The organism is Candidatus Njordibacter sp. Uisw_056 (assembly GCF_047730085.1).
Classification (GTDB): domain Bacteria; phylum Pseudomonadota; class Gammaproteobacteria; order Pseudomonadales; family Balneatricaceae; genus Njordibacter.
This window is the reverse complement of the sequence record NZ_CP159830.1, coordinates 542,672-599,414: the sequence shown is the minus strand read 5'-3', so window position 1 is coordinate 599,414 and position 56,743 is coordinate 542,672. Positions and strand designations below refer to the sequence as shown.

Here is a 56,743-nt window from a genome sequence, read left to right as displayed (position 1 = left end):
ATTGTTTACTGCCAGGTTAATAGTGGATAGCTTCAACTGAATAAGACCATCAAGTTCAATTTTGGTTTTTTTTGACATGAAACAAGAAAGGTTTTCATTGGTGTCGAAAACACACACTACTTGCAGACTTTTGGGAAAGTTCGAATAATTAACCACGTGAGTTAACCATTGAAAACCATTAATATCTTTTAAAGCAACTGCACAGACCTCGGTCAATACATGCCTAAGTTGGTTATCCATTTTTTTATCAGTTTTACGCATACTTTAACTCTAACCTAACGCTAACCCTAAGAGTGGGCAGATGTGGATTACTTCCAGCCCTGCCGCCACTGGCTGGTGTCTTTTAATTCTTGCCATTGAATAACGGCCTCACGTTTGGACATCACCGCTTCAATAGAACAGGAAGTCACTAATTCCTCGTCAAATTCTACTGTGGTTACGGTGAAGTGCTTTTCCTTATTTTTAGGGTTCACCGCTGTCCACTTGCTATTGAGCAGTTTTTTTGGGTTAATTTGATTCATTAATCATTCCTTTTGTTTAAACAACCCATTGTCTGAATACTTGGTAACATAAGCTTTCAATTTAGGCATATCATGCTGCATCGAACGTTTATTGTCACCTATTTTAAGCTGCTAAAATGTTAAGTTCCAAGCCACATAAGAGCGCTCACTATACCGCCTTAAACACTGGCATTATTAAACTCGTGATATAGTAAAAATTTGGGTTATGTAATGGTAATTTCTGACTATCCATCCCACTTAAGCTTACCCCAGACTAACCCTGGCGTAACCACTGTGCTGGAATACCTGATCATTAAATTTCCTTATATTGATGCCCTAATATGGCAACAACGCATTGCCCGTGGCAAGGTTCATTACCACGATGGTTCATTGGTAACACCGCACTCTTTATTTCAAGCTCAGCAGCGAATCTATTATTATAGAGAAGTTGAAAGTGAGCCAATAATCCCCTTTAAGGAAAAGATTATATTTCAGGATGAGCATGTTTTAGTGGCCTATAAGCCCCATTTTTTAGCAGTCACTCCAGGAGGCATCTATGTGAATGAGTGCCTGCAAAATCGGTTACGAAAAAGCACAGGCATTAACACCCTGCAAGCACTGCACCGTTTGGATAGAGTGACTGCTGGTTTGGTTTTATTCTCTATTAACCCAAGTACACGCCATCATTACCATAATTTATTTCAAACCCGTAAAATACATAAAACCTACCAGGCAATCGCCAACATAAGACACAATGAAACGCTTATAGGGCAAAAGTGGGACATTAAAAATCGCATAGCGCAGGGTGAGCCTCGGTTTCGCATGCAGGTGGCCACGGGCACCGCCAATAGCCATTCGCTCATTCGATGCGTGCAACAATCTCCTATGCAGGCACTATTTGAATTAAACCCCATTACTGGAAAAACTCATCAATTACGCCTTCATATGCAAACACTGGGTTGGCCTATACTGAATGACAAATACTACCCACAATTGCAGCCACTATCGAAAGATAACTACTCAGCCCCATTACAGTTGCTGGCAAAGCAGCTTCAATTTATTGATCCAATGACCCAATTATTAAGGCGCTTCGATTGTGGCCTTAGCCTATTACTAACTAATTAACGCGTTAAGGTTAATGTTTAATAGGCCCACTAAATACTTTATAGAGCGCTAGATTGAGGCATTATTCGAGCATATACTGGCTAGCATAATTTTCTGTGTGAAACAGAGCTTAGTTTAATCAACCCAGAACCCTAGCCAATGTCTACTTTAAGGTATCTTTCAAGCTACTCTCAGCAAGTTAAAGACCAAGCTCTGAAACTGATCGAGCAGAATAAACTGTCAGATTATTTACTGAATAAATACCCCACAACCCATCAGTTTGTGAATGACAAATCCCTACGAGAGTATGCAGTATCAATCAAAAACCAATATATTAAAAAGTCTTCACCATTAAGTCAGGTGATGTATGACCCGAAGATTCACGTAATTAATAATGCCCTTGGGTTACACACTTTTGTATCTCGGGTTCAGGGGAATAAACTGAAGAGTAAAAACGAAATCAGGATTAGTGATGTTTTTAGGAAATCCCCAGAAGCATTTCTGAAGATGATTGTTGTGCATGAGCTGGCCCACTTAAAAGAAAAGGACCATAACAAAGCGTTTTATAAACTTTGCTGTCATATGGCTAGTGACTATCATCAGCTTGAATTTGATATGCGCCTGTATTTAACGCAATTAGCCTTGCATGGCGAAATATACTGAGGCAACTTTCTAGCCCAAAGTGGCCTTATCCTTGGTTAGTTCATGGGCCGTTCTCGCATTTAATGTTCGATGGAAAAAGTGGTTTTCGTTTTCAATTTATTTTTCAAATAACAAGCAAATCATTTCTATAATAAAGGCATCATTAAGCCTAGCCTGCCTATTAAGACGCTTCATCTTCACAAAAAACAGTCACTGTAACATCGCTATTAATACGTTCAGAAACCAGGGAATTGATTCAACAGTGTTAATCTAACAGCATTTGATACGCAATTGGGGGGCTAGTGTGTACCCAAAAAATCCACATTTAGTGGATGTAACCTCAGTGTTAAGGCCTTTTATCAAATGCCTTAACACTGGCGTCGATGTGATGAAAATTTTGTTTGTCGATGGTAAAAATAGCGACCGCAGGAGTAAAAATTGAGGGGTCATCAAACGTACCCACTTTTAATATAATTGAATGAGGTCTATTTGGGTTTTTCGTGCCAATACCAGTGCCACAATTATTACAAAATAACCGAGTTACCGCTTTTTCTAAATCATCGCGTTTAAATTCTTTAGGTTCGCCTTTTACAAAGTCAAATCCCTTTAATGGCATCACCATTATTACATTAGGGTTACCACCCGTAATGTACTGGCATTCCCTGCAATGGCATTGAACTGAAGCCTCCGGTTCGCCGTCTGATACATACCTAATATCACCACAATAACACCCGCCCTCTATTTTCATAATATTTCTCTAGTCATGTTAAACAATAATAAAATCAGGGTGGTTTGATCCCCTGGGTATACGCAATACTGGCTCAGCCAAGGTTATTTAACCAATAAACATGCCACACTTACGTCACCGTATTGCGCCATAACTGGCGCAGTGGTTTTACACTGTGCCACTGCGTTTTGGCAGCGAGGATGGAAGCTGCAGCCAGTGGGCGGGCTTAAAGGGGATGGCAGCTCTCCAGTAAGCCTTATACGCTTGCGTTTACGATCGGTATTGGCTTGGGGCGTAGCAGACAGCAACGCTTGAGTGTAAGGGTGCTGAGGGTTGTTAAATACCGCTTCACTAATACCTTGTTCTACCGGCTTACCTAGGTACATCACCAGCACTTGATCGGCGATATGACGCACTACACTTAAATCATGAGAGATAAACACATAGGCTAGCCCTAACTCTTGTTGCAACTCTATAAGCAGGTTAAGCACTTGTGCTTGGATAGATACATCCAGTGCTGATACTGGTTCATCTAGCACCACAATTTTTGGCTTTAGAATAAGCGCCCGCGCAATTGCGATCCGTTGGCGTTGGCCACCAGAAAACATATGTGGATACCGATGGATGTGTTCGTCTAGCAAACCCACTCGCCGCATTAATTCCAATACCCGATCGCGCCTTTGATTAGCATTCAGGTCAGTATTAATGATAAGGGGCTCTTGGAGAATATCACCTACTTTTTGGCGTGGGTTTAACGAGCCAAACGGATCTTGAAAAACCATTTGTATGGTTTGGCGTAGTTTTTTTGCAACCTCTTTTTGATTAGCACTGCCGACATCTATGCCGTCTAAGGTTAACTGCCCAGCTGTTGGTTGCTCTATCATGGTAAGCAAGCGGGCAAGCGTAGATTTACCGCAGCCAGACTCGCCCACTACTGCTAATGTTTGACCTGCGTGTAGGTCAAAGCTTGCCCCAGATAATGCTTGGAGGCTCTGATTAGGCTCAAACATGCCCGTTTTTATGGTGTAATATTTGTGCAAACCTCGTGCTTCAATTAAGGCCTGTGTGCTCATAATGTCACCTCTGAGTGGCTGTTAGAGGCAACCTTTAGAGGCAATGGATAATGACACAAAACCCCTTCACTTTTTTGTGGTGGTTGCTGTCGGCATAGGTCTTGAGCATACTCGCAGCGCGGGTTGAACAAACATCCCACAGGGCGATCCAGCTGCCCAGGCACTACACCTGGAATAGCATTGAGGGTTTTTTCTTTAGCATATTCAGGTAGTGCGCTCAGTAGCGCTTCGGTATAAGGGTGGCGTGGGTTGTTGAATAATTCAATGACCGAACGCTGCTCTACTTGTTGCCCAGCATACTGCACTACCACACGGTCTGCAGTTTCTGCTACCACAGCCATATCATGCGTAATAAGGACCAAGGCCATACCATTGGCTTTTTGTAACTCTACCAGCAGTTCTAAAATCTGGGCCTGTATGGTGACATCTAAGGCTGTGGTGGGTTCGTCAGCAATAAGTAACTTAGGTTCACACGCAATCATCATGGCAATCATCACCCGTTGGCTCATGCCACCAGAGAGCTGGTGTGGGTAGGCTTTAAGCCGCGTTTCTGGAGCGGGAATGCCTACTTTTTTCAGTAACTCTATTACCCGAGGTTTATAACTGCGGCGCTTGCCACCAAAGTGCTGGGCCAGCACTTCGCTAATCTGGTACTCCACATTAAAACATGGGTTTAGGCTGGTCATAGGTTCTTGAAAGATCATACTGATATCTTTGCCAATAATAGCCCTTCGCTGCTTAGGGTTCATAGTCAGCAGGTCTTTGCCATCAAAACTCATTCGGTCCGCAGTAATGGTGGCAGTCCATGGCAATAACCCCATAAGGGCCAACATGGCGACCGATTTTCCAGAGCCAGATTCACCCACTATGGCGACAATGTCGCCTGCATCCAAACTTAAGCTCACTTGGTCCACAGCCCTCAATGACCCATGGGCGGTGGCAAACTCAACCGTTAAATTGGTAATCTCTAATAGGGCCATGGTTAAGACCTCTTCAACTTAGGATCTAGGGCATCACGCAAACCATCGCCCATTAAATTAATGGCTAAAACAGCCAATAATATGGCAATACCAGGAAAGGTAACCGTCCACGGAGCACTTAACATGAGGTCTCTGTTTTCTGCAATTAATGTGCCCCATTCAGGTTGTGGTGCTTGGGCACCCATGCCTAAAAAACCCAAGGCTGCAGTGTCTAAAATAGCAGTGGAAAAGCTCAACGTGCCCTGCACAATAAGGGGCGCCATGCAGTTGGGCAAAATACTAATAAACATCAACCGTATTGGCCCAGCCCCAGCCACTTTGCTAGCGGTGACATAATCTTTATTAATTTCAGACAAGGTGGATGCACGGGTTAAGCGCACAAACGAGGGCGTGTAGGTAATGGCAATAGCAACCATGGCGTTAAGTAAGCCTGGCCCTAAAACAGCCACCAAAACTAATGCCATTAATAAACCCGGCACCGCCATAATAGTATCCATGATACGCATAATGATCGTTTCTACCCAACCGCCTCTGTAGCCTGCTACCAAACCCAAAAAAATACCAATAGAGGCTGACATCAGCACTACAATGCAGCCTGCAATAAGGGACAAACGCGCACCATGAATAATTCGGGAGAGCATGTCTCGGCCGGCATAGTCTGTGCCTAAAAAGAAACGCATCTGCCCACCTTCCATCCACGCTGGAGGAATTTCAGCAAATTCTCGGTATTGTTCTGTGGGCAAGTGAGGGCTTATTAAATCGGCAAACAGTGCCATGATTACCATGCCAATAAGGAAAACCAAACCGGCAACAGCCGTTTTACTTACACTAAAATAAAACCAAAACTCACGCCATTGCTGACTGCGCACAGAGTATGAAGTAGTTGTTGTTAAAGAGGTCATGTTTCTAATTCTCAGTGCACAATACGAGGGTTGATAAGGCCATAAAGCAGATCTACAATAAGGTTAACAACCATCACACATGCCGCAATAAGTAATAACCCACCCTGTACTGCATAATAATCACGACTAAATACAGAGAAAATAATCCATTTCCCAATGCCTGGCCAACTGAATATAGTTTCTGTAAGAATGGCACCAGCAAGCAACACAGCCACTTGCAGGCCTATTACTGTGACCACAGTGATCATGGCATTACGCAACGCATGCACTGAAATAACCCGCAATGGGGAAAGGCCTTTGGCCTTGGCAGTGCGCACATAATCTTCACTTAACACTTCTAACATAGCTGAACGGGTTTGGCGCGCAATGACTGCTAGGGGAATAGTGCCCAAAACGATAGTGGGCAGCACTAGGTGATGCAGCGCTGATTTAAACGCCCCTTTTTCATCACTAAGTAGACTATCAATGAGCATAAAGCCGGTAACCGGCTCCACCTCAAACAAAAACGATAGTCGCCCAGAAACAGGCGTAAGGTTTAAGGTGTTAGAAAATAAAATAATGAGCAGCAAACCCCACCAAAATATGGGCATGGAGTAGCCCGCTAAAGAGAGACTCATAATGCCTTGATCTACCAAGGTACCCCGCTTAACAGCTGCAACAATACCTGCAGGAATACCTATAATTATGGCGAATAACATGGCACAAATGGCCAGTTCTGCAGTGGCAGGAAAAAGCTCAAAAAACTCCTCTGCAACAGACCTGTTGGTAATGAGTGAGGTGCCTAAATCGCCTTGCAACACATCACCCACATAGGAAAAGTATTGCTGCCAAAGCGGCTTATCTAGCCCCAATTGGGCCATCAGCTCAGCATGTCGTTCTGGCGACACACCTCTTTCTCCTGCTAATACTTCTATAGGGTCACCCGGTAGGGCTCTAATAAAACCAAAAGCCACTAAGGTCACGCCGAAAAATACCGGCACTAGCACCAGCAGGCGTTTAAAGAAAAACTTAAACATAGAGATAACTCAAAGATAGGGGGTGATGTAAGGGTAATAAAAGACGCTAGGCTGAATGGTTACGATAGCTTTGGGCCATCGTAACCATTGGGTCTAGCAACTCAGAGTGAGTTTAAATAATAGACTATTTAAGATCAACACCATCGTAGAAGATATGGCTACCTAAAGGGTGAACCTTAAAGCCAGTCACTTCCTTACGTACAGGCTTGAACACGACAGAGTGAGCAATGGTTACCCAAGGCGCTTCTTCTTTGAAGATAACCTGTGCGCTCTCATACAAAGCAGTCCGTTCAGCTTGGTCAGTCACTTGCTTAGCTTGACGCAAGGTATTGTCGAACTCTTCGTTACACCAGCGAGCTCGGTTACCACCATCTTTAGCTGCATCACAACCTAGCAACACATACATGAAGTTGTCTGGGTCACCATTGTCACCCGTCCAACCGAGTAAAACAGTGTCATGTTCGCCATTCTTAGAACGTTTCAAGTACTCGCCCCATTCAAAGGTAACAATCTCTGCTTCAACACCTACTTTAGCCCAATCCGCCTGGATTAGTTCCGCCATACGGCGAGCGTTAGGGTTGTATGGGCGCTGTACAGGCATAGCCCAGATATTGGTCTTTAAGCCAGACACACCTGCTTCTGCAAGCATTGCTTTAGCTTTTTCTGGATTGTAGTCATAGTCCTTCACGTCATCGTTGTAAGACCAGATAGTAGGTGGAATTGGGTTCTTAGCAATAGAGCCCGCACCTTTAAATACCACGTCTAAAATAGACTGCTTGTCGATAGCCATGTTCAAGGCTTGACGTACAAGCTTTTGATCAAACGGAGGCTTCTCAGTATTAAAGGCTAAATAACCAACGTTCAAACCCTCTTGACGAAGTAGGTTAATGTCTGGGTCTTTATCCATTGCGGCCACATCGGCAGGGTTTGGATAAGGCATTACATGACATTCGCCAGCCTTAAGCTTTTGATAACGAACGTTGGCATCCGTAGTGATGGCAAAAACCAACTTATCAATATTCGAACGGCCATTCCAATAGTCGTCATGGGCCGTGTAACGGATCATGGCGTCTTTTTGGTAAGACTTAAATACAAACGGACCGGTACCTACAGGCTTGTGGTCAATGTCTGCTTTGTTACCTGATGCTGCCAATTCATCACCATATTCGGCAGACAATACAGAAGCAAAGTCCATAGCCATATTGGAAACAAAGGGCGCTTCAGCGTAGTTCAGAGTGAATTTAACAGTGTAATCATCCACTTTTTCAATAGACTTAAGCAGGTCTCCCATACTCATCCAACCAAAGTACTTATAGTCTCCGCCTGAAACATCATGGTAGGGGTGATCTTCTTTCCACATACGATTAAAGGTGAACAAAATGTCGTCGGCATTAAAATCACGCGTAGGCGTGAAATCTTTAGTGGTGTGGTATTTAACCCCCTTACGAAGGTTAAAGGTGTATTCCAAGCCATCTGCCGAAGCCGTCCAAGATTCAGCTAAACCCGGAACCACTTTAGTGGAACCCGGTTCAAACTGAACTAAACGGTTAAATATGGTTTGTGAGGAAGCATCAAAGGTGGTGCCTGCAGAATAAAGCGAAGGGTTAAAGCCCTCTGGGCTGCCCTCTGAGCAGAAGACTAAGGTTTTAGCCTGCGCCGCTCCTGATACTGCAAGTCCTAGCCCTAGGCTAAGTGCAAGTAGTGTTTTTTTCATTATTATTTCCTATGGGTTACATACAAAAGAGTCCTAAAGACGACACCACTGTACCCTTTAGTACTTGGTGCAGCAATAAAAATGGCTCATTATAAAAATTGTAAAAAAGGCTTCTATGCTACCCCTTCGGGTTTATTCGCGTAATTGAAACAGTTAAAAGCCCTTATATAAAAACTTTTTATTTTTTATATAAGTATTAATTTACCATATATAACAATGATATAGGTTAGTTAATTAGCCTGAGGTGGGTACTTGCTAACTGTGCTCAACATCATCATAATGTCGTTACATTGCCTTTGTTTGGACTACTCTTCATGGCCTCCCTGTTTGCCACTTTATACCCAAATCACCTAGAACGTTTAACTGATATTGCAGAAAAAGCCATGCATGCAGAGCAGTGCGACAGTATATTGATCCACAGTGGCACCCCAAAGCTTCATTTTCTAGACGATTACCACAGCCCCTTTAAAGCCAACCCCCATTTTGTTTGGTGGTTACCCGTTACCCAAAGCCCACATTGCTATGTGCTCATACAAGAGGGTCAAAAACCGGTACTTTTTTACCACCTGGCTGATGACTTTTGGCATGTACCACCGCAACCACCACAAGGGTTTTGGTGTGATTCTTTTGACATTCATTGTTGCGCTAATTTAGCCGAAGTCAAACAAAAACTAAGTCAATACCGATCCACAAGCACTCATAGAGTGTGGATTGGAGAAGACACTAAACTGGCAAAAGAGCTGGGCATTAACACAGCAAACCCCGAAGGTTTAATGCACCGCTTACATTACGCTAGAGCAGTTAAAAGCCAATATGAAATTGCTTGCTTAACCCAAGCCAACGTTATTGCTTTGGCGGGCCACACAGCTGCAGAGCAGGCGTTTATGGCGGGCAAAAGTGAGTTTGAAACACAGCTAGCCTACCTTGCTGCAGTGCAATTAGACCCAGTAGAAATGCCCTACCGCAACATTATTGGTTTTGGTGCTCACAGTGCCGTGTTGCATTATCAGCACTATGACCACAGCCCCCAAAACATGCAACAGCCGCAGAGCTTTTTAATCGACGCAGGCGCCCCATGCAATGGCTATGCTTCTGATATCACCCGCTGCCATAGTCGTGGTAGCCCGTTTTATCAAAGTTTAATAGACGCCATGACTAAAGCCCAACTCAGTGTGTGCGCCATGGTAAAGCCTGGGGTAAATTTTGCCGACCTGCACCACCAAATGCACAGCCTAGTGTTGGATTTACTCATAGAGTTTAAACTGGTAAACGGTTCAAGAGATGAGTTAGCAGCAAGTCGTATCAGCAGTGCCTTTTTTCCCCATGGCTTAGGTCATTTGCTAGGCATACAGGTGCATGACATTGGTGGCTGGCAGCAGGACCAAGTGGGCACTATGCTGCACCCTCCCAAAGATCATCCCTTTTTGCGTTGTACCAAAGTCTTGGAAAAAGACATGGTGGTTACCATAGAGCCGGGGCTATATGTGATAGATAGCTTACTACAAAAATGGCGTGATAATGGCTTTGGGCATTTACTCAACAATTTGGCCATAGATCAATTGAGGCCTTTGGGTGGCGTGCGTGTTGAAGATAATGTTGTGGTTGCAGAGCAACCTATTAGCCTGTTCAACTTAGCGTCTTGAACAAGCTTAGGCAACAAAGCTAAGTGCAGCCAATTTTGTGGCGCTAGTCTGTGGGTCCTGAACTAGCGCCTGAAGTCGTTTAATACGCCCTGAAACATAACGCATCAATAAGCGGAAAATACTCACTTTTTGGGCTGCTTTATTACCTTGTTAGCTATCTTGTTTACTGAATTGAACTTTTCACACACCTTTATTCTTTGAGCGGATAACGACTGTGCCAGCCATTTTGTCATGCCACCCTTGCTTTTTTGCATCCCAAGCAATCCAAAGAAACCCCAAACCCAAAGGAATTAAAGAAACATAGTAACCAAGATACCTTATGATAGATTGCCTTACAGTTGGATTATTTCCAGTTTTAGCATCTACAATTTTAACTGACAATGCTATTTTCCCGGGTGTTGCACACTTATAAATCCAAAATAGAATAGTAGCTAAAAGTGGAAATACATAACTAATTATTACATCAGAAAAGCCTTGAATAAATTCTTCAGAGTTGAAGTAATCGCCTCCATAAATCAAATATAAGGTTGGGAGAGTAATGACTATGATAATTATTGAATCAATAATACTTGCACCCAATCTTGACCAAAACCCAACGTATTCAAAAGGCGTTCCATTAATTTCAATTTCATTACTGCTCATTTTATTCTCCATTGTGAGTTAACAATACATAACGCCTCAAGCACAGGCGCGATAGTATCCAGTGCCTTGACGTGTTAAATCTATTGCTCATTTATCTGTGCAATAACGTGGTTACCATTGTCATTTTGGTAAATTGTTTTAATATCATCAGTAAGAATTTGAAAGTTTACGCCTCTCCCATAGGGTTTTTCTAGCGGCCCAGGCTCCCAAGTCCCATCTTGCTTCCAGCATGCGATCATGATTTGGGCCTTGCCAAGTTCTAAATAGGCGTGGAGATCATTACCACGCCTCTGGGTTACAGAAAACCCAACTATTTTGGTATAAAAATCTAGGCTTTTGTCGAAATTTGAATACTAGAATTCAGGTACAAGTGTGTGAACTTGGAACATGGTTTTTGCCTTTTAATTTATATGCTTCTAATTTTTCCGAATGATTATTTAATAGAATACGCTTACCAGCCCCTATTGCATCTACAATTATTGAGGTTGATTCAAATAAAACTGTTTTATCAATAATATTTCTATAAATACACGTTAAATGACGCCAATCTAAACGATAATCGGGATCGTTTAGATTGACGTATTGGAATTATCTTGATATCGTAATGTTATAACATAACACTATAGAGACCATAATTTTGAAACCTAATATTCACCCCAAATATGAAAAAGTCGTTTTCCACGATACCGCAGCCGATGCCTATTTTTTAGTGGGCTCAACCATTAAAACTGAACGCACCATCGACTACGAAGGAAAAATATACCCCTATGTCACTATTGATATATCAAGCGCTTCGCATCCATTTTATACCGGTGAGCAACGTGCGATGAACAAAGATGGCCGTATTGCTAAATTCAAAAATCGTTTTGGCAGCATAGGCAGTAAAAAATGAAAGTATTAAGTTCTCTAAAAAGTGCGAAAAATCGGCACCCAGATTGTCAAATCGTAAAGCGCCGTGGTCGCACTTATGTGATTTGTAAATCAAATCCGAGATTCAAAGCTGTGCAAGGAAAAAGTAAGAAACGTTAACCCTTTGTAGTGTTAAATTATAAACAGCTTAGAGAAATTAACTCTCCCGTTTCTTACGGCATATAACACTTTGCCAGGGCCAATTGACTGCCGAACGGTTTGTGGTCGCTGCCACCTTCTACGTGGCAGTGAAGCTTTGCCACTGCTGCGTTTTGTTAGGTTTGCGTTGTACTTTATTATTGCACAAATAGCCCTTTTTTTCTCAGCGTTGACATTGGCAAAATGCCAAATAAACATGTAACAAGGCAAACTGCATTGGCCATCAGAGTGCCGAAAATGCGGTACGCAGTATCTCGCCTATTACTTCATTGCTGATTCCTTCTTTTTGCAATCGCATCGCGTTCCCAGCTTGAGCATCAAGATAAAGGGCTGCAGTTTCAGTAGACATGTCAGCCCTGAATTCTCCGTTGGCTTTCGCACGATCAATCCACTGCCGGTATTTTTCTAGTGAGTCCAAGCGCAATTGATCAATTTTTTTGCGAGTTAATGGGCCAAACTCATCACGCCTTGCTCGCATTGCAAACAACAGGCATCCATCTGGCAAGCCCAGCGCTCGACGATCTTGAATGGTATACGTGATCAAAGCCTCAAGCACTTCACTAAATGGTTGCTCGCTCGCTAGAATTTCAGAGCGCCTCGTGCTGACTATCTCTCCATAAACGCTCAAAACAGCTTCTTTGAGACCATCGTCGCTACCGAACTCACGGTACAGACCTGGTTTAGATGCGCCCGCCTTAGCACAGATTTTACTAATCGCTACATCAGGGCTAGTAGCCCAATAGCACATCAGCGCCGTTTTCAGCACATGATCTCGTTCCAAAGTTTTTGGTCGTCCACGAGTCGGTGGTTTGCCATCAACTATCACTATCGTACTCCACAGTATTTAAACATTGACATCAACACATTACGTACCTATAGTTACGAAATAAATTATAGCCTTAAAGCAGCCCTAAGGCCAAGCGCGCTCTAGATATTCTTAGAAGGGCCCACGCTGGTTTAATTAAGCGCTTACGGCCAAAGTCTAACGATAAGCCAACATTAAAACATATATAACGGAACCCAGCATGAAGAAGCTAAATCTCTTTGATCAACTTAACGCCTCTTCACTGGTGCTAGTGTCTCCTGAGTGGCCAAAGATTAAAGCAGCCCGCAAAGCAGCTGACTCTTTCGAGACACCAAACGTCATATTACCCTTGGAAACAAGGATGCTTGCTGGCAGACAGATTAGATTAGCCGAAGCCGGCCCTATGGATGCCCCACTGGTGGTGTTACTCAGCCCATTTCCAGAGAGCATATTAAGCTTTGCTGGGTCATGGAAAACCCTAACAACAAATTTCCACGTCATCGCAATTGATCTTCCAGGTTTTGGCGCATCAGAAGGCGACCGGCATGACATGTCACCAAAGGCACAAGGAGATCTACTCAATGCAATTTTTAATGACCTCAACTTGAGCGACATTCATCTTGTTGGGCCGGATGTTGGCATGGGAGCAGCACTGGCCTATGCCATTCACCATGAGCACCGTTTGTTGAGCATGGTGGTTGGCAACGGCCCAGGCACACCAGGACCTTTTAAGCTAGCAAGAATGATAAGCATGCTGGGCCGATTTGGTGTTATGCGTTGGATGACATCACTACTGGGTGCTGGTCCGCTTATCGCTTTCACAGCAAAGCTTGGAGCAATACGACATACCTCAAACGCGGTACAAATCGATGACTACAAGCGAGCTTACTCTGGCCGGGCTGCTGAAGTTTTGCACTGGTTCGAAGACCTTCGGTTAAAGGCTGCTGGTCTTGCAGAAAGAGTCAATGAAATAGATATTCCAACACTCGTTTTTTGGGGTGAGCTTGAGGTTATGTTTGATGTTAGTAACGCTAAACATTTGGATAACGCACTGCCTAACAGCAAATTGCAGATACTTCCTGAAGCAGGCCACCTCGCTTGGTCTGATCAACCCGAAATGTTTGCTTCAATGATTACCGACTGGGTGCGCACAGAACACAAGACAACAACTTAACGCCAGTACTGAGAACAGTTCCACCGGTAAACCTAACCCTGCGCTTTACGGAAATTTAGGAGCGCCAGCGAGAAAATTTGCCGTGGCAGCGTCTTGTTAGGCATTACTACTTTTCAACTTAGGTGGGGCAAATATTAATGGCCACTGTTAGTGGTATAACTGACGTCTACCTTTCAGAAAATAACTAATAAATCACTTCTTTCTTGCCCGAATGTTCTTAATCTATCCTTTATATTATTTGAGAATATATTTTCTTCAACACACAGCCATCGAAGTTGTTTAGCGTGTGTTGCCCATCTAATTAATGCCTCTGCGCCTTTGTCACCAATACCAGATTGCACAAGCCCTATCTCTGTAATCGTGTGGGGTAGATTTTTGACTAAAATCAAAACACCCTCATCTCCCACACTTGAATTATAACTCATACTAAATGATTGCAACGAAGGACCTCCATTTTCATGCACGGTCTTTATTGCTTCTGCTATTAATTTTATTTGATTATAGGTTAAATCGGCATTACGCAAATGCAGATCATAGCTTGAATCAGTATTTTTCAATGACAAGAGAGTTTCAGCTACTTTGTTACTAACTGGATGGTTAGTTGACCTTAAAGCATTAATTAATGGGTTAATCATAGCCTCTTCTTTTTCTGAAAATGAATTATTTGCAAATACGTGCATTGCAATTGAAAAACTAAAAACACAAACCGAAGCTGTTTTAAGTAATGTTTTTATAGACGATCTTTTCATAATTCATCAACTCGCATACCGCCGTGCTCTGCGGAAAAATGCGAGCAAGAGCGAGTAGTTTTCCAATGCAGCAACTTGCTATGTTGAAGCTCTGCTTGATGCAGAAAGAAATACACCGGCACCGATAAAGACACCTCCAGTAATTCTATTAAAGTATTTAGCTCTACCTTTTTTTAATAACCAATTCGATGATCGAGCACCTAGGTATGAATATATTGTTAACCAAGAAAACTCCATAATTGTAAAAGTAATCGCAAATATCAAATACTGAGTTAGCAGTGGTTCAGAAGTGTTAATAAACTGAGGGAATAAGGCAGTAAAAAACACAATAGCTTTTGGGTTACTCGCCCCAACAATAAAGCCACTAAGATAAAGAGAACTTTTTGTAGCTATTGATGATGCTTTGTCTTGATCGAATATTTGATAAGTCTCTTGTTTTGAAGTTAACGCTTTATAGCCTAAATATATGAGATAGATTGCACCAAACCATTTGATCATATTAAAAGCCACTTCTGATGTGGCAATAACTACGCCTAGACCAGAAAATGACAGTGTCATTATACTAACAATTGCTGTAAGACTGCCTAAAGCAGTATACATAGAAGCACGAAAGCCCTCTGTTACGGCTTTAGTCATACATAACAAAACGCTTGGTCCAGGCGAAGCAGTGAGTATTAATACTGCTAGTGAATAATATAACCAGAGTTCTATACTCATATTTTTACCGAATTAAGTTAATTTTTTGTACCTTGTATCTTTGCGTCGCAGACACGTAATATAACGCCCAAATAAGTGGCGCGTCTTTTGCGTACGGCAACCGAATGGAGCGAACTTAATTGGCTTGTTAAGTGCTGATATACAGCATGTATTCTTCATGTGCATCACTGTCTATTCCAACCTCACGATTACCACCATAAAGACGATCGTTTCGATCTTTGCGAGGGCCTCAGACCCAATAATAGCCGCCCGACTCAACTTCAAAGTAATTTTCTTTAAAGCCACTAACCGTAGGACTTTGAAACTTTTTGCCTCTATAGTAAAGAGTTTTTCGTGATTTCGAAAAATAAATTCGGCCAATACGAGTTTCACCTTCTAGATCTTCTGATTTGTCTTCGATATACATTACCTTTGATTAAGACGATTTAAATCGACTGGAAGCTCTTCGCCCTCGAAATCTCGCTCCTCCTGCTTTGCTTGATGTCTTTTCATATTTTTTTCACTTAACGCTTTAATTAGCCGCCGCATTAGCGGTCGGCTGGATTAGCTTGTTAGATGTGTCACAACTTTTATTAAGAAGCCATTCATTATATTTGCCTTTAATTTCTGAAAGCTTATTTTTTGCACGAACACACTCATCTTTAAGCTCAAATCCTGAGTAAAATAATGGTGATAGCTTACTTAGTGTGTCATTACGTAAGCGCCTAACCAACTACACCCTTGCATATTAAAAAAGCCTACATAGAAGCACGCTATTGCGAACAGTATTAAATCACTGAAGACGAACTAAAATGGCTAGCCGAACGAGTCATCATATTAAAAACGCTAACGGAACGTTTATGTGTGGATCATATTCAGCAATTATAAACATTTGGTTGACGACTAGTTCAAGCCTAATAAATAATTGGGATTAACAAAAAATCACTAAAAATCAGAACCTTAACTAAACCAGACCCCCAACTCTGCATTACATCAGCATGCGCTAAACGGTATTCAATCAATGCTCTAAGAGTAAGTTAACGTAGGTACTCAAAAATACCTTTACAAAGGGGATTACAATTAGTTAGAATCAAACCTCATTATGTTATGTTATAACATAACACTAAATTAAATTTAAACTACAGTCCTGGAGAAGAGCATACGCCTATGAATTTGATTAGCCGTACCCCATCAGCCAAACAACCATCGGTGATCGCACTTAACAAGTCCGCGAAAACGCCTTTTTCAACACCGGCTCATCTAAAAGTAGATGCTGTGGCTTGGGGAATACTTAAACCCCTGTCTTTCGAATTATTACCGGGTAAAGTACTGGGTGTGGTGGGCGCCAATGGTGCGGGGAAATCTACACTACTCAAGTTATTGTATCGTTTGCATAAACCTAAATACGGTAAGATTTACGTTGATAATCAAGAGCTACATAAGTTACCCGGCCAGCACGCTGCTCGCTTGGTTGCTGCTGTAGTACAAGAACAGCCTGCCGAATTTTCTTTAAATGTATTAGATATTATTAAACTTGGCTTACTCCCTTATGGCGGTAGTTTGTCGCAACCTAATCAGCAAGACCAACGTCTTATTGATTGGGTGTTAGAAATCTTTTCGCTCGCTCATCTTACTTCTCGGCAGTGTTCCGAACTTTCTGGCGGCGAACGTCAGCGTGTCATGATTGCTCGCGCCCTAGTCCAGCGTCCAAAGTTACTCATACTCGATGAGCCAACCAACCATCTTGATATTCGCCACCAATTAGAAGTATTACGACTACTAAAACAAATGAATATTACGGTAGTCGTGGCACTGCACGATTTAAATCTTGCGCATGGTTTTACCGACGATGTATTAATACTCAATCAAGGGCTTGCGGTTGCCCATGGCCCAACACAAGACATGTTGAATACCGTCAATATCAATCAAGCATTTGCTATCCGAGCTGCACGCCAAGATAAAGATGACTTTTTTACCTTTTCTCTACCTAATAACTGTCAAGTTTTTGCCTAAGGAATCCCTATGTTACGTTCAATTATCACTCCCATACTTTTCGCTGCTATGAGTGTTCAAACATTAGCCTCACCTGTCACTGTTGAAAGCTGTAATAGGCAAGTCACCTTCGATAAGGTACCTACCCGAGCGGCCTCTAACGATGTTAACTTAACTGAAATGATGCTCGTTTTAGGCTTGGAAGATCATATGGTTGGCTATACCGGGATCTCCGGCTGGAACAAATTAGATGCCAAAATGCGAGAAAGCGTAGCTGAATTACCAGAATTATCTCCCCGTTATCCCACTAAAGAAGTATTGATTGGTGCTGACCTAGATTTTTGGTTTGCTGGTTGGAATTACGGTATGCGCGTTGGCGGCGAAGTCACACCAGAAACCTTAGCTGCGTTTGATATTGCCGTCTATGAATTAACCGAAAGTTGTGTGCATATCATGCCACGTAAAAATATTAGCATGGCGGATATGTATAACGATATTCGTAACCTAGGCATTATTTTTAAAGTAGAAGACCGGGCAGAAAAACTCATTGCCGATTGGAAAACACAATTAATCGATATTACAACCTCTATTTCGGGCAGCTCAACACCCCAAGTATTTATTTATGATAGTGGTGAAGATAGCCCGTTTACTGCGGGTAAATATGCCATGCCAACCGCCATGATAGAAGCCGCTGGCGGTAAAAATATTATGGATGACATAGATAGTTCTTGGACAAAAGTCGCCTGGGAACCCGTAATTGATCGTAACCCTGAGGTCATTGTGATTGTGAATTATGGCAAAGTCACGGCTGAACAAAAAATAGCATTTTTAAAACAACAACCTGCGTTATCGAGCATGGATGCCGTGATAAATAATCGTTTCGTGGTATTGGAATATGTTGAAGCCACTCCCGGCCCTCGTAATATCGACGCGATAAAAAAATTAGCTAAAGCTTTTCATAACAAATAGCGTTGATGAGGAATAGTCTTAATAAAAAAGAGGCTTTATTGAACATCAACGTAATAGAACATCAATGCTATGAAGAATAAACTCGCATCAAATATAATGATCAGTGGTTGGCTTATTGGCGGTGTTGTTCTTATTTTTTCGATCTCTATTGCTGTCAGTGTAGGCTCTATTTCCATCCCCCTTACACATGTATGGGGGATTATTAGCCATCATCTTCATCTTGCAGATATAGAACCCACATGGAGTCGTGGGCAGGCTGCCATTGTATGGCAAGTTCGATTACCAAGAGCACTACTAGCGGCAATGGTCGGGGCAGGTTTAGCCTTGGTAGGAGCCGCGTTACAAGCGGTTACTCGCAATCCCTTATCAGACCCTCACCTGTTGGGGATATCTTCTGGGGCCGCTTTTGGAGCAGTGCTGGCCTTGCTACATACCGGACTATTTTTAGGCGCACTGACCGTGCCTTTGTTTGCTTTTATCGGCGCACTGCTAGCGGCCAGTATTGTATTGTTAATTTTATCTAACACAACAGATGTTAGCGCCAACCGCTTAATACTCACGGGTGTTGCCGTGTCTTTTATATTAATGGGATTGGCCAATGGTTTGATATTTTTAGGCGATCCTAAAGCCTCTCATACTGCAGTATTTTGGATGCTTGGTGGTCTAGGTCTTGCCACATGGGACATGCTAGCTTGGCCATTAATCATTTTAGTGGGCGCGAGTATTTGGTTTTTATCAATAAGTAATACTCTTAATGCCATTATGGTAGGTGATGAAACTGCCCTAACCTTAGGTATTTCTCCACGAAAAAATCGGATCTATGTGTTTATTGTATCCTCACTGATTACTGGAATAATGGTAGCATTTTCTGGAATTATCGGTTTTGTAGGGTTGATTATCCCGCATATATCACGACTCATTATTGGCGGTAATAACGTCAAAGTAATACCTGCTTCAATGCTGATTGGCGCCATTTTTTTAGTCTGGGCCGACATTCTAGCCAGAACACTGATTCAACCAGAAGACTTGCCTATTGGAATTATTACTGGTCTTGTGGGTGGTGGGTTTTTCTTATGGCTGTTAAATAGATCTCAGGAACATTAACGTAAGCGATGTATGGACTCCACCAGTCCACTTACGTAGGCTGGTGTCGACAAAAACTAAGGAGGCCATACCATGAACAATTCTAACGAGAATAATCGGGGTCAGATAAGCATTGGAATAATCGGGGTGAATAATCGGGGTCAGATAAGCATTAACAGAATTAAGTAATTAAACCCTTATCTAACCCAAATGTTGCTACCATCAACCTCCCGCCCCAATGAAGACTGCCCCATGGCTAGAGATACCCAATTACACCCTCGCAATCAACACCGAGACGGTTATGATTTTACTCAGCTAGCGGCACAGTCGCCCGAGCTAAAGGCTTTTATTGTGAGCCACCCTGCGGGGCAGACGACGATCGATTTTAACAACGAGCAAGCGGTTCGTGCTCTTAATCGGGCTCTGCTAAAAACACACTATAAGATTAATTTTTGGGACATTCCGGCAAACTATTTGTGCCCACCCATCCCCGGTCGTGTGGACTATATTCATTATTTGGCAGATTTACTGGCCAGTGATAATAAGCAGACCATTCCGCGTGGGCGTGATATCAAAGTCTTAGATATTGGTACCGGCGCTAATTTGGTTTATCCGCTAACAGGCCAAAGTGAGTACAGCTGGCACTTCACAGGTGTGGATATAGACCCAGTGTCAATTAATGTAGCTAAGCAACTGTGCCAATTTAATAAGTTAAAAATAAACCTTAAGCTACAAAAAAAACGCAAGCATATTTTTAAAGGCGTGATAGAGCCTAGTGATTTTTTTCACCTAACATTGTGCAACCCACCTTTTCACGCATCGCCTGAAGCGGCAAATAAAGGCACCCAGCGCAAATGGAAAAATCTAGGTAAAGGGCCGTCGAATAAACTTAATTTTGGCGGCCAGAACACCGAACTTTGGTGTCCCGGTGGTGAGATGCAGTTTATTGCTAACATGATCGAGCAGAGTATTGAGTTTGCCGATCAGTGTTTATGGTTTAGTTCGCTGGTATCCAAGAAAGATAACCTTAAGCCACTGTGTAAGCTATTAGAAAAAGCCAAGGTTGCTGAACGTAAAGTCATCGACATGGCGCAAGGGAAAAAAGTGAGCCGTTTTATTGCTTGGACTTTTATTGAAAAAAATCAGCGACGTTTGTAAGTAAAAAGTTCAGCTAGTGCCTTTATTGTGTTTCTGCCAACTACTGCTTTAGCCACTGAAGAAATATTGTAATATTAGGCTGTTTTTCTTTATCGCAGACAAAGCAATAATATAGTTGGCTAAAATAAGCGACGAAAGAGCAAATAGCCAACTGGTATTTGGCCTACTTGAATGGTTTGCTATAGTCACTTTGCAAAGCCTTCTCTAGTTGCCACTCACTCTTTTGAGAGCCACCACAAACATCTCCTTCTTTTTTTCCGATAAGCCAACGTTTAAGATATTCAGTTCTGTGAAGAGTGAGTTGAGCATTAAAACCAGACGCACACATTGAAAAAGAAGAGCCATAATACTTTGGCACCTCGGTGTATGGGTATTCTAACTTAAAGTTTGCATTACGTAATTTAATCCAAGCTAGTTGAGATTCTTTAAGCTTAGATAAAAGAACTTTATCATCTTTATAGATTTCACGAATTTTTTGATACACACGAGTTAATTCTGCATCTGCTGCTTTATACCGTATTCCAGCACATTGATTCATAGATGACTGTGTCATTGCCGTTTCAATACATGAAGATCCACTATTTGCCGAAGAAAAAAATGGTAAAATAACAATGAATAATAAAGTGACTTTAATGTTCAATTGAAACTCCTGTGAATATAACGCCCAAATAACAGGCTAAGTAATGGTTGGCTAAAATTGTGACGCGAAGCGAAACGTAGCCAACTATTTCGTGTCCTTGTTGATTTTCTTGTTAGCTTTCGTTGTGCTCTACAATAAATCTAGCTCTTTCGTATAGCTCATCAAAGGTGATTATTTCAGGACTTATGGTATTTTTACGAAATAATTCAAATGATCTAAGCTGAAAGGATCACGGGTTGATTTTGCAGCAATACTCGTGCAAACAAGCAGCGTTGCAGTTGCCCACCGGACAGCGTATTAATCATCCGGTGCTCAAAACCCTGTAAACCGACCACTGCGATAGCATCTACGCATTGCTTATGTTGCAACCCGCTCAGCGATTTAGAAAAGCCAAGTTTGGCCCATAAGCCCATGACGACTAGTTCAAATACAGTAAGAGGGAAACTGTTATCTAACTGAGCTTGCTGCGGCAGATAAGCTACTGTATTTGGGCATAGGCCTTCAATACTGCCTTCATTTATGGCTGTTAGCCCAGCCATGGCATTCAACAAAGTCGATTTACCTGCGCCGTTTGGGCCTACTATGGCCAGCCAGTCACCTTGAGCGATCGTGGCGGTTAGATGGTGCACCGCAGGATGTCGTTCGTAGGCAAGCGTGAGATTGTTAAGTCAAGTACTCATGATGAATAGGTCATTCCTACTACTAGTGCCCACATGATCATGCTCAAGCCGATTGCCAAACCTATGCGACTGAAGACACTCCAATACAGCAGAGGGTTTGGCAGCATGACCTTGAGCTTCTTCACGCTTGTTCACCTGGAGAGGTGGACTCAAGCAATCGATGTAGATTATTCCGCATGACTAAGCCGTACTCGCCGAACAATTATTGCATAAGCATTGCAGCTCCAACTTTGAATTCGTAAGCCTGTAACCTACTTTATCCACGAGTTTACCCAATTCATCAATGATGCCTTTTGAGACTGCGATTTCCTTTGTGCTTTGACATTTACCACAGATTAAAAACTGAGTTATCTCTTGTGAGCAACCCCCTAATATATGCGAACACGCAACGTATTTGTTGGCTGAGCTCAGCTTATGCACTAGGCTCTCTGTTTCGAGAAATTCTAAAATGCGATACACAGACATTGTCGGCATGGATTTTTCAGATACCTTGTTGTAGGCATCGGTAATTTCGTAGGCAGATAACGGTGTGCTAGATTCCAGCAAGTGTTCCAAAACGTGTTTGCGCTTTTCAGTCAAACGCCCTCCAGAACGAGCACAAATATCCTTTGCTTTACAAATAATATGACTTAATTGCTGAGTATCCATATGGGGCCACCTATTTTATAATACATATTTATCGTGAGCTGTTTATCCGCACGATGTCATTGAGCATGATTAAGAGCCCAATATTACCTGGATTTTAGGCACCTTACTTTAATCCTAAACTTGCTAAATCACCCGAACTTTGAGCAGATGCGTGTAATTTAAAATTTTTATTAGCGGAGCGATCAGACTGTTCTTCGCGGCGGGTCGGCTGAGAGTCACCCTCACCAGTGGCTATTTCGAGTGGTGGCACACGTCCTAATATGCTCGCCTGTAACAGCCTTGGGCGTGTTTTTCTTGGCATGAACCCGTCTGGGATATCGAGGTATAGCGCGATGCACTCAACAATATCACTTGCGCTTTTCTCGGGATCTTGATCACCAAACAGATAGCTCCACGCGCCGGCTGATGAGAGTGCAATTGCACAAGGACGCCGACATAAGCTAAGACACTCAGCAGGCCTAACCTCTACATGGTCACCCAAAGTGCTTTCATTAAGCATTGCACGAAGCGCCTGATAGAGTTTAAAACCAGCACGACTTTCAATTGGCTCACGCACCGAACCAGCTGCCCTACATGAAGTGCATACATGAAGCACACTCGAGCGAGCGCTGTCATTCGATGTTTGAGACTCTTTAATCTCAGGCGAAGTCGTTTCACTCATGTTGATCCATTTGTGATGTGAAGCGGTTGAATAAGTATCATTGGTTGTTTGTGCATTAAAGTGTCTTTGAGTTTAATTTCTATAATCCAAGAAAGATATGTTATATCATAGCATAACATTTGAAAATATAAATTTTAAACACAAGGCCTGAAATCAGATGACTCATTCCGTCGTTATTAAAAATGCACTGATCGTAAATGAAGGAACGATCAAAGAATCTGACCTGAGAATTCGAGGGCGGTACATAGACTGTATTAGCTCAGAGATAAATGCCTCACAAGGTGATCAAATTATAGAAGCACGCGGGCAATATCTATTACCAGGTATGATTGATGATCAAGTACACTTTCGCGAGCCGGGCTTAACGCATAAAGGCACTATTGCCAGTGAGTCTCGTGCGGCGGTTGCTGGTGGCATTACCAGTTATATGGAAATGCCGAATGTCAATCCGGCCACCACATCAATTGATGCTTTAGAGAATAAGTTTGTAATAGCGGCGCAAAGCTCCATGGCTAACTATTCCTTTTATCTGGGTGCAACAGAAAATAATCTTGATCAAATCAAACTTCTGAATCCACAAAAACACTGTGGTGTGAAGGTTTTTATGGGGGCATCTACCGGTGATTTACTAGTTGAGAACCCTAAGGCACTCGACGCTATTTTTTGTGAAAGCCCAGTATTGATTGTGACTCATTGCGAAAGCAGCCCAATTATTCAGCAAAACCTTGCAAAAATAAGTCGTTCAGGAAGGATTCCAACCATATTGGATCATCCAATAATAAGGGATACAGCAGCATGCTTTGCTTCGTCATCTTATGCAGTAAGCCTCGCAAAAAAATACCGCAGTCAGTTACATGTACTGCATATCACTACAGAAAAAGAACTGAGTTTGTTTGAGACTGGGACAATTGAAGGCAAACACATCACAGCAGAAGCGTGTGTACATCACCTTTGGTTCAGTGATCAAGACTACCAGCGGTTGGGAAATTTAATTAAATGCAACCCCTCGATTAAGTCATCAAAAGACCGTGATGCATTGATAAAAGCCTTACACACCAATCAAATCGACATTATTGCGACTGATCATGCACCGCACACTTTGGAAGAAAAACAGCAGGACTATAACCAAGCACCGGCCGGTTTACCTTTAGTGGAACACGCTTTGTTAAGTTTATTGGAGGCCGTCAAAGACAAACGCTTGAGTATAGAACTTGTTATTGAAAAGATTGCCCATAACCCAGCGAAGCGTTATGCGATAAATAATCGCGGTTTTATTCGTGAAGGTTACTACGCCGATCTAGTGTTAGTGGATATGAACCAGACCACTACTGTAAGCAACAAAAACACGCATTATCACTGTGGCTGGACGCCGTTTCATAACCATCAATTTTCTTCAAGCATTCAAAGCACATGGGTAAATGGTCAGCAAGTATTTAACGGCCAGCAAGTGATTCAGCAACCAGTGCCCTCCAAACGCCTTACCTTCAACCGATAAACGAGATAAAAAACAATGTTAATGAATACGCTACCGGATATCGCTTGTGAATTAAAAGCAGAAACCTCATCGCCTTTACAATGGGTAGGCATGGAAGAGATTGCCGTTCCCATTTCAGTACGTTTATCGAGCAACAAATTACAAACCATACCCGCAAAAGCCAATGTGTTTGTTAGCCTAGATACACCGGATGCAAAAGGCATTCACATGTCACGATTACATAAAAAAATTAATAAATTAGCTGAACTTGAATGCAATAAAGACAATGTAGAGCACTTACTCAATTCACTCATTGAATCTCAGTTAGGTATTTCTCATCAATCAAAGATAGAACTTACATTTGATTTGATGTTAAACAAACCTGCATTACTTAGTGATGAGAGTGGCTATCAGTCATACCCTGTGACACTTAAGGCTGAAAAAAGTGATCAAGGCTTACACTGTCAATTTGCGATCACGATACCCTATTCCAGCACATGCCCTTGCTCGGCATCTCTGGCTCGCCAATTGTATGCAAGTGCAATTGACGAAGAGTTTCCAGGTTTAGCGATTGATAAGGCTACCCTAATGCAATGGGTTCAATCTGAATCTGGTTCAGTCGCAACGCCACACAGTCAACGTTCTTATGCTTATCTTCATTTTTCATTAGGCAACAACGATTGGCCTGATTTGTCATGGTTCATCTTGGAACTAGAAAAAGCAATTGGTACGCCAGTACAAACGGCCGTCAAGCGCAGCGATGAACAAGCATTTGCAAAACTAAACGCCGAAAATTTGATGTTCTGTGAGGATGCCGCACGAAGAATTAAGTCAGCACTTGAGCAGGCTAGTTTTGTGAATGATTACTGGTTTAAAGTCGAGCATCAAGAGAGTCTTCATGCGCATAATGCGGTTGTAATTGACCAGAAGAAAAAATAATAAGTTAAGAATATTGAGAGTTTCATTTTATAATATGAGTAAAAAATATATGAGATAGATTGCACCAGACCATTTGATCATATTAAAAGCCACTTCTGATGTGGCAATAACTACGCCTAGACCAGAAAATGACAGTGTCATTATACTAACAATTGCTGTAAGACTGCCTAAAGCAGTATACATAGAAACACGAAAGCCCTCTGTTACAGCTTTAGTCATACATAACAAAACGCTTGGTCCAGGCGAAGCAGTGAGTGTTAATACTGCTAGTGAATAATATAACCAGAGTTCTATACTCATATTTTTACCGAATTAAGTTAATTTTTTGTACCTTGTATTTTTGCGTCGCAGACTCCTAACGCCCAATTCAAACGCCGAGGTACGAGGTCGTTTGCAATTGATTGTTAAGTGTTGATGTACTGCATGTACTCTTCATGAACATCATTGTCTATTTCTACACCGCTATTGCCACCATACAGGCGGTCATTTTGATCTTTACGTGGCCCTGAAATCCAGTAGTGGTCTCCGGACTCGACCTTGAAGTAATTTGCTTTAAACCCGCTACCTTTGAGGCTTTGAAATTTCATGCCTCGATAGTAAAGTGTTTTACCTGATTTTGATAAATAAACTCGACCAATACGAGCTTCGCCTTCTAGGCCATCTGACTTATCTTCGATATACATTATCTTAGAACGCGATAACTTAAACTCTGAAGGAAGTTCTTCTCCTTCAAACTCTCGCTCTTCCTGTTTGCCTTGATGTCTGCTCATAGTTTTTGACACTTAACAGTACATTTATGAGGCCTGCCGGCACTCATAATAATTATTAACGCGCTGCTCTATTAGTTTTTCCTAAAAAAACGCTAACTCACAACCTACTGAAAGTGAGGGGGTTTTGATGTGCATTATTTGAACACTAGGAGCCCCGTTAGAAAAAAAGAGCGGTTTACGCTCCTTATTTTTAAAACAAAGCTATACTGTATGAATAACCAGTTAAGTGTGGTTTTATTATGTCTAGATCACCTTTTTTGCAATTAATCCGCGAGCACATGCAGGTTCAGCGCTATAGCCAAAGCACTATTCATACTTACGTGTATTGGATTAGAGACTACATTCGCTTTAATGACTTAAGGCACCCTAAAACACTGACGGGGAGCATGTCACTAGCTACCTCACTTACCTTGCCTGCACGCGCCATGTGTCTGCAGCTACTCATCTGTTACAAAACGGTGCAGATATTCGTACCGTGCAGGAGCAATTAGGCCATGCCGATGTTAAAACCACAGAGATTTATACCCACGTATTAAAACGCGGTGGCCACGGGGTGTTAAGCCCATTGGGCCAACTTGGCAGCGTGTAATATTAACCTATGGCATTAACCTGCGGCCTTATCTCACCCATTAGGTGTGCACCAACTAGTGTGGTGGGTTAAGTGGGGTTTAATTTGTTCAATTTAGAGTTTTAGGCAGGCTCGAATATTGGTTAATTGTTGCGCTAGCTGGGCCTCACTATACGCATTGGCAGCCAATTGCCCCCACACGGGGTTAGGCCACGCTGGGTCATTGGTAAAACGCCCAATGATATGAATATGCAACTGGCTCACAACATTGCCTAAGGCACCTATGTTGAGTTTGTGGGGGCTATAAAGGTGGGTAACCATAGCTGCCACTTGGTTCATTTCGTGCAGCACGTGTTGCTGCTGCTCCATGGGTAGCTGGGTGAGTTCTGTCGCCTGCATGACGGTTGGCACCAAAATAAACCACGGCACGCTGGCATTGTTCATTAACAATAAGCGGCACACGCCCAAGTTAGCAACAAACTCACAGTCTGCTTTTAAACGCTCATCGAGTTTAAAGTGCGCGCCTGCCTCTTGGGTGATTTGATTGATATTTTCCATGCGTATCTAGTTTGTCTCTTATGGTCATTTTCATAGTATGCGGCACTGTGGCAGGCCCTTAACCGCTAAGCATACTATATTACCCGCTATTAACCTTTATTAGCGCCAAAAACAGTGTTTTCAAGCTAGGTTTAATGGGGGCCTTAAATGTATACTACGGCTTCAAATAACGCAGGTGTGCCACATGACTAAAAAGCTATTTATTAAAACCCACGGTTGCCAGATGAATGAATATGATTCGTCCCGTATGGCAGACTTATTGGGTGATAGCCATGCCATGGAAATTACCCACAACGAAGCCGATGCAGACGTGCTGCTGCTTAATACCTGTTCTATTCGCGAAAAAGCCCAAGACAAGGTTTACCACCAGCTAGGCCGCTGGCGCAAACTTAAAGAAGCTAACCCCCATGTTAAAATTGGTGTGGGCGGCTGTGTGGCTAGCCAAGAAGGTGAAGCCATTTCTAAACGTGCGCCCTTTGTAGATATGATTTTTGGGCCACAAACATTGCACCGCTTGCCCGAAATGATAGACGCCACCGACGCCGGCGCTAAGGGCGTAGTGGATGTGAGTTTTCCAGAAATAGAAAAGTTTGATAATTTGCCCGCCCCTAAAGTAGAAGGTGCGCAAGCGTTTGTGTCTATTATGGAAGGCTGTTCAAAATACTGTTCATTTTGTGTAGTACCCTACACCCGTGGTGAAGAAGTGAGCCGCCCACTTGCCTCGGTGTTGTTAGAGGTAGAGCAATTGGCAGAGCAAGGGGTGCGTGAAGTAAACCTGTTAGGTCAAAACGTGAACGCCTATCAAGGTGAAGCTGATGATGGTGATATAATCGACTTAGCAGAGCTCATTGCTTTGGTAGCCAACATTGACGGCATCGATCGTATTCGCTTTACCACCAGCCACCCTGTTGAATTTTCTGACAGCTTAATAGACGCGTTTGGTGACATTCCAGAGCTGGTAAGCCACTTACACCTGCCAGTGCAATCTGGGTCTGACAAAATATTAATGGCCATGAAACGCGGCCACACTGCCCTAGAATACAAATCTAAAATGCGCCGAATCCGTAAAAAGCGCCCCGATATCAGTTTTTCGTCAGATTTCATTATTGGTTTTCCTGGGGAGTCTGACGCCGACTTTCAGGCCACTATGGATTTAATTGAAGACATTGGCTTTGATTTGTCCTATAGCTTTATTTACAGCAAGCGCCCAGGCACCCCCGCTACAGATCTACCAGACAGCACCGACGATGCCACTAAGAAACTGCGCTTAGCCCAGTTACAACGGCGCATAGACAGCCAGTCTTTTGATATTAGCAAGGCCATGGTGGGCAGCCTGCAGCGGGTGTTAGTGAACGGTTACTCGAAGAAAGACCCCGGTAAATTAACCGGCCGCTCAGAAAATAATCGTTCAGTGAACTTTGCTAGCAACAATGCCGACTTAATTGGAAAGTTTGCCCAAATTCGTATTTTAGAGGCGTTTCCCCACTCCTTGCGAGGAGAACTAGTGGCTTCTGAGCTAGACGGGCTTGCACCTGTTGGCCCAATCGTGCTGCAATAGCAGGTATGAAAAACTCTCGTTATAAGTCAACTACCTCAGATGGTAACGAAAACGGCACTACGTTTAGCCTGTTACCCGATAACACTCAACACCTTGCTAGCTTGCAAGGTCAGTTGGATGGCAACCTGCGTATTATTGAACAGCGCCTGCAATTAACTATCAGTAACCGGGGTAATCGTTTTCATATTACTGGTTCTATAGCAGCCTGTATTACCGGTGAAAACGTATTACAACAACTCTACCGTGAAGCCCAACAGACCAGCGAAGTGACACCAGAAATGGTGCATCTTGCCTTAGTGGAAGCCCAACAAACTATGACAGAAACTAGCGCCTATATAGCAGCCCCAAAAGCTAACCAGCCACAAGATACTGGGCTTAGCATTCGTACAAAACGCACCACCATTAAACCACGCGGAGACACCCAACAAAGTTACATCCGCTCTATCCGCAAACATGACATTAATTTTGGCATTGGGCCTGCAGGCACAGGTAAAACCTACCTTGCTGTAGCGTGTGCTGTAGAGGCACTTGAGCGTGAGGAAGTGCGGCGTATATTGCTAGTGCGCCCTGCGGTAGAAGCGGGCGAAAAACTTGGCTTTTTACCGGGTGACTTGGCTCAAAAAATAGACCCTTACTTGCGCCCACTTTACGATGCACTCTATGAGATGGTTGGTTTTGAAGCCGTAGCGCGCATGATAGAAAAGAACGTGATAGAAATTGCACCTTTGGCTTATATGCGCGGCAGAACACTTAACGGAAGTTTTGTGATCTTAGATGAAAGCCAAAATACCACTCGCGAACAAATGAAAATGTTCCTTACCCGTATTGGCTTTGGCTCTACTGCGGTGATTACGGGTGACGTCACACAAATTGACTTACCAAAAGGCACGCCGTCTGGCCTTAAGCATGCCATTGAAGTATTAGACGGTGTAGAAGACATTGGGTTTACCCACTTTTTGTCTGGCGACATTGTGCGTCACCATTTGGTTCAGCGCATTGTAGATGCTTATGATGTTTATGAAAACAAACAATCATGATCGTAGATTTACAAATTGCTAGTGAAACCAAAGCGTTACCCTCGCTTGCTCAATTAGAGCAGTGGGCTCAGCTTGCCTTGCAAACGCCCGATGCCAAAGCAGAAATAACCATTCGCATGGTTGATGATGCTGAAAGCAAAGAACTCAATTTACAGTATCGGGGCAAAGACCAACCGACCAATGTATTGTCTTTTCCTTTTGAACAGCCAGACCTTGGTGATTCTGAATTAGCCGCGCAGATGGCTGCAGAGTTGGGCGAGGTAAATTATTTAGGTGACTTGGTGATCAATGCTCAATTAGTAACCCAAGAAGCGTTGCTGCAGCATAAGCAGGTTAACGACCATTGGGCTCATCTGGTTATTCATGGCACCTTGCATTTACAAGGCTTTGACCACACAGAAGACGAAGAAGCCGAGGCTATGGAAACCCTTGAGGGTAAGCTATTGGCGGCAATTAACATTACCAACCCTTATGTTGCTAAAGAAAGCGACTAAGCGTATAAATTGATTTAATTAACTTTTAGGAATACACACTCCTCATGAACGACGACGCGTCGACCAACGGTCAGGACAAACGCTCCTGGCTAGAAAAACTTTCTTTTTTCCTTAGCGACAGGCCTAGCACTAAGGAAGAACTGCTAGAACGAATTCGCCAAGCCGAAGAAGACCAAATACTCGACCGCGAGTCCCTCGATACGATCGAAGGGGCCTTACAAATGTCACATATGCAAGTGCGTGACATTATGGTTCCACGCCCACAAATGGCCGTGGTGAAGGCAGACCAAAGCACCCAAGAGTTTATGCAAACCATCACCGAAACGTCTCACTCACGATTCCCAGTGATTGGCGAATCTCCTGATGAGGTGTTAGGTATTTTATTAGCTAAAGACCTTCTACCACTGGCGTTTGCTAAGCAAATGGACAACTTTGATCTGAACGCCATGTTGCGCAAACCTATTTTTGTGCCAGAGAGCAAACGCCTGTCTATTTTGCTCAACGAATTCCGCACAAATCGTTATCATATGGCCATTGTATTAGATGAATATGGTGGCGTTGCAGGCCTTGTCACGATCGAAGATGTATTAGAACAAATTGTTGGCGAAATAGAAGATGAAACCGATTCTGAAGAAGACGATGGCAACATTAGGCCGTTTGCTGACAATGGGTTCTTAGTTAAAGCACTCACTAGTATTGATGACTTTAACGAACATTTTGGCACTTATTATGACGAAACAGAATTCGATACGATTGGCGGTATTATCACTCAACAATTTGGCCACTTGCCCGCCAAAGATGAAAGTATTCAAGTAGGCGATTTGAACTTCCTTATTTTAGCAGCTGATAATCGCAGAATTCGGCTTATGCAAGTGAACCCTATTAACAACGATGCTGAAACTTCCACTGAAAGCTAACTTAGCTGCCAGCATTATTGCTGGCGCCATGGCTCCACTGGCCCTTGCACCATTGAATTTATGGCCTTTAGCGCCGCTTAGTGTGGTGCTCTTTTGGTATACCCTTAATCACAGTAACCACACAAAAAACGCTATGGTTAATGGCCTGGCTTATGGCCTAGGCTACTTTGGTGTAGGCGTAAGTTGGGTGTTTGTAAGCATGGTGGACCATGGTGACACACACTGGCTGCTTGCCACAGTTCTGACAGTGTTATTTTGTTTTGGTTTGGCACTATTGTACGGCGTTTTTGCTGGCCTATTTTACCGCTTAAAACACCATCACCAATACCCTAGCTTGCTATTTATTGGCCTTTGGGTGAGCCTAGATTTATTACGTGCATGGTTACTGACAGGGTTCCCATGGCTGTACTTAGGCTATGCTGGCCTAGACACCTTTGTGGCAGGTTATGCCCCTATATTAGGTGTTCATGGCATCACATTACTACTGCTGTTCAGTGGGTTATTAATCCTTGGCGTGCAGGTTAAGCTGCACCTACGCCTAGCCTTACTTGCTGGATTATGGCTTATCGGTTACGGGTTAAGCACCATTTCTTGGACTCAACCAAGCCAAAAAGCACCCCTTAAAGTGACCATACTGCAAGCTGATGTGAAATTAAAAGACAAGTGGTCACCACAAACACTAACCCCCACACTTGGGTATTACTTTAAACAATCCTACTTGCATCTGGGCAGTGATTTAATTGTTTGGCCAGAAACAGCTATAGCCACCTACTGGGATTATATTGCCCCCGCGTTCGAGCCACTTTCAACGCTTGCTAAAGAAAAAAATACACAAATAATCAGTGGTACAGTGATTAGAGAAACACCCAAGGCTGGCGCAAACTATTACAACGGGCTTGTGGCTTTTGGTGCCGAGGATGGCCAATATTATAAACAGCGCTTAGTGCCGTTTGGTGAGTATGTGCCACTAGAGTCGTGGTTGAGGGGGGCAATCAACTTTTTTGATTTGCCGATGTCAGCCTTTAAACTGCCATTAAAAGAGCAAGGCCTGCTCACTCAAAATATAGCTATTGCCGGCAACATTTGTTATGAAATTGCATACCCGCAATTGGTTGCCCAGCAGGCAGCTCAGGCTCAAATGATTCTTACAGTCAGTAACGATACTTGGTTCGAGCATTCGTTAGCACCATGGCAGCATTTACAAATGGCCCAAATGCGCGCTTTAGAAAACCGTAAGCCCGTTGTTAGAGCTACCAATAGCGGGGTTTCAGCATTAATCGATGCCAGTGGAGAGATTACACACATTGCGCCCGTGTACCAGCAGGCCCAGCTCACAGGCCTAGTCGCTCTGATGGAGGGTAAAACGCCCTATAATACAGGCCTAAACTGGCCCGTATGGTTACTGAGTGTGGGGTTAATTCTGTGTGGTTTAAGGCGCAACCTTATAGGCGCTGTGCCAATCGGGCTCAAAACCTAAAATAACATGAGGCTGGGGTTGCTTGTGATTAAAGTGGAAGTTATGGATTTGGGTAAATTGCGCACGAACATCATCCGCAGCTAACTGGATAACCTTAGCCGGCACAAGATAACCATCACCCCGGGCACGGAACACCATACGGCATTCACCTGCGTCCAATAACTTTTGCGCATGCGGTGCATCTATTGGGCAAAGTGCGGTCATAGTGCTCTGGAAACTATCAGCTTTTTGATAATAATCGGCAGACAGTTGTTTCACTACCCATTCAAACCGCTCAATTGGATCCACTGTTTTTATGGCATTGTGCTTATATTGGGCCACCAAATGATCTAATTCACGCTTGAGAATTAAAATCGTTAACTCAACACCTACATCGCCATCGGCACCGTAACACACCAAAGGTTTGGCTTCTTCTAATGGAAAGCCAGCGGCTTGGCGTGCTGCAAATAAGCGGCTTAGGCACTGCCAATGCATAAAATCGTGTTCTAATGTTTTGTCGCTTGAAATCACTTATTAATCCTCACACTGTACAATACCAACAAGTCTCTTTATACATTATGCAGTAAGCGCGAGCGCAACAAAAGTAAGCATCCGCCTAAATGTCGGACTTGTGCGACAAGAAATGGTAGATAAGCCCCAATGTTGGCCTGAGTGGATCCACTGCAACGCCATTTTTGAATGCTTAACTCGGTTACAGAGTTAGTGTGTTCTTTTTACCACGATTAACTAGGAAACGTTTCTACCTGCTCAACTAGTTTTAAGCGCTGCACTTTGCCTGAGGGACCCTTGGGTAGGTCGTGTAGGAAGTAAATCTGTTTTGGCGTTTTAACTTGGCCCAGCTTGCTCTCACAAAATGCTATCAGCTCTGCTTCTGTCGTAGCTTTTCCCTTAGCCAACACAACACAAGCCACTACCTCCTGACCATAATGCAGGTCTTCGATACCAATTGCTGCGGCCTCCATTACGGCAGGGTGAGTATAAAGCACGTCGTCTATTTCGCGTGGCGCAATATTTTCTCCACCTTTAATAATTAATTCTTTTATCCGTCCAGTAATAAAGCAGAAGTCGTCCTTGTCCATAATTGCTAAATCACCGGTGTGCAACCAACCGTCAGCATCAATAGTCTCTTCAGTTACCTTTGGGTTTTTGAAGTAACAACGCATTACACATTTACCTTTGACTAACAATTCTCCTTCAACCCCCCGTGTTACCTCCTGCCCAGATCGATTGATGACCTTTATTTGAGTACCAAACGCAACGCCAGGAGAACCATATTTATTCTTAAGTGGAGGTAATGGGTTAGATAGTATTTGTGCAGACGTTTCTGTAAGCCCCATAGTTTCAACAATAGGAACGCCAAACTTTTGTTCAAACCCTGAATGTAATGCCGGGGGCAATGCTGCAGAAGCTGACCGCCCAAACCGCACTTTTGTGGGTGCGAGTTTTAGCCGCTCTAGCTGGCCTTGGCTATCTTGATGCATCAAATAAGAAATAATAGTGGGCACCACACTAAACCAACTGCACCCAGACTCCACCACCCAAGTCCAAAAGCGAGAGCTACTAAAACCATGAGGCAACACCAGACTGCTGCCACTCACAAGGCATGCCATAACAGATACGCATTGAGCATTAATATGACACAAGGGCAGCACACATAAACCTCTATCTACATCTGTTAATTCATGGGCTACCGCAGTATTCATACCACCCGCTATCAAATTTTCATGCGTGAGTACTACGCCCTTAGGTTGGCCAGTAGTACCCGATGTATACATTAAAAGTGCATCACTTTGGCCTGTAATGGGTGGCAACTTAATCGCACTAGCAAACGTCGCAGTCCAACTAGGGCCATGGTCCTCGTGGGCATCAATAAACTGGATCTGTTTAGGCAGCTTGTCTCCTAAACTCAACACCAAAGACTTAGATGCTGCAGATATAAACACGACTTTAGTGTCAGAATGTTGCAAAACATAAGCAATCTGTTCTGGGCCTGCAGCAGGGTTTAGCGGTGAAATAATAAGGCCTGTATATAAGGCACTTAAAAATAGTACCAAAGCAGTCTTACCATTGCCTATCATAAAGGAAATAGTGTCACCCTGAACTAAGCCTAAGGCATTAAACTGAGTTGCATATTCTTGTGCTTCCTGCTCTAAATTCTTATACGTTAAAACACTTTTTGTCTCTGGGAAAACAGCATATATCGCGTTAGGTTTAAGGCGTGCATGTTGGGAGATAAGTTGCCTTACCGTATCGGCAGGTGGCACATATTTAGGGAGGTTCATGACAGATACCTGAGCTGGTAGTCGGCAAATATGTCCGCAATTGAGACCTCTCTAGCAGGAATCGTTTGGACCACCTTAGTCACGTTCATAAAGTGCCTATAATGCACATTTTGATCAGTAACATTACCCCCCCAGGTACCGCAACCCATGGACAAAGAGAATGGCAAGCCATTATCAAAACTACCCCCAGTAGCGAAGCAATGGGCCTGATTGACAATCACACGACACACTGGCATCTCCAGACCCAGTGTTTCTGCTCGGTCAATGGCCTGGCTGTGAAGGCTCAATGAGTGACCTTTGCCTTGATAGTTCAAAATTTCAGCCGCTACCTGTTTAGCATGATCAAAGTCTTGGGCCCGGTATAGCGCCAAAACCAGCGCCATTTTTTCGCCAGAAAACGGAAAGTCAGCACCTGCTCCTGTCTCTTTAACCATTAAAAGATCGGCTTCGCAGGCCGCTTTGCGGGTAATGCCAGCAAGTTCACACATCACACCTACAGGCTTAGCCAACATGGCCGCATTAAGATGCCCTTTGTGCCATAAAACTGACTGTAAGTTTGCAGTTTCTTCTGGCGTTAATAAACATGCATTAACCGCCTCCAAGGCTGCCAACATATCCTTGTATACAGAATCGACTATTACCAAACTATTTTCCGATGAACAGCTAGTGGCATTATCAAAGGTTTTCGAGGCTTTTATTTTGGCTGCAGCCGATACTAAGTCTGCAGTTTCATCAATTAAGCTGGTCACATTACCGGCACCTACACCAAAGGCCGGCGTACCACAGGTATAAGCTGCTCTAACGTTATTTTGTGACCCAGTAACCACCACAAGGTCAACTTGTTTGAGCATTTCCATACTCAAGTCTTTACTCACAGGGGTTGGCAAGGTTTGCACTAAGTTACGTGGTGCGCCAATGCGATCCAACTCCAGATATATTAATTCAATCAAGCGCGTGCAACTGGGCTGACCTTTTGGTGAAGGCGACAAAATAATAGCGTTACGACACTTGAGCGCGTTCAAAATCATATTCATGGGTGTTGCTACAGGATTAGTAGACGGTACAATTGCACCTACAATTCCTACAGGTCGGGCAATTTCCACGATGCCGTTTTTTGGGTCTCGATTAATCACCCCTACCGTTTTAGCCTCTTTTAAATCACGCAACAACCCCAAGGTTTTGCGGTGATTCTTAGTAATTTTATCTGCCACATTACCTAACCCAGTTTCGGCTACGGCAAGTTCTGATAATTTTTGATTATTAACTGGGTTAATAAGTGCCCAAGCGGCTGCAATCACTAACTCATCGACTGCGACTTGATCATAGGTTTCTAGTTTTTTCTGTGCTTCACCAGCCTGCTGTATTAACTGGGCTACTTGGCTACTTGCGTCCATCTGTGCCATTTAAATCTCCATATCAAACCGCAGTTAGCGGTGTAGTTTTAGTTGGGGGAAAAGTGCCACTGCAAAGGCATTGCCTAAGCAGTGGCAGCAAGCACTAAACGAACTGCAGGGTTACTATAAGCCAGCTAATAGGTCATCAAGGTATGCTTGACGTTCAACCCACATCTGCTTAACTTCAGCACGGGACATAATGCGCATTGGCGAACCGCCAGCCTTCATTTTTTTAGCCACTTTACCGTCTTGGAACATTAAATGAACACGTTCAGCAAGAAACTCAATCACTTCAGGTGGTGTACCTTTGCGAGCCATAATGCCGCGAAAGTTAACACTCGAGTCATCAACGTCAATGCCTTGTTCTTTTAGGGTTGGCACGTCTGGCAAAAAGCTCTCTTCACGCTGGTTGTCTGCTACTGCAAGAATTTTAATACGATCACCTTGGCGATAAGCATCACTTAAGTTGTTGAAGCCAGCCATTACTTGACTACCTAACACCATCTTCATAGCCGCTACACCACCACCAGCAGGAATGTACTTAGTGCTAATATCTGCAGCTTTGTCGAGCTGTAAACTAGCAATGTGATGGCCTACATAAAGGCCTGCACCACTCACTGTTAATTTGCCAGGGTTAGCTTTTGACCATGCAACAAGGTCTCCGGCGGAGTTAAATGGACTATCTGCAGGCACTATAAGTACTGCTGGATCTGCCCCCCAGTTGGCAATTGGCTCTAAGTTATCAATATTGTAAGACGTATCGAACTTGAGTGATTGGGCAATAAAATGTGGTACGTTATATGCTGCAAGTTGATGACCATCAGTGCTGGCACTACTTGCATACCAGTTCCAACCTTTTTGACCACCCGCTCCAGGTTTGTTAAAGATCACTATAGGCATATTAAGGTATTTTTCATTTCCCGCCATCATCGTGGCAATACGCGCTTGGAAATCCGTAGCACCACCTGGGCCATAAGCCACAGCGACTTGGATAGGAGCGGTTGGGTATTCAGCAGCTAATGCTGTTGCGCTGGGCGCTAACAACATTGTAGTCACTGCTGCCGTAACAATAGACGATTTTATTTTTTTTAGTATCATAGGACTTACCTTTTTATTATAGGCCAACTCTACCTAAGTGAGAGGCGTTTTATCTGCACTATTTGGACCACCCAAATAGTGCGAATCTTTATTAGAACAATCCTGGGGTTATCACCCTTAAAGACACGTTAAATAGCCCATAAATAGCTGCCATAAAGCCGACGGATACCCACAGTATTCTGATGACCTGCTGCCGATTTTTGTTGACCGTGTAGAGCATGACAATTGCCGTGAACGCTATCCAAGAGGCCGAGTAGAAGCCCGCTGTTTGCAGGAGTATTAAATAACCCACAATAACAACGATGCCCACACCAAGATCTGACCACTCTACTAACCCAGGGCCAGATTTTTGGCGGCTCCAGGTGCGCAACACATCAATTAATAATAGTGCTGCAAACAACATCATCAGTATTGCTAGTAAAAATGGGAAATCGTAGGCTTGGGTGCCGTCTGCCAGCATCACCATCGTTAGCACTACTAGAGAGGCGGCCACTGCACCAACTGCAGCGACACGGGTACCTGGTGTGGAACGTTTTAGTTCTGAGGTCACTGCACGGCGTTGCTTCACCTCTACCCAAACGCTATAGCCAATCGATACCAAGCAGACAAATATAAGTACCAGGTTAACCGAGCCTGTCATGAAATAAGGCAGTGCGCCTTCACCAACATCGGCAATCATCTTACCCATAGAAAAGTTATCTTCTGCTATAGGGCCCAAGATAATACCCAACACAATGGGCGCTGCACTAAAACCATACTTATTTAAAACATACATCAAGCTACCAAGCACTAGCATAAGGACTACATCAGAATAGCTATTCTGAATACTATAGGTACCAAATACTGCAAGCACTGTCACAGCAGCGGCCATATACTGAGATGGCACACGCATAACCCAATTACTGCTAGTACGGCTCAAGGCTAAGCCAATTATCAGCATAAATACTTGAGCTAATAACAAAGAGCCGATGAAAGTCCAAGTGACTTCAGCGTGAACGGTAAATAAGTCTGGGCCTGGGAACAAACCATTAATGAGTAGACCACCCAATAACACAGCAGCTGTTGGGCTGCCTGGAATACCTAAGGTTAATAAAGGCACTAAAGAAGGCCCCACCATGGCATTGTTAGCCGACTCGGCAGCAATAACGCCATCAGGCTCACCGTGGCCAAATTTACTCGCATCAGGGCTGAATTTTCGTACCTGATCATAAGCCACAAGGCCTGCAATTTGCCCACCAGCACCTGGAATAATACCAACGATGACACCAGACAAAGTGCCAATGGTTAAGGCTTTCACACGGCTCAAGTTATACGTAATAGACGACCATAAGGAGGTGTTTTCCGTAGCAAATAACCCACCACTTAAGGTTTGACGACTAGTCACCAGCAACTGATAGATTTGTGGTACCGCAAATAAACCAATTAAGGCCACAACAATATGCACACCTCCTGTGAGGTGGTCTGTAAACACAAATCGTGACTCGCCAAATATGGGGCTGATACCTATAGTAGAGATCCACAAGCCTAAAACGCCTGAAAATAATCCTTTAACGACAGATTTAGAACCCAAGGTACCTATTACCGTAACACCAACAATGGCCATCCAAAACATTTCTGAAGGCCCAAATTTAAGCGCAAGCTTCGCTAGTGGAGGAGTAAAGAAAATCAATACCACCACACCGGTAATGCCACCTACAAAAGAACTAATAAAACAAAAGTGCAGTGCTTGGGTGGCCTTGCCTTTTTTTGCCATAGGGTGGCCATCTAACACTGTTGCAATGTTAGCTGGTGCCCCTGGGATATTAACTAAGATACCGCTAATCGCTCCCCCTGCCACAGTAGCGGTGTAAACCGCTCCAAGCAGTACCAAACCAGTTGCCGCATCCATTTGAAAGGTAAATGGAATTAATAGTGCAACCGCCATAGTTGGACTTAGGCCCGGTAGCGCACCCAAAATCAATCCTCCTGCCGTGGCAAGTATTAACACTGTGAGGTTGCTAATACTAAAAATTGCACCAATGTAATCAAATATTTCCACGGACTTTTGCCTCTCGATGACAAGTGATTCACTCATCAAAACTGTTCTAATTTTTATTAACTCGTTGAGCTAAGCCGCCAACGTTACCCTATAGTTATATAACTCATATACATGAGTCAAGCTTTTGTGATAATATTTTCTCATCAGCAGGAAAGAATCTGTTACTCTTTATCCCCCAAGGTAACGTCTATTTTTTATACAAATCACAGGTTTTCAAAGAGTTAATGACACAGTGGCCTATCAAAAACGTGCCCGGCACGCCGTTATATAAAGTTGTAGAGAATTTTCTGCAAGAACAAATTACAGCTGGTGAATTAGCCCCTGGAGATTTAACCCCTTCCGAACCGCAACTGGCAAAGCATCTTTCTGTAAGTATCGGCACAGTCAGAAAGGCCATTGAAAATTTAGTTCATCAAAACATGCTGTACCGTCATCAGGGTAAGGGCACCTATGTGTCTCGGATCGATTTTAACAACAGCTTATTTCGTTTTTTCTCCTACGGTACGCATTCGGGAAATCCAGTACGCATTCGCAAACAAACCCCTGTAAGGGAACTACGTAAAGGCAGTGATAAAATTTGTCAACGGCTTCAAGTGGATGCCAATACCGATATGGTTTACATAGAGCGTGTAGGGTTTCGTGACGAAAAAGCGGTATTGGTAGAGAAATGTTGGTGGGTTGCTGACTTAGTGCGGGGCCTAGAAAAAGAAGATGTTCATATACCAGATCTGCTTTACGCTGTGGTTGTAGATCAGTTCAACTTACCTATTATTCGCTCAGAAGAATCCCTCACTGCAGAAATAGCAGACCAAGCCACAGCCTCTCGGCTAGGCATAAAAGTAGGTGACCCCTTAGTGGTGTTGCATCGCCTTACCTATAGCAAGAACAATCAGCCAGTTGAGTTTAGAATTACCAGGGGCCGAGCCGATAGCTTTAGCTATCGCACTGAAATTCGCTAACAATAACTGACTTAAGTCCAACGGAGCGTTTTGACTATGGTGCAAAATCGAGACCTCAACCTGCACTGGCAACAGTTTATTAAATTAGCCTGCGCGAGATTTGCAGCCAGTAACACGGGCATTGGTATTGACGTTGCGCCACTATTGCTCGCTGCTGGGAAAATTAACCCAGATTGGAATCAGCGACCTAATGCACTCTCGTTAGAGACGAGCATTCTCGCAATTGATGATCAACAGTTACGCTCTTCAATGGCGGCTATTGTGCCTTATTTAACCTGGATAGAGCGTGGCGTCTTTTGTAATAGCCAGGACGTTAACCGCGCATACATAGAGTTGGTAGGCCCCAAAGGCGTGTTAAGAAATGACCAGTTCCGTTTCGGTATTTATTGGCAGCAAGCCAATACCTTTTACCCAAAGCATCGGCACGATGCCCTTGAACTGTACCACATTGTCAGTGGCACGGCCCTTTGGCAGATAGCAGAGCAACCCTTTAAGGCAAGGCTACCCGGAACAAGTTTTGAACATTTAAACCGCATTGACCATGCCGCTCTGACTAGAGATGAGGATCTACTAGCCCTTTGGGCATGGCGTGGCGACCTAAGTTTTGACAATTATACGATGGACAGCTAGGCGTCTATCCGTGCGCCACTAAAGGCATCAAACAATACGGCTTTACTCGTATCAACTTGCACTTTTATAAGCCCTGTCGCTTGTGCTTCAACCCCAGCCTCTGGGCTTAACCTTGCTTGAATTTCAGTACCATTCCACTGACCAAAGGCAATGGTGTCTGGCCCCATAGGCTCGGTCACATCAACTTGCATAGGTAGGCTGTGAACTAGTGCACCTGCAACATGAGGCTTAGGTTCGGTGATCATCTCTGGGCGAATGCCTAAAATAACCGTTTCTACACCAGCCTGCTTAAGCCGCTCACCATGCTTGATGTGCAGCTCGAACTTTTCACCTTGGCTTTCAATTACCAACTTATCATCCAGTACAACACATTCAATAAAGTTCATGGGTGGAGAACCCATAAAGTCAGCTACAAAACGATTAGCTGGATTATTGTAAATTTCATAGGGAGTGCCAAATTGTTGCACTTGCCCATCTTTCATCACAGCAATGCGATCTGCTAAGGTCATCGCCTCTACTTGATCATGGGTTACATAAACAATAGTAGTCCCCAAGCGTTTATGCAGCTTCTTAATTTCTGTGCGCATTTCCACCCGTAATTTAGCATCTAAGTTAGACAAGGGCTCGTCAAACAAAAATACCCGTGGGTTGCGTGCTAAAGCCCTACCCATAGCCACACGCTGGCGCTGTCCGCCAGAGAGTGCGCTCGGCTTACGGTCTAACAAGTGTTCAATTTGTAACAGCTGCGAAACGTCGGCTACCGTTTTTTCTATTTCAGCTTTGGGAACCTTGCGCATCTCCAGGCCAAAGCTAATGTTGCGCGACACACTCATAGTGGGATACAGCGCATAGGATTGGAACACCATAGCAATGTCACGTTCCTTGGGGCTTAAGTCGGTAACATTATTCCCATCAATAAGAATATCGCCACTGCTAACATCCTCTAAACCCGCGATGCTATTCATTAGTGTGGATTTGCCACAACCAGAGGGGCCAACTAAGATCAAAAATTCGCCATCTTTAATGTCTAGATCAATGCCCTTTAGTACTTCTGTGTCACCAAATGATTTGGTGAGTTGTTGTATTTTTATGGAACCCATATCGGTTTCTCTTCCTTTGTCTTAATCTTTTTATTAGCCTTTCACGGCACCTGCGGTTAAGCCGCGTACAAAATATTTACCAGCGACTAAATACACCACCAAGGTGGGTAAGGCAGCAATAACAGCGGCAGCCATATCAACGTTATATTCTTTACCACCCATCGTGGTGTTTACTAGGTTATTAAGCGCCACAGTAATGGGCTGGGTGCCCGGCCCCGAATAAACCACCCCAAACAAAAAGTCGTTCCAAATTTGAGTAAATTGCCAAATGACACTCACAACGATGATGGGTGACGAAAGAGGTAGAAAAACGTGCCTAAATATTGCGAAGAAACCTGCGCCATCTAGCCTAGCTGCCCGCACCAGTTCTGTGGGTATGCCCACATAGTAGTTACGGAAGAACAAGGTGGTAAATGCCACCCCATAAATCACATGCACCAGTACCAAGCCTGTTACCGTATTTGCCAAACCTAACCACGCCAACAACATCGCCATGGGCAATAAAATAACCTGAAACGGAATAAAGCAACCAAACAGTAAGGCACCAAAGAGGAAATTACTGCCCCTAAACCGCCACTGTGATAAGACATAACCATTCAACGCTCCAATAACTGTAGAAATAAGTACCGCAGGCAACACGATACGCATACTGTTCCAGAAATAGGGTGCAAGGCCATAGCAGTCACCACCGGTGCAGGCACTGCTCCACGCTTTAGACCATGCACTGGTATTGAGCGAGTCAGGCAAGGCCAAAATATTACCATTGCGAATTTCTTCTATGCCCTTGAATGAGGTGGTAAGCATCACGTACAAGGGCGCAAGGTAAACCAACGCAGCTGCTAACAACAGCGTAATAAAGAGCGTTTTATAAAGTTTGTGAGAAGTCGTCGAGGCCCTCATGATTTTTTACCTCGCAATTCAGAGTAGAGGTAAGGCACTATAATGGCCATCACCCCTGCCAACATAACCATGGCGCTCGCCGCACCAAGGCCCATTTGTGCGCGGCTAAAGGCATGGGTATACATAAAGGTCGCGGGTAAGTCAGAGGAATAGCCGGGGCCACCTCCAGTGAGAGACTGCACTAAGTCGAAGCTCTTAATGGCAATGTGGCTCAAGATCACCACCGCACCAAAAAAAACGGGACGCATGACTGGCAAGATAACATGCCAATAGGTGCGGAATGTGGATGCTCCATCCATTTGAGCAGCTTTAATTAAGCTGTCATCAACGCCCCTAAGGCCAGCCAAAAACATGGCCATAACAAACCCACTAGATTGCCAAACAGCAGCGATTACAATGGTATAGATGGCCATATCTGGATCCACCAACCAACGGAATTCAAAATCGGTAAACCCTAGGTCACGCACCATTTTTTCAATGCCTAAACCCGGGTTGAGAATCCATTTCCATGCTGTGCCTGTAACAATAAAGGACACCGCCATGGGATAAAGATAGATAGTGCGTAAAGCACCATCATTGCGAATATTGCGATCTAATAAAATCGCCAACATGAGGCCTAAAAGTAAGGCAATAATAATAAACAGCAGGGTAAATACAAGAAGGTTATCAAGTGCAACATGCCAACGTGGGTTAGCAAATAAACGCTCGTACTGCTCCCAGCCAACAAACTCCCACTGAGGTAACATGCGACTTTTAGTGAAGGACAGCACGGCTGTCCAGCCAATAAAACCATACATACAGACCAACATAACAATGGCCGTAGGGGCCATGATTAGTTTGGGTAATTGTTTTTCAAGATAATCGAACATGAGTTAGCTCAATAAGATTTTAGAAAAATGCCATTGCAAAGATTCGTCCCAAACTCTCGTTGCGAGGGTCTAGGGGTAACAGCAACCCATAGACCAGAGGCTAGGATTGCTGCACTAACCTTGCAATGACAAGGTCATACACTACGGCATTAAGCTCGTAATGACTATTGGGCTGTGCTTACTTAGCAGCAGCTACCGCTGCTACAAGTTGAGCTACACCTTGGTCTGCACTGTCGTCAGAGTTAAAGAATTGTGTTGCTGAGTCATAAATAGCACCAGAAATTGCTTCTGAAACTGCCATGCCATGGGCAAAACTTGGTACTAGGCTGCCTGAAGCAGAGCTAGCAACAAAGGCGTCCATAGAGTCATGAGCACACGAGTCAAACTCTGTACGTGCCATACCTAAACGTGCAGGGATTGAACCTTTGTTAAGGTTAAATACACGCTGGAAATCTTCACTTAAAATTTCTTTAGCCATTACTTTTTGAGCTGCAGTACTTTCAGCATCGCTTTGGTTAAAGAAAGCAAATGAGTCAACGTTGAAGGTATATGCACCTGAAGTGCCTGGAGCCGCAACACAAACATAGTCTGTACCTGCGTTCTTACCAGCAACCTTAAATTCACCCTTCGCCCAGTCACCCATGATTTGCATACCTGCTTCACCATTGATTACCATCGATGTGGCTAAGTTCCAGTCACGTCCAGGTGAGTTAATATCAACAAACTGGCGCAATTTACCAAAGGTTTCAAATACTTCTTTGGTAGTGGCACTGTTAAGCGCATCCATGTCTGCCTGTACAAAAGCCTTATTATAGTAGTCAGCACCGCCAACACCCAATACAACAGCTTCAAACACAGTGGCGTCCTGCCAAGCCTGGCCACCATGAGCTAGAGCAATGTAACCTGCGTCCTTTAACTTTTGGGCTTGCACCATAAAGTCATCCCAAGTAGTTGGGATGGTGGCGCCCGCTTTGCTGAATACTTCTGGGTTTGCCCACAACCAGTTAACACGGTGTACGTTTACTGGTGCAGCTACATATTCACCTTGATACTTCATTACGTCAGAAACAACTTCTGGCAAAATTTCATCCCAGTTGTTCGCCTTCGCAACGTCATCAATGCTAGATAAGAAACCTAGCTCACCCCATTCTTGAATAGATGGGCCTTTAATCTGGGCCGCTGTAGGCGAGTTACCAGAAATAGCGCGGGATTTTAATACTGTCATGGCACTTTCACCACCACCACCGGCAACAGCAAAGTCTACCCAATCAACACCTGATTCAGCCAATTGCTTCTTTAAAAAAGCCACACTAGTGGCTTCACCACCACTGGTCCACCAATGTAATACTTCAACTTCGCCTGCTTGCGCACTAGGTGCAATTGCCATCATAGTCGCAAGAGCCAAACCTGTTAATTTAGTCTTCATGGAAGTTCCTCATTAGATTTATTGTTCTGTTATCCGGAAGTAAACGACCGGTAGAAGGAGTGTATAGACCGCAGAGTGTCATAACGTGGGGAAGTGTGACAAAAGGTTACAAAGGGAAATAAACCTCAACCATCAAACCGCCACCACGGCGATCTTTGAGTTCTAATTCACCACCATGAAGATTGGCAATACTGCGCGCAATGCCTAAACCAAGCCCCACGTGATCACCACTGGGTTTCTCATCAATGCGGTAATAAGGCTCAAACACACGGGCCTTGTCCGCGTCACTTAACCCTGGGCCAGGGTCCAAAATACGAATCACTGTACCTTGAGCGTTGGCACTGGCAATAATACTTACTGCTCTTCCATAAGCCAGTGCATTGTCTATTAGGTTACTAAATAAGCGTTGCAGGGCCATGCTACGGCCATCGATAAATAATCCTGGTTGAATATCAAGTTCAATGGGCAAGCCATATATTTGATTCTGCGCTGCAAGGCCCAGTAACAGCTGGCTCAGATCAATACGTTGCGCATTTTCATGGATGGCATCATCTTTCATCATCTGCAAACTGCCCTTAACCATGGTCTCTAAATTTTCTAAATCACCAATTAATGCCTGTTTTTGATCAGTATCTGAAATCATTTCCGCACGCAAGCGGGCGCGAGTAAGAGGCGTTTTAAGGTCATGGGAAATGGCAGCAAATAACCGTTCTCGGTCACCAGTAAACTTTTGAATGCGCCCAACCATGGTATTAAAGGCACGAATAGTAGCCACCATTTCGCTAGAGCCTTGTTCCCGCATATGCCGAGGATTACGCCCTTTGCCAATAGCTTCTGCCTGCCTAGCTAACAATCGTAAAGGCCTCACTACCCAGCGCACCAACAGTAAGGTAAGCACTAATACGGTAAGGGAGACCAAACTAATGCTCAACATACGTTCGCTAGTAAGCCAGGTGACTCCAGTGAGCATGTGCCCTTCGGGGATGACTGCCGCTAAGTAGATCCACTCATTAGCCACCGGCAGCTGCACCACAGCCACTGGGCTGGCATCACTAGGCTGTATAAGGGCAAAGCGTTTCCATTTGGGTGGCAAATCTACCATTAGGTTAGTGCCAGAAAGAATCTTTAAGTCATCAAAGTCAACAAATTGAATATCTAACCCCTGGGTTTGCCCCAATTGAGCAACAATACTAGTGCTAAGTTGCTGACGCACCAATTGGGAAAAATCCGTCTGGGGGATAGTGCGTAAGGCAATGTGTTGCTTATTTACTGACACAAAAAAGCGAGTGCCACCCATATCTCGTAATTGATCGAGTACGATATGGCGGTATTGGTCCGGCAGCTTTTTAAAAAACTGCACTGTTTGACCAATTCGTGAGCCCATGGTCTGTGAGACGTCGATCAAACGGTTATGTTCAGTAGCTTTTAATTGGGAAACCCATAGCCAAGTACCAAATACTTGAGCGATTAGAATGCCTAAAAATAGCACTATAGTGACTCGGGCCATTACTGAATTAGGAATTAGTTTGCGCCATAAGCCTGTCACAAGATTCACGCAAGCACCAACACGTAACCCTTACCACGTACATTCTGGATACTGTCTTCGGCGACCTGATTGAGTTTGTTACGCAAACGACTAACACTAGTATCTATAGATCGGTCGAAAGGCTGTGCATTGCGCCCATGCAGCACTTGGCATATCGCGTCACGACTTAGCACTTCACCTTGGTGCTGGTATAAGAGGTTGAGCAAGTCAAACTCTGCCCCCGTTAATGGCAAATTTTTACCTGCATAACTTGCGCAGCGTTTAAGTACGTCTATCTGCAAAGCAGAGGCGCTTGAGTCTTGCTTGGGTTGCTGTACCTGCACTCGTCGCAAAAGTGCCTTTATACGGGCTAACAATTCACGGGGATTAAACGGCTTACCCATATAATCATCTGCACCTAACTCTAGGCCCAAAATACGATCTAGGTCATCACTGGCTGCAGTGAGCATGATGACAGGCAAGTTAGAGGTCTGGCGCAAGTTGCGGCACACATCTAGTCCATCCATACCCGGCAGACCAATATCCAAAACTGCTAAGTCAAACTGAACCATCTGTGCTTTTAAGAAAGTTTCACCATCAGCAAAAGCCACCACTTCAAAACCTTGTTGGCTTAAGTATTGGCTTAGTAGCTGGCGAATTTCTAAATCATCGTCAATAAGAGCGAGGGTTTGCATAGTCAGATATAGTCAATCATTGTTATCAGAAACGTCAGATCAAAAACGCTATTGCTGGTATTATCATGATAATACCAGCAATAGGCAAACTTTTGCTTGTTGTTTGACTCATCACAGCAAGAATACAAAAGAGAAGCGTTGGCTATTTAAGCGCGGCTCCTCTTTACATAGGGGCGTTATTTATTAAAACAGACTTAACTTAATGCCAAAGGCTCACAGTGGTTGAAACAGTGACCCTTTAGTCTATCGTTGCCCTACCTATTGGCGTAAGTTACTTGCGGTCAAAAAAACCCTGTATCGCCTCAACAACTTGCTGCAGAGCAGCATTATCGATTTGCATGTGCAAAACAATACGAGCACTTTCGCCAATAGCGGTGATGGCAATACCACGCTTGGCAAGATAACTGGCTAAGGCTGGCATTTGTGGCGATTGCAAAAACAACATATTAGTTTGTACTCTAGCCCGATCAAAATTTAACCCTTGCACACCGTCAAGTGCTGTGGCCAGCTCTTGTGTGCGTTGGTGATCCTGCGCTAACCGCCCTATGTTGTGCTGCAAGGCATACCTGCCTGCTGCGGCAATAATCCCTGCTTGCCGCATGCCACCGCCCAACATTTTACGCAGCCTGCGTGCCCTTTCAATGACTACACTTGGGCCTAAGAGCACAGAACCCAAGGGCACCCCTAAACCTTTAGACAAACACAAAGACACTGTATCGATAGATTCAACGAGTCGAGCTGGGGGTAAGTTTTGGGCGACCGCCGCATTAAGTAATCTGGCGCCATCCATGTGTGTAGCAAGCCCATGTGATTTGGCACAATCAACCAACGCATCAATATGACTTTGTTCTTGAACGCACCCTCCCACAGTGTTTTCTAAACACAGTAACCGGGTAATTGGGCAGTGGTAGTCGTTTGGCTTTATTGCAGCTTCCACCTGTTCAAGGTTAAAACGCCCAAACTCATCTGTTTGCAGCGCATGCATGGCCACGCTACCCAACACTGCTGCACCTGCCGCTTCATCACAACTAATATGGTATTTATCACCGACTAATACCTCCTCACCTCGCTGACAATGCGCTAGCACGCTGGTTAAATTGCTCATGGTGCCACTGGGTAAAAACAGGCCTGCTTGTTTACCTAATAAGTCAGCAGTTTCGTGCTCGAGGGCGTTAACATTTGGGTCATCACCATAAACATCATCTCCTACGCGCGCGCCTGCCATAACTTCGCGCATACTCTGGTCGGGCTGGGTCACAGTATCACTGCGCAGATCGATGGTTATCGGGTTATTAATAATGCTACGTGTGGCCACTGATGGGTAGTGTGATGCCATAGTTTAAGTCTCTATTTCTAATAAGCTTGCGTCGCTAACTTGATGCCTAGCATAAGGCAGCGCTGCAACAATATGTACTCGGGAGTCTTCACCCCCATTTAGAGCCGTATGATAGCCCCGAGTGTCGGTGAAATAAACTGAGCCATCGGCAGGCAAATGGGTGCAGTGATGATTGACAATGAATAAGGACCCTGGATTGGTAATAATGGGGATGTGTAAGCGCGGTTCTGGATCTCGATGCCACGAGTTACAGTTGTAAGGATCTTTACCTAACACTCGCATACGGCCAATGGGAAATAAAGCGATAAGCTGCTTGTACACTTGTTCTAAATAAGTGTTTGCAAACAGTGGATTGAACTCGCTGTAAGCTGACTCATCGACCATTGTATCCCGAGGGACTTCAGCATAGCTGTCATCTACTCTAGTCCAAAAACGCCCACAGTTATCTTCAGCAGTAGGGTGCTCTACACCTGGACGTCGCGTGAGCGCCATGACATGAAAACCTGAGCCTATGTCTTCAAGTTGATCTTGCAGGTCATAATAGCACTGACGCAGCTTGTCGATATCAAACTTTAGCTGCAGCTTCTGAATACCTGGGCCAGCCTTAAAATTGGCAACAGACTCAGTGTCATACTCACTTTCAAGCCAAGTTTGCATTTGCTTCGCATCTATTTCAGTAGTTGAATTGAGGGGCATAAAAACTCCTAAAACTGCCTATTTAGGCGATGCTAATCTATTTCAATCGGTTCTAGCATGGGTTCAGTGCTGCCGAGCTCTTCTTTACGCTTAGCAACATAAGACTCTAGCTCTTCTTGCTTAGCTAAATCAATCTTTGGCGGTTCAAATTCAGCTAAAATTTTCTGCCAAATCTCTGTGGCCCGCATAGTCGCATTTTTAGACCCCGCTTCAACCCAACTCTCGTAATTTTTCCAATCACTCAAAAAAGGTTGATAAAAGGCACTTTTATAACGTTCTATAGTGTGACTGGAACCAAAGAAATGACCCCCAGGCCCCACTTCGTCCATCGCCTCAATACCAATTTCGATACGATCAATTTTTAGGGGCTGCAACATTACTGCCATATGCTGCAGCATTTCACAATCCATGACAATTTTTTCAAACGAAGCCACCAGCCCACCTTCTAGCCAACCCGCAGCATGATAGATTAAATTTCCATGCCCCATTACAGAACCCCACAAAGCCATTTGGGTTTCATATACTGCCTGGCCATCCACCGCATTAGAGGCATTACAGGCACTCGTGCGATACGGCAAATTATATCGCCGCGCCATTTGTCCACTCGCCATGTTGGCCAGGCAATTTTCTGGCGTACCAAAAGCTGGGGCGCCAGAACGCATATCAACGTTTGAGGTAAAACCACCATAAACTACTGGGGCACCCGCCTTAGTTAACTGCACCAAAGCAATACCCAACAACGCCTCAGCATTTTGTTGCGCTAAGGCACCCGCCATGGTGGTAGGGGTCATAGCACCCATGAGGGTAAACGGCGTCACCGTGACGGCCTGGCCCATCTTTGCCATTTGCATAGCACCATAAGCCATACTGTCGTCTAATTTTCGTGGCGAATTAATGTTGATATTAGTCATAGTAGCAGGGGTTAAAGCCAGTTCTTCTAGGCTCATGCCGTTAGCAATGGCGTTCATTGCTACTGCGTCTTTTACACGGCCTGCACCAATGCCTTGGGCAAAAAAAACTTTATCAGCAAGCGTTAGGTTGGCGAAAGTGGTGTCTAGGTGCCGAGTATTAGGGGGTAAATCTGTGGGTGCCACAGCCTGATTACCAAAAAAATCAATGACGTTGAAGTACTGCCCAAAGCGGATCATGTGCTCATAATCTGCAAAGTTACCCAGGCGGCGACCATTCACGCAGTCGTGTACGTTTGGAGGGCCCGACGTCAAGCCGAAATGAATCACGTTGGACCCAATTTCTAAGGCATTGCTTGGGTTGCGTGGAGTAAGAGTAAATTGCGCAGGGGCCTTGCTAATGCACTCCAATACCAATGCTCTATCCATCCGAACCACACCCACGTCATCAACGTCTGCCCCTGCCTGCTTGAACAAATTCAATGCATCTTGACCCATCACTTCGATACCCAACTGCTCAAGTATGTCCAAGGAGGCTTCGTGAATGAGTTCAACCTGTTCTGATTCCAATGCCGCGATAGGCGCAAAACGATTACGCTTTTCCTGTCGTTCGAGCTGAGGAATAGCAAATGGATTAATTGTTTCTTGCTTTACTTTACGGCGGCGACCAGCAATACGGCTCATTTATTTCACCTGAGGCCTAATTCATAGCCTCTTAGTAACGGGTTTATAGCCAACACGATAGCATTCAAATGATTAAAAAAAGATACTAAATCGACAATAAACGGACTTAAAAATTGCATAACAGTATTTTACTCGATACCCTACGCTCCTTAAAGGAGCCTCCATGCGACCAAACCGCACTAGTAATCTAACCCAGATTGGATTTTTCCTGATCCCACAGTTTTCTATGCTCTCTATGTCAGCTGCCGTTGAACCATTGAGAATCGCTAACCGGCTTAGCCAGCGTATTTTGTATGAGTGGTCATTTTATAGCCAAGACGGCTTACCTGTTCGAGCTAGCAACGACATTGAGGTGGCTACCACACGGGATATGGCAGACACAGAGGGTTTAGATGCCCTAATTGTTGTGGCCGGCATAGAAGTAAAAGACCATGATGACCCCACTCTCAGCAAATGGTTAAGGGGCTTATCACGCCAGTCTATCACCTTAGGTTCTACGTCAACTGGTAGTTTGTTGCTAGCACGTGCCAAATTACTAAACCAAAGTCCCTGCACTATCCACTGGGAAAACATTGATAGTTTTAAGGAAGAGTTCCCCTTGCTAAATATTACTGGTGAGCTGTATGAGATGGATACTGACTTTATGACTTGCTCAGGCGGTTTATCAGGGCTTGATATGATGCTCCAACTCATTACCCAGCAACATGGCTTGCCACTGGCAAAGGATGTGGCAGAGCAATGCATTCACCCTAGCATCCGCGATGCTCATACGCACCAGCGCATGGCTACCCAAACTAGATTAAGTATTCATCACCCAGCGCTAATTAAGGCTATCGAATTAATGCAGAGCTGCACCGAGGATCCTATTTCGCAAACCCAGGTCGCCAGTCAATCAGGCCTCTCTTTACGGCAGATGGAACGCCTATTTAAACATCACTTTGGCTTAAGGCCTGCGCAGTATTACTTAGATTTAAGGCTCAATAAAGCCCGGCTACTGTTACAACAAACTAGCCTTTCTACCTTTGCTATTGCCACCGCCTGCGGCTTTAATTCAACGTCGTATTTGGCAAAATGCTATCGCACAAAGTTTTTAATAACGCCAAGACAAGAGCGCACAAGAGACTCATTATCCGCTGCTGTTTTACAAAGTTGAAAATCTCAGCTTTAGTAAAAACTCACATGATTCCCGTTATACAGCTGGCTAATTAATCACAGAGTAAAGCCATTAAGTCAGCTAAATTACCGTTTTGTAATTGCTCAATATAGGCCAACACGTGATGCGCTTTCTGGCGGCATCATGAGGCTCTGATACCATTTCTGTGCCGTCTTCCATACGGATACAGACATGCGCCCAACGCTCCGCTGGAAACACCTCATTGTAGCCTGCGCTTTTCAATAACGTGATTTTACCAAAATATCTCTTGCCTGAGCACAACGGCATCCAGGATAAGGTTTGAAGTATTGATTGATAATTTGCCAATGTTGACCCAAATCCTGCCAAAACAATTCTTGCTCTTCTACACCCTCCTCTTATGTAATGACATAAGAGGACAGCACTACCAGTGCATTGCGCTATTGCTGTTAAGCAACTAGAGTGAGAATTAACTAAGCAAACAGATCGCCAAGTTCGTGTTGTGGATGTACTGGAAATCGTTCTGGGGCATCAATCCATAGCCGCAGTAAATGGCGGCGATCTTGAGCGTTAGGCCAATCCTGATAACCTGTTCGTGCGTGCAGCACCGAGCGGTTGTGGACAATAATTGTCTCGCCTTTTTGCAGTGTTGTACGCAGGGCTAATTCATCAGACCTTGAAAAATGATCGAATAAATCGAGTGCGGCGACCTGTGTCTCACTCAACTCTATTTGCTGGGTTTGGGCACTTAGCTCTATAAATGGTCGGTAGTATACACAGCTAACGCGACCGTTGTTTTCGCAAAAAACGGGTCGCTCGGTTTCATAAGGGCCCGCCTGCGCAATACCATGGGAACCCTCCACACGCCAATGTGGAAACGGCTTATACAACTCTTCGAGAAGGGTTTGATCTGTGGCCGCAATATGATCGTGGATGCTGCGTACATTTACCAAATAGCTTTCCCCACCTGTCATCGCGGGTTGCAGGCAATGCAGCGCAATTAGCGTTGATGGGTCAGAATGTGGTGTCAGTTCTCCAGCAGACCGATAACCACGTTTATCTTCGGCTTCTACATCAGAAAAGTCGCATACATCTTCCACGAGCTCGCCCCGTGGCGATTGTGACACGATACTACCTAGATTCTCTCCAAGCAGGGTTAGCCTTGCTGCAGTTGATTCCTTGTCATCAAGGCACAAGTTGCGCAAAAAAGCGAATCCAAAGTGGTGTAGTGATTGGGTGGCCATATCGATAATGGTCTCCATATCTTCTGAACCGTTGATCCAGATAGAGTCGATTTCGCTCAGATGTGAAGCGTCCCAAGCAAAGTGTTTAATTTCTTTCATTATTGTCCTCATTCCATATGCTTACGTTAGGTTTAAAAAGATATTACTTTAAACTTAAAGTAAATATTTCCATAGTTTTTAGTTTATTGCAAAACCTTTATCCAATCTTCTTTACCAAAAGGGGAATTAAAGAACTTGTAGTATATAGTTACACAGAGGCTATATATGGGGCCTCAGGTCACGTTAGCTAGGTTGATCATTTGACAAGAGTGCAAATGATCTGTAAAACTTAAGGCGTCTTATAGAGACTTAGATAGGGCATAAGCTTTAAAGAATAACTGAAGCAGACGGCTTTGAGGCAAGCGCATTCAGCTTTAGTTTGTCCAGACTTAAACTCAAAAACCAAACCTTGCCGTCCATAAAAATAACAATTGGAGAGTATAGAATGACGAAGTACACTGACTTTAATAAAGCAACGCATCCTGTCGTTGACATGTATAAAAATGAATATTTACAAGGCCAGCTTTCCCGTCGAGAATTTTTTGTACGTGCCTCTGCCTTGGGTGCCAGCGCAATTGCGGCATACAGCATGATTGGTTTAGTCGCGCCAATGGCCATGGCCGGCACGCCTAAAATGGGTGGCACCTTGCGTTATCAAACGGAAGTGCGTGCGATGAAAGACCCACGCACCTATGACTGGAGCCAAATAGCTAACTTCAGCCGTGGCTGGTTAGAATACCTAGTGCGCATTAATACTGATGGCACTATGGACGGCCAATTACTCGAAAGTTGGTCATCCAACAACGATGCCACTGTCTTCACACTTAACGTGCGCAAGGGCGTAACTTGGAATAATGGCGATGCCTTCACTGCCGATGACGTGGCTCGCAATATGATTGGTTGGTGTGACAAGAGTGTGGAAGGCAACTCCATGGCGGGTCGTATGAATTCCTTACTGGATGCCGATACAGGCAAAGCACGGGCAGGCGCCATTGAAGTCGTCGATAGCCATACCGTGCAGCTCAATCTTTTGGCTCCAGATATTTCTATTATTCCAGGCATGACTGACTACCCTGCAGCTATTGTCCATTCAAGCCATGACAGTGACAATATGATAGGCAATGCCATAGGCACTGGCCCATACCTTCCTGAAAGTCTCGAGGTGGGTGTTAAGGCCGTGTTGGTGCGCAATGAGTCCCATTCATGGTGGGGCGAAGGGGCATACCTTGACCGTATTGAAATGCTTGACTATGGCACCGACTACGGTGCTATTGTAGCCGGTGCTGACGCAGATGAATTTGATATGACCTACGACGTTGCTGGTGAATTTATCGGCATGTTTGATGACCTGGGTTGGATAAAATCGTCAGCAGTGACGGCATCCACCATCGTCATCCGCCCCAATCAGCAGGCTGAAGTGGATGGCATTAAGCCCTATGCTGATAAACGCGTGCGTCAGGCCTTAGCGATGGCTGTTGACAATAGTATATGTTTAGAACTTGGCTACTCTGGCCTTGGCACAACGGCAGAAAACCACCACGTTTGCCCAATTCATCCAGAATATGCAGCCTTGCCTGCCCAAAAGGTAGATGGTGCTGCAGCAAAAGCACTGATGGAAGAAGCTGGCATGGGTGATTATGAACATGAACTTATTTCCATCGATGATGATTGGCGACGCAACACCACAGATGCCGTGGCTGCGCAATTGCGCCAAGCAGGCATTAAGGTTAAGCGGACCATTTTACCAGGTTCTACCTTCTGGAATGACTGGGTAAAATACCCCTTCTCCTCCACCAACTGGAATCAACGTCCTTTGGGTGTGCAGGTTTTGGCACTAGCCTACCGCAGTGGTGAAGCTTGGAACGAAGCTGGTTTCGCTAATAAAGAGTTTGATAGTTTGTTATCACAAGCTCTGTCGGTCCCTGACGCCGATGAACGCCGCAAAATCATGGCCAAGATCGAGGCCATTATGCAAGATGAAGGCGTCATCATTCAGCCATATTGGCGTTCTTTATATCGGCATAACAAGCCAGGCCTAGTGAATGCCGAAATGCATCCTGCGTTTGAGTTTCATCCAGAAAAGATTTGGTGGTCTTAACCTCTACCTGGGCCACTTTGTGGCCCTCTAATTTTCTCTAAAGAGCAGGCCTAGTGGCCTGCTCTTTGTTATTACCTCTCTGCCCTAGTCACCTCAGGACTGCACATGTGGATATTTATTGTTAAGCGAACAGGGCTTATGACACTGACTGCTCTGTGCCTAACCTTTTTGGTTTTTTTCTTAACCAACTTACAACCCAATTTAGAAAAGTTAGCCAAGACTCAGGGCAACATGCGCATGTCTGACACTCAAGTTGAACAATGGCTGGAAGATAGAGGCTATAACCAGCCTTTGCTGGTGCGCTATGGCGAATGGTTAGGCGTAGCCCAAGGCTTCGTATTTACTAAAGACAATGGCAAAACAGTAGGCCGATGTGTAAAACCTGGTGCAGACACTATCCCCAACTATTGTGGGGTTCTGCAGGCTGACATGGGCTGGTCTTCAGTATTTAAAGACGATGTTTCCAGTATTGTTAGCAAACGTCTAGGGTTAACGGGTTGGCTCATGTTATTTGTGATGCTAGTAATGGTACCTATGGCACTCATCATCGGTGTATTGGCAGGTATGCGAGAAGGCTCCCGCACAGATCGAAGCTTATCGACCTTTGCCATTATTACCACTGCAACACCAGA

The 56,743-nt window shown here is 44.2% G+C and carries 58 protein-coding genes (2 of these 58 cut by a window edge); 24 read left to right on the top strand and 34 right to left on the bottom strand.

Annotated features, from left to right (window positions below):
- Positions 1–261 carry the 5' portion of a Fis family transcriptional regulator gene (locus ABXT60_RS02950; protein ID WP_443631285.1) on the bottom strand. It extends 99 nt beyond the left edge of the window, so only the first 261 of its 360 coding nucleotides appear in the window; its start codon is at positions 259–261; its stop codon lies off the left edge, out of view.
- A gap of 47 nt (positions 262–308) precedes the next feature.
- Positions 309–521: a TIGR02450 family Trp-rich protein gene (locus ABXT60_RS02945; protein WP_443631284.1), complete on the bottom strand. Its 213-nt coding sequence runs from the start codon at positions 519–521 to the stop codon at positions 309–311.
- A gap of 210 nt (positions 522–731) precedes the next feature.
- Between ABXT60_RS02945 and ABXT60_RS02940 the strand changes: the two genes are divergently transcribed.
- Complete coding sequence (locus tag ABXT60_RS02940; protein ID WP_443631283.1) at positions 732–1,625, top strand: pseudouridine synthase; 894 nt, start codon at positions 732–734, stop codon at positions 1,623–1,625.
- A 138-nt stretch (positions 1,626–1,763) separates the two neighbouring features.
- A complete protein-coding gene (locus tag ABXT60_RS02935; protein ID WP_443631282.1) occupies positions 1,764–2,267 on the top strand; it encodes a YgjP-like metallopeptidase domain-containing protein in 504 nt (167 codons plus the stop codon).
- Between the two features lie 325 nt (positions 2,268–2,592).
- Here the strand turns inward: ABXT60_RS02935 and ABXT60_RS02930 are convergent, their stop codons facing one another.
- The 6 genes from ABXT60_RS02930 to ABXT60_RS02905 all read right to left on the bottom strand — a co-directional run bounded on the left by ABXT60_RS02930 (position 2,593) and on the right by ABXT60_RS02905 (position 8,658).
- The gene (locus ABXT60_RS02930; RefSeq protein WP_443631281.1) at positions 2,593–2,994 is read right to left on the bottom strand and encodes a GFA family protein; all 402 of its coding nucleotides are present in this window, start codon (positions 2,992–2,994) and stop codon (positions 2,593–2,595) included.
- 83 nt (positions 2,995–3,077) lie between these two features.
- On the bottom strand, positions 3,078–4,046 hold the full coding sequence (locus ABXT60_RS02925; RefSeq protein WP_443631280.1) for a dipeptide ABC transporter ATP-binding protein: 969 nt from the start codon (positions 4,044–4,046) through the stop codon (positions 3,078–3,080).
- On the bottom strand, positions 4,043–5,026 hold the full coding sequence (locus ABXT60_RS02920; protein ID WP_443631279.1) for an ABC transporter ATP-binding protein: 984 nt from the start codon (positions 5,024–5,026) through the stop codon (positions 4,043–4,045). The genes ABXT60_RS02925 and ABXT60_RS02920 overlap by 4 nt, the downstream gene beginning before the upstream one ends.
- A gap of 2 nt (positions 5,027–5,028) precedes the next feature.
- Positions 5,029–5,928, bottom strand: a complete 900-nt coding sequence (locus tag ABXT60_RS02915; protein ID WP_046482564.1) for an ABC transporter permease subunit — start codon at positions 5,926–5,928, stop codon at positions 5,029–5,031.
- Positions 5,929–5,939: 11 nt separating this feature from the next.
- Positions 5,940–6,944, bottom strand: coding sequence for an ABC transporter permease subunit (locus tag ABXT60_RS02910; protein WP_443631278.1), 1,005 nt, complete (start codon positions 6,942–6,944; stop codon positions 5,940–5,942).
- Positions 6,945–7,068: 124 nt separating this feature from the next.
- Positions 7,069–8,658, bottom strand: coding sequence for an ABC transporter substrate-binding protein (locus ABXT60_RS02905; protein ID WP_443631277.1), 1,590 nt, complete (start codon positions 8,656–8,658; stop codon positions 7,069–7,071).
- A gap of 314 nt (positions 8,659–8,972) precedes the next feature.
- On the opposite strand from ABXT60_RS02905, the gene pepQ reads away from it, so the two are divergent.
- Positions 8,973–10,301 carry a Xaa-Pro dipeptidase gene (gene pepQ, locus ABXT60_RS02900; protein ID WP_443631276.1) on the top strand — a complete coding sequence of 443 codons (1,329 nt, stop codon included), beginning with the start codon at positions 8,973–8,975 and terminating at the stop codon, positions 10,299–10,301.
- A gap of 180 nt (positions 10,302–10,481) precedes the next feature.
- On the opposite strand, the gene ABXT60_RS02895 is transcribed toward pepQ, so the two are convergent.
- Positions 10,482–10,943, bottom strand: coding sequence for an RDD family protein (locus ABXT60_RS02895; protein ID WP_443631275.1), 462 nt, complete (start codon positions 10,941–10,943; stop codon positions 10,482–10,484).
- A gap of 637 nt (positions 10,944–11,580) precedes the next feature.
- Here ABXT60_RS02895 and ABXT60_RS02890 point away from each other — a divergent pair.
- Together ABXT60_RS02890 and ykgO are read left to right on the top strand one after the other, a co-directional pair.
- Positions 11,581–11,835, top strand: coding sequence for a type B 50S ribosomal protein L31 (locus tag ABXT60_RS02890; RefSeq protein WP_443631274.1), 255 nt, complete (start codon positions 11,581–11,583; stop codon positions 11,833–11,835).
- A complete protein-coding gene (gene ykgO, locus ABXT60_RS02885) occupies positions 11,832–11,972 on the top strand; it encodes a type B 50S ribosomal protein L36 (protein ID WP_443631273.1) in 141 nt (46 codons plus the stop codon). The genes ABXT60_RS02890 and ykgO overlap by 4 nt, the downstream gene beginning before the upstream one ends.
- Positions 11,973–12,234: 262 nt before the next feature.
- On the opposite strand, the gene ABXT60_RS02880 is transcribed toward ykgO, so the two are convergent.
- The gene (locus ABXT60_RS02880) at positions 12,235–12,759 is read right to left on the bottom strand and encodes a TetR/AcrR family transcriptional regulator (protein WP_443631272.1); all 525 of its coding nucleotides are present in this window, start codon (positions 12,757–12,759) and stop codon (positions 12,235–12,237) included.
- Between the two features lie 277 nt (positions 12,760–13,036).
- Here ABXT60_RS02880 and ABXT60_RS02875 point away from each other — a divergent pair, with 277 nt between their 5' ends.
- The gene (locus tag ABXT60_RS02875; protein WP_443631271.1) at positions 13,037–13,990 is read left to right on the top strand and encodes an alpha/beta fold hydrolase; all 954 of its coding nucleotides are present in this window, start codon (positions 13,037–13,039) and stop codon (positions 13,988–13,990) included.
- 173 nt (positions 13,991–14,163) lie between these two features.
- On the opposite strand, the gene ABXT60_RS02870 is transcribed toward ABXT60_RS02875, so the two are convergent.
- Positions 14,164–14,739 (bottom strand): hypothetical protein, encoded by a 576-nt coding sequence (locus tag ABXT60_RS02870; protein ID WP_443631270.1) that lies wholly within the window; start codon positions 14,737–14,739, stop codon positions 14,164–14,166.
- 78 nt (positions 14,740–14,817) lie between these two features.
- A complete protein-coding gene (locus ABXT60_RS02865) occupies positions 14,818–15,456 on the bottom strand; it encodes a LysE family translocator (protein ID WP_443631269.1) in 639 nt (212 codons plus the stop codon).
- Positions 15,457–16,602: 1,146 nt separating this feature from the next.
- Between ABXT60_RS02865 and ABXT60_RS02860 the strand changes: the two genes are divergently transcribed.
- The 4 genes from ABXT60_RS02860 to rlmF all read left to right on the top strand — a co-directional run bounded on the left by ABXT60_RS02860 (position 16,603) and on the right by rlmF (position 20,637).
- A complete protein-coding gene (locus tag ABXT60_RS02860) occupies positions 16,603–17,448 on the top strand; it encodes an ABC transporter ATP-binding protein (protein WP_443631268.1) in 846 nt (281 codons plus the stop codon).
- A 9-nt stretch (positions 17,449–17,457) separates the two neighbouring features.
- Positions 17,458–18,396 (top strand): ABC transporter substrate-binding protein, encoded by a 939-nt coding sequence (locus ABXT60_RS02855; protein ID WP_443631267.1) that lies wholly within the window; start codon positions 17,458–17,460, stop codon positions 18,394–18,396.
- A gap of 69 nt (positions 18,397–18,465) precedes the next feature.
- Positions 18,466–19,500, top strand: a complete 1,035-nt coding sequence (locus ABXT60_RS02850; protein ID WP_443631266.1) for a FecCD family ABC transporter permease — start codon at positions 18,466–18,468, stop codon at positions 19,498–19,500.
- A 231-nt stretch (positions 19,501–19,731) separates the two neighbouring features.
- Complete coding sequence (gene rlmF, locus ABXT60_RS02845) at positions 19,732–20,637, top strand: 23S rRNA (adenine(1618)-N(6))-methyltransferase RlmF (protein ID WP_443631265.1); 906 nt, start codon at positions 19,732–19,734, stop codon at positions 20,635–20,637.
- Between the two features lie 163 nt (positions 20,638–20,800).
- On the opposite strand, the gene ABXT60_RS02840 is transcribed toward rlmF, so the two are convergent.
- The 4 genes from ABXT60_RS02840 to ABXT60_RS02825 all read right to left on the bottom strand — a co-directional run bounded on the left by ABXT60_RS02840 (position 20,801) and on the right by ABXT60_RS02825 (position 23,266).
- On the bottom strand, positions 20,801–21,277 hold the full coding sequence (locus ABXT60_RS02840; protein WP_443631264.1) for a lysozyme inhibitor LprI family protein: 477 nt from the start codon (positions 21,275–21,277) through the stop codon (positions 20,801–20,803).
- Between the two features lie 215 nt (positions 21,278–21,492).
- On the bottom strand, positions 21,493–21,906 hold the full coding sequence (locus tag ABXT60_RS02835; protein ID WP_443631263.1) for a metal ABC transporter ATP-binding protein: 414 nt from the start codon (positions 21,904–21,906) through the stop codon (positions 21,493–21,495).
- A gap of 231 nt (positions 21,907–22,137) precedes the next feature.
- A complete protein-coding gene (locus ABXT60_RS02830) occupies positions 22,138–22,605 on the bottom strand; it encodes a Fur family transcriptional regulator (protein ID WP_443631262.1) in 468 nt (155 codons plus the stop codon).
- 103 nt (positions 22,606–22,708) lie between these two features.
- A complete protein-coding gene (locus tag ABXT60_RS02825) occupies positions 22,709–23,266 on the bottom strand; it encodes a DUF1636 family protein (RefSeq protein ID WP_443631261.1) in 558 nt (185 codons plus the stop codon).
- A 157-nt stretch (positions 23,267–23,423) separates the two neighbouring features.
- Between ABXT60_RS02825 and ABXT60_RS02820 the strand changes: the two genes are divergently transcribed.
- Together ABXT60_RS02820 and folE2 are read left to right on the top strand one after the other, a co-directional pair.
- Complete coding sequence (locus tag ABXT60_RS02820) at positions 23,424–24,761, top strand: dihydroorotase (protein WP_443631260.1); 1,338 nt, start codon at positions 23,424–23,426, stop codon at positions 24,759–24,761.
- Positions 24,762–24,776: 15 nt separating this feature from the next.
- Positions 24,777–25,679 carry a GTP cyclohydrolase FolE2 gene (gene folE2 / locus ABXT60_RS02815; protein WP_443631259.1) on the top strand — a complete coding sequence of 301 codons (903 nt, stop codon included), beginning with the start codon at positions 24,777–24,779 and terminating at the stop codon, positions 25,677–25,679.
- 27 nt (positions 25,680–25,706) lie between these two features.
- Here folE2 and ABXT60_RS02810 read toward each other — a convergent pair whose 3' ends face one another.
- Together ABXT60_RS02810 and ABXT60_RS02805 are read right to left on the bottom strand one after the other, a co-directional pair.
- Positions 25,707–25,979: a LysE family translocator gene (locus ABXT60_RS02810; RefSeq protein ID WP_443631258.1), complete on the bottom strand. Its 273-nt coding sequence runs from the start codon at positions 25,977–25,979 to the stop codon at positions 25,707–25,709.
- A 104-nt stretch (positions 25,980–26,083) separates the two neighbouring features.
- Positions 26,084–26,449 carry a 1-deoxy-D-xylulose-5-phosphate synthase gene (locus ABXT60_RS02805; RefSeq protein ID WP_443631257.1) on the bottom strand — a complete coding sequence of 122 codons (366 nt, stop codon included), beginning with the start codon at positions 26,447–26,449 and terminating at the stop codon, positions 26,084–26,086.
- A gap of 239 nt (positions 26,450–26,688) precedes the next feature.
- Here ABXT60_RS02805 and ABXT60_RS02800 point away from each other — a divergent pair, with 239 nt between their 5' ends.
- The gene (locus tag ABXT60_RS02800; RefSeq protein ID WP_443631256.1) at positions 26,689–26,940 is read left to right on the top strand and encodes a phage integrase N-terminal SAM-like domain-containing protein; all 252 of its coding nucleotides are present in this window, start codon (positions 26,689–26,691) and stop codon (positions 26,938–26,940) included.
- Complete coding sequence (locus ABXT60_RS02795; RefSeq protein WP_443631255.1) at positions 26,877–27,038, top strand: tyrosine-type recombinase/integrase; 162 nt, start codon at positions 26,877–26,879, stop codon at positions 27,036–27,038. The genes ABXT60_RS02800 and ABXT60_RS02795 overlap by 64 nt, the downstream gene beginning before the upstream one ends.
- 93 nt (positions 27,039–27,131) lie before the next feature.
- Here the strand turns inward: ABXT60_RS02795 and ABXT60_RS02790 are convergent, their stop codons facing one another.
- Positions 27,132–27,575, bottom strand: coding sequence for an HIT domain-containing protein (locus ABXT60_RS02790; protein ID WP_443631254.1), 444 nt, complete (start codon positions 27,573–27,575; stop codon positions 27,132–27,134).
- Between the two features lie 184 nt (positions 27,576–27,759).
- On the opposite strand from ABXT60_RS02790, the gene miaB reads away from it, so the two are divergent.
- From miaB to lnt, 5 genes are read left to right on the top strand one after another with little or no spacing between them, the layout of a single operon-like run.
- Positions 27,760–29,133 carry a tRNA (N6-isopentenyl adenosine(37)-C2)-methylthiotransferase MiaB gene (miaB, locus tag ABXT60_RS02785; RefSeq protein WP_443631253.1) on the top strand — a complete coding sequence of 458 codons (1,374 nt, stop codon included), beginning with the start codon at positions 27,760–27,762 and terminating at the stop codon, positions 29,131–29,133.
- Positions 29,134–29,138: 5 nt separating this feature from the next.
- A complete protein-coding gene (locus ABXT60_RS02780) occupies positions 29,139–30,170 on the top strand; it encodes a PhoH family protein (protein ID WP_443631252.1) in 1,032 nt (343 codons plus the stop codon).
- The gene (gene ybeY, locus ABXT60_RS02775; protein ID WP_443631251.1) at positions 30,167–30,664 is read left to right on the top strand and encodes an rRNA maturation RNase YbeY; all 498 of its coding nucleotides are present in this window, start codon (positions 30,167–30,169) and stop codon (positions 30,662–30,664) included. Before ABXT60_RS02780 ends, ybeY begins: the two co-directional genes overlap by 4 nt.
- A 44-nt stretch (positions 30,665–30,708) precedes the next feature.
- The gene (locus ABXT60_RS02770) at positions 30,709–31,581 is read left to right on the top strand and encodes an HlyC/CorC family transporter (RefSeq protein ID WP_443631250.1); all 873 of its coding nucleotides are present in this window, start codon (positions 30,709–30,711) and stop codon (positions 31,579–31,581) included.
- Complete coding sequence (lnt, locus tag ABXT60_RS02765; protein ID WP_443631249.1) at positions 31,556–33,058, top strand: apolipoprotein N-acyltransferase; 1,503 nt, start codon at positions 31,556–31,558, stop codon at positions 33,056–33,058. Before ABXT60_RS02770 ends, lnt begins: the two co-directional genes overlap by 26 nt.
- Here lnt and ABXT60_RS02760 read toward each other — a convergent pair.
- The 5 genes from ABXT60_RS02760 to ABXT60_RS02740 form a co-directional block, all read right to left on the bottom strand.
- Positions 33,011–33,568 carry a hypothetical protein gene (locus ABXT60_RS02760; protein WP_443631248.1) on the bottom strand — a complete coding sequence of 186 codons (558 nt, stop codon included), beginning with the start codon at positions 33,566–33,568 and terminating at the stop codon, positions 33,011–33,013. The two genes, lnt and ABXT60_RS02760, sit on opposite strands and share 48 nt — an antisense overlap.
- A gap of 212 nt (positions 33,569–33,780) precedes the next feature.
- On the bottom strand, positions 33,781–35,340 hold the full coding sequence (locus tag ABXT60_RS02755; protein ID WP_443631247.1) for an AMP-binding protein: 1,560 nt from the start codon (positions 35,338–35,340) through the stop codon (positions 33,781–33,783).
- On the bottom strand, positions 35,337–36,743 hold the full coding sequence (gene sauS / locus ABXT60_RS02750) for an acylating sulfoacetaldehyde dehydrogenase (protein ID WP_443631246.1): 1,407 nt from the start codon (positions 36,741–36,743) through the stop codon (positions 35,337–35,339). Before sauS ends, ABXT60_RS02755 begins: the two co-directional genes overlap by 4 nt.
- Before the next feature lie 114 nt (positions 36,744–36,857).
- Positions 36,858–37,832, bottom strand: a complete 975-nt coding sequence (locus tag ABXT60_RS02745) for a Bug family tripartite tricarboxylate transporter substrate binding protein (protein WP_443631245.1) — start codon at positions 37,830–37,832, stop codon at positions 36,858–36,860.
- Positions 37,833–37,923: 91 nt separating this feature from the next.
- Positions 37,924–39,906: a tripartite tricarboxylate transporter permease gene (locus tag ABXT60_RS02740; RefSeq protein ID WP_443631244.1), complete on the bottom strand. Its 1,983-nt coding sequence runs from the start codon at positions 39,904–39,906 to the stop codon at positions 37,924–37,926.
- Positions 39,907–40,094: 188 nt separating this feature from the next.
- Here ABXT60_RS02740 and ABXT60_RS02735 point away from each other — a divergent pair, with 188 nt between their 5' ends.
- Positions 40,095–40,829: a GntR family transcriptional regulator gene (locus tag ABXT60_RS02735; RefSeq protein WP_443631243.1), complete on the top strand. Its 735-nt coding sequence runs from the start codon at positions 40,095–40,097 to the stop codon at positions 40,827–40,829.
- A gap of 36 nt (positions 40,830–40,865) precedes the next feature.
- Positions 40,866–41,459, top strand: coding sequence for a dimethylsulfonioproprionate lyase family protein (locus ABXT60_RS02730; protein WP_443631242.1), 594 nt, complete (start codon positions 40,866–40,868; stop codon positions 41,457–41,459).
- Here ABXT60_RS02730 and ABXT60_RS02725 read toward each other — a convergent pair.
- The 9 genes from ABXT60_RS02725 to ABXT60_RS02685 form a co-directional block, all read right to left on the bottom strand.
- Positions 41,456–42,559 (bottom strand): ABC transporter ATP-binding protein, encoded by a 1,104-nt coding sequence (locus tag ABXT60_RS02725; protein WP_443631241.1) that lies wholly within the window; start codon positions 42,557–42,559, stop codon positions 41,456–41,458. The genes ABXT60_RS02730 and ABXT60_RS02725 overlap by 4 nt on opposite strands.
- Before the next feature lie 33 nt (positions 42,560–42,592).
- The gene (locus tag ABXT60_RS02720) at positions 42,593–43,459 is read right to left on the bottom strand and encodes a carbohydrate ABC transporter permease (protein WP_443631240.1); all 867 of its coding nucleotides are present in this window, start codon (positions 43,457–43,459) and stop codon (positions 42,593–42,595) included.
- Positions 43,456–44,328, bottom strand: a complete 873-nt coding sequence (locus ABXT60_RS02715; RefSeq protein WP_443631239.1) for a carbohydrate ABC transporter permease — start codon at positions 44,326–44,328, stop codon at positions 43,456–43,458. Before ABXT60_RS02715 ends, ABXT60_RS02720 begins: the two co-directional genes overlap by 4 nt.
- Positions 44,329–44,506: 178 nt before the next feature.
- A complete protein-coding gene (locus tag ABXT60_RS02710) occupies positions 44,507–45,754 on the bottom strand; it encodes an ABC transporter substrate-binding protein (protein WP_443631238.1) in 1,248 nt (415 codons plus the stop codon).
- Between the two features lie 106 nt (positions 45,755–45,860).
- A complete protein-coding gene (locus ABXT60_RS02705) occupies positions 45,861–47,309 on the bottom strand; it encodes an ATP-binding protein (RefSeq protein WP_443631237.1) in 1,449 nt (482 codons plus the stop codon).
- Positions 47,306–47,974: a response regulator transcription factor gene (locus ABXT60_RS02700; RefSeq protein WP_443631236.1), complete on the bottom strand. Its 669-nt coding sequence runs from the start codon at positions 47,972–47,974 to the stop codon at positions 47,306–47,308. Before ABXT60_RS02700 ends, ABXT60_RS02705 begins: the two co-directional genes overlap by 4 nt.
- 271 nt (positions 47,975–48,245) lie before the next feature.
- A complete protein-coding gene (gene ltaE / locus ABXT60_RS02695) occupies positions 48,246–49,310 on the bottom strand; it encodes a low-specificity L-threonine aldolase (protein ID WP_443631235.1) in 1,065 nt (354 codons plus the stop codon).
- 3 nt (positions 49,311–49,313) lie between these two features.
- On the bottom strand, positions 49,314–50,006 hold the full coding sequence (locus ABXT60_RS02690) for a hypothetical protein (RefSeq protein WP_443631234.1): 693 nt from the start codon (positions 50,004–50,006) through the stop codon (positions 49,314–49,316).
- 32 nt (positions 50,007–50,038) lie between these two features.
- Positions 50,039–51,598, bottom strand: a complete 1,560-nt coding sequence (locus ABXT60_RS02685) for a trimethylamine methyltransferase family protein (RefSeq protein ID WP_443631233.1) — start codon at positions 51,596–51,598, stop codon at positions 50,039–50,041.
- 163 nt (positions 51,599–51,761) lie between these two features.
- Here ABXT60_RS02685 and ABXT60_RS02680 point away from each other — a divergent pair, with 163 nt between their 5' ends.
- Positions 51,762–52,751 (top strand): GlxA family transcriptional regulator, encoded by a 990-nt coding sequence (locus ABXT60_RS02680; protein WP_443631232.1) that lies wholly within the window; start codon positions 51,762–51,764, stop codon positions 52,749–52,751.
- A 452-nt stretch (positions 52,752–53,203) separates the two neighbouring features.
- Here the strand turns inward: ABXT60_RS02680 and ABXT60_RS02675 are convergent, their stop codons facing one another.
- Complete coding sequence (locus ABXT60_RS02675) at positions 53,204–54,073, bottom strand: TauD/TfdA family dioxygenase (RefSeq protein WP_443631231.1); 870 nt, start codon at positions 54,071–54,073, stop codon at positions 53,204–53,206.
- 385 nt (positions 54,074–54,458) lie between these two features.
- Here ABXT60_RS02675 and ABXT60_RS02670 point away from each other — a divergent pair, with 385 nt between their 5' ends.
- Positions 54,459–56,111, top strand: a complete 1,653-nt coding sequence (locus ABXT60_RS02670) for an ABC transporter substrate-binding protein (RefSeq protein WP_443631230.1) — start codon at positions 54,459–54,461, stop codon at positions 56,109–56,111.
- A gap of 105 nt (positions 56,112–56,216) precedes the next feature.
- Positions 56,217–56,743, top strand: partial view of an ABC transporter permease gene (locus ABXT60_RS02665; protein WP_443631229.1) — the 5' portion only. Its footprint extends 514 nt past the window's final position; 527 of the gene's 1,041 nt are visible here — the first part of the coding sequence; it begins with the start codon at positions 56,217–56,219; its stop codon lies off the right edge, out of view.

Excerpts from the sequence above, each read along its gene's own strand:
- ABXT60_RS02945 (WP_443631284.1), bottom strand. The coding sequence starts at position 521 with ATGAATCAAATTAACCCAAAAAAACTGCTCAATAGCAAGTGGACAGCG.
- ABXT60_RS02940 (WP_443631283.1), top strand. The coding sequence starts at position 732 with ATGGTAATTTCTGACTATCCATCCCACTTAAGCTTACCCCAGACTAAC.
- ABXT60_RS02935 (WP_443631282.1), top strand. The coding sequence starts at position 1,764 with ATGTCTACTTTAAGGTATCTTTCAAGCTACTCTCAGCAAGTTAAAGAC.
- ABXT60_RS02930 (WP_443631281.1), bottom strand. The coding sequence starts at position 2,994 with ATGAAAATAGAGGGCGGGTGTTATTGTGGTGATATTAGGTATGTATCA.
- ABXT60_RS02925 (WP_443631280.1), bottom strand. The coding sequence starts at position 4,046 with ATGAGCACACAGGCCTTAATTGAAGCACGAGGTTTGCACAAATATTAC.
- ABXT60_RS02920 (WP_443631279.1), bottom strand. The coding sequence starts at position 5,026 with ATGGCCCTATTAGAGATTACCAATTTAACGGTTGAGTTTGCCACCGCC.
- ABXT60_RS02915 (WP_046482564.1), bottom strand. The coding sequence starts at position 5,928 with ATGACCTCTTTAACAACAACTACTTCATACTCTGTGCGCAGTCAGCAA.
- ABXT60_RS02910 (WP_443631278.1), bottom strand. The coding sequence starts at position 6,944 with ATGTTTAAGTTTTTCTTTAAACGCCTGCTGGTGCTAGTGCCGGTATTT.
- ABXT60_RS02905 (WP_443631277.1), bottom strand. The coding sequence starts at position 8,658 with ATGAAAAAAACACTACTTGCACTTAGCCTAGGGCTAGGACTTGCAGTA.
- pepQ (WP_443631276.1), top strand. The coding sequence starts at position 8,973 with ATGGCCTCCCTGTTTGCCACTTTATACCCAAATCACCTAGAACGTTTA.
- ABXT60_RS02895 (WP_443631275.1), bottom strand. The coding sequence starts at position 10,943 with ATGAGCAGTAATGAAATTGAAATTAATGGAACGCCTTTTGAATACGTT.
- ykgO (WP_443631273.1), top strand. The coding sequence starts at position 11,832 with ATGAAAGTATTAAGTTCTCTAAAAAGTGCGAAAAATCGGCACCCAGAT.
- ABXT60_RS02880 (WP_443631272.1), bottom strand. The coding sequence starts at position 12,759 with ATGTGCTATTGGGCTACTAGCCCTGATGTAGCGATTAGTAAAATCTGT.
- ABXT60_RS02875 (WP_443631271.1), top strand. The coding sequence starts at position 13,037 with ATGAAGAAGCTAAATCTCTTTGATCAACTTAACGCCTCTTCACTGGTG.
- ABXT60_RS02870 (WP_443631270.1), bottom strand. The coding sequence starts at position 14,739 with ATGAAAAGATCGTCTATAAAAACATTACTTAAAACAGCTTCGGTTTGT.
- ABXT60_RS02865 (WP_443631269.1), bottom strand. The coding sequence starts at position 15,456 with ATGAGTATAGAACTCTGGTTATATTATTCACTAGCAGTATTAATACTC.
- ABXT60_RS02860 (WP_443631268.1), top strand. The coding sequence starts at position 16,603 with ATGAATTTGATTAGCCGTACCCCATCAGCCAAACAACCATCGGTGATC.
- ABXT60_RS02855 (WP_443631267.1), top strand. The coding sequence starts at position 17,458 with ATGTTACGTTCAATTATCACTCCCATACTTTTCGCTGCTATGAGTGTT.
- ABXT60_RS02850 (WP_443631266.1), top strand. The coding sequence starts at position 18,466 with ATGAAGAATAAACTCGCATCAAATATAATGATCAGTGGTTGGCTTATT.
- rlmF (WP_443631265.1), top strand. The coding sequence starts at position 19,732 with ATGGCTAGAGATACCCAATTACACCCTCGCAATCAACACCGAGACGGT.
- ABXT60_RS02830 (WP_443631262.1), bottom strand. The coding sequence starts at position 22,605 with ATGGATACTCAGCAATTAAGTCATATTATTTGTAAAGCAAAGGATATT.
- ABXT60_RS02825 (WP_443631261.1), bottom strand. The coding sequence starts at position 23,266 with ATGAGTGAAACGACTTCGCCTGAGATTAAAGAGTCTCAAACATCGAAT.
- ABXT60_RS02820 (WP_443631260.1), top strand. The coding sequence starts at position 23,424 with ATGACTCATTCCGTCGTTATTAAAAATGCACTGATCGTAAATGAAGGA.
- folE2 (WP_443631259.1), top strand. The coding sequence starts at position 24,777 with ATGTTAATGAATACGCTACCGGATATCGCTTGTGAATTAAAAGCAGAA.
- ABXT60_RS02810 (WP_443631258.1), bottom strand. The coding sequence starts at position 25,979 with ATGAGTATAGAACTCTGGTTATATTATTCACTAGCAGTATTAACACTC.
- ABXT60_RS02805 (WP_443631257.1), bottom strand. The coding sequence starts at position 26,449 with ATGAGCAGACATCAAGGCAAACAGGAAGAGCGAGAGTTTGAAGGAGAA.
- ABXT60_RS02800 (WP_443631256.1), top strand. The coding sequence starts at position 26,689 with ATGTCTAGATCACCTTTTTTGCAATTAATCCGCGAGCACATGCAGGTT.
- ABXT60_RS02790 (WP_443631254.1), bottom strand. The coding sequence starts at position 27,575 with ATGGAAAATATCAATCAAATCACCCAAGAGGCAGGCGCGCACTTTAAA.
- miaB (WP_443631253.1), top strand. The coding sequence starts at position 27,760 with ATGACTAAAAAGCTATTTATTAAAACCCACGGTTGCCAGATGAATGAA.
- ABXT60_RS02780 (WP_443631252.1), top strand. The coding sequence starts at position 29,139 with ATGAAAAACTCTCGTTATAAGTCAACTACCTCAGATGGTAACGAAAAC.
- ybeY (WP_443631251.1), top strand. The coding sequence starts at position 30,167 with ATGATCGTAGATTTACAAATTGCTAGTGAAACCAAAGCGTTACCCTCG.
- ABXT60_RS02770 (WP_443631250.1), top strand. The coding sequence starts at position 30,709 with ATGAACGACGACGCGTCGACCAACGGTCAGGACAAACGCTCCTGGCTA.
- lnt (WP_443631249.1), top strand. The coding sequence starts at position 31,556 with ATGCTGAAACTTCCACTGAAAGCTAACTTAGCTGCCAGCATTATTGCT.
- ABXT60_RS02755 (WP_443631247.1), bottom strand. The coding sequence starts at position 35,340 with ATGAACCTCCCTAAATATGTGCCACCTGCCGATACGGTAAGGCAACTT.
- sauS (WP_443631246.1), bottom strand. The coding sequence starts at position 36,743 with ATGGCACAGATGGACGCAAGTAGCCAAGTAGCCCAGTTAATACAGCAG.
- ABXT60_RS02745 (WP_443631245.1), bottom strand. The coding sequence starts at position 37,832 with ATGATACTAAAAAAAATAAAATCGTCTATTGTTACGGCAGCAGTGACT.
- ABXT60_RS02740 (WP_443631244.1), bottom strand. The coding sequence starts at position 39,906 with ATGAGTGAATCACTTGTCATCGAGAGGCAAAAGTCCGTGGAAATATTT.
- ABXT60_RS02735 (WP_443631243.1), top strand. The coding sequence starts at position 40,095 with ATGACACAGTGGCCTATCAAAAACGTGCCCGGCACGCCGTTATATAAA.
- ABXT60_RS02730 (WP_443631242.1), top strand. The coding sequence starts at position 40,866 with ATGGTGCAAAATCGAGACCTCAACCTGCACTGGCAACAGTTTATTAAA.
- ABXT60_RS02725 (WP_443631241.1), bottom strand. The coding sequence starts at position 42,559 with ATGGGTTCCATAAAAATACAACAACTCACCAAATCATTTGGTGACACA.
- ABXT60_RS02720 (WP_443631240.1), bottom strand. The coding sequence starts at position 43,459 with ATGAGGGCCTCGACGACTTCTCACAAACTTTATAAAACGCTCTTTATT.
- ABXT60_RS02715 (WP_443631239.1), bottom strand. The coding sequence starts at position 44,328 with ATGTTCGATTATCTTGAAAAACAATTACCCAAACTAATCATGGCCCCT.
- ABXT60_RS02710 (WP_443631238.1), bottom strand. The coding sequence starts at position 45,754 with ATGAAGACTAAATTAACAGGTTTGGCTCTTGCGACTATGATGGCAATT.
- ABXT60_RS02700 (WP_443631236.1), bottom strand. The coding sequence starts at position 47,974 with ATGCAAACCCTCGCTCTTATTGACGATGATTTAGAAATTCGCCAGCTA.
- ltaE (WP_443631235.1), bottom strand. The coding sequence starts at position 49,310 with ATGGCATCACACTACCCATCAGTGGCCACACGTAGCATTATTAATAAC.
- ABXT60_RS02690 (WP_443631234.1), bottom strand. The coding sequence starts at position 50,006 with ATGCCCCTCAATTCAACTACTGAAATAGATGCGAAGCAAATGCAAACT.
- ABXT60_RS02685 (WP_443631233.1), bottom strand. The coding sequence starts at position 51,598 with ATGAGCCGTATTGCTGGTCGCCGCCGTAAAGTAAAGCAAGAAACAATT.
- ABXT60_RS02680 (WP_443631232.1), top strand. The coding sequence starts at position 51,762 with ATGCGACCAAACCGCACTAGTAATCTAACCCAGATTGGATTTTTCCTG.
- ABXT60_RS02675 (WP_443631231.1), bottom strand. The coding sequence starts at position 54,073 with ATGAAAGAAATTAAACACTTTGCTTGGGACGCTTCACATCTGAGCGAA.
- ABXT60_RS02670 (WP_443631230.1), top strand. The coding sequence starts at position 54,459 with ATGACGAAGTACACTGACTTTAATAAAGCAACGCATCCTGTCGTTGAC.